This window comes from Paraburkholderia sp. J76 (assembly GCF_905220295.1).
Taxonomy (GTDB): domain Bacteria; phylum Pseudomonadota; class Gammaproteobacteria; order Burkholderiales; family Burkholderiaceae; genus Paraburkholderia.
On record NZ_CAJMZJ010000003.1, the window covers coordinates 514,723 to 572,393 of the forward strand.

General features: G+C 65.7%; 45 protein-coding genes and 3 tRNA genes (1 of these 48 running past the window's edge). 23 read left to right on the forward strand and 25 right to left on the reverse strand.

Annotated elements, in window-relative coordinates; all coding sequences use genetic code 11:
• The 5 genes from U5768_RS08915 to U5768_RS08935 form a co-directional block, all read left to right on the forward strand.
• On the forward strand, nucleotides 1-1,436 hold the 3' portion of the coding sequence (locus tag U5768_RS08915; RefSeq protein ID WP_322029998.1) for a protein adenylyltransferase SelO. Its footprint begins 163 nt before the window's first position; the window shows 1,436 of its 1,599 coding nt (coding positions 164-1,599); its start codon lies off the left edge, out of view; its stop codon occupies nucleotides 1,434-1,436.
• A gap of 63 nt (nucleotides 1,437-1,499) precedes the next feature.
• On the forward strand, nucleotides 1,500-1,919 hold the full coding sequence (msrB, locus tag U5768_RS08920) for a peptide-methionine (R)-S-oxide reductase MsrB (RefSeq protein WP_322029999.1): 420 nt from the start codon (nucleotides 1,500-1,502) through the stop codon (nucleotides 1,917-1,919).
• Nucleotides 1,920-2,032: 113 nt separating this feature from the next.
• Nucleotides 2,033-2,566, forward strand: a complete 534-nt coding sequence (locus U5768_RS08925) for a septation protein A (RefSeq protein ID WP_322030000.1) — start codon at nucleotides 2,033-2,035, stop codon at nucleotides 2,564-2,566.
• Nucleotides 2,563-2,871 carry a BolA family protein gene (locus U5768_RS08930; protein WP_322030001.1) on the forward strand — a complete coding sequence of 103 codons (309 nt, stop codon included), beginning with the start codon at nucleotides 2,563-2,565 and terminating at the stop codon, nucleotides 2,869-2,871. The genes U5768_RS08925 and U5768_RS08930 overlap by 4 nt, the downstream gene beginning before the upstream one ends.
• Before the next feature lie 71 nt (nucleotides 2,872-2,942).
• A complete protein-coding gene (locus U5768_RS08935; protein WP_322030002.1) occupies nucleotides 2,943-3,722 on the forward strand; it encodes a peptidylprolyl isomerase in 780 nt (259 codons plus the stop codon).
• 77 nt (nucleotides 3,723-3,799) lie between these two features.
• On the opposite strand, the gene U5768_RS08940 is transcribed toward U5768_RS08935, so the two are convergent.
• Both U5768_RS08940 and purL read right to left on the reverse strand, forming a co-directional pair.
• Nucleotides 3,800-4,915: a Fic family protein gene (locus U5768_RS08940; RefSeq protein WP_322030003.1), complete on the reverse strand. Its 1,116-nt coding sequence runs from the start codon at nucleotides 4,913-4,915 to the stop codon at nucleotides 3,800-3,802.
• 211 nt (nucleotides 4,916-5,126) lie between these two features.
• Nucleotides 5,127-9,212, reverse strand: coding sequence for a phosphoribosylformylglycinamidine synthase (gene purL, locus U5768_RS08945; RefSeq protein ID WP_322030004.1), 4,086 nt, complete (start codon nucleotides 9,210-9,212; stop codon nucleotides 5,127-5,129).
• Between the two features lie 337 nt (nucleotides 9,213-9,549).
• Between purL and U5768_RS08950 the strand changes: the two genes are divergently transcribed.
• From U5768_RS08950 to pgi, 3 genes are all read left to right on the forward strand, one after another.
• Entirely contained in the window at nucleotides 9,550-10,845 is a 1,296-nt protein-coding gene (locus U5768_RS08950; protein ID WP_322030005.1) for an FAD-dependent oxidoreductase, read from the forward strand.
• Nucleotides 10,846-10,937: 92 nt separating this feature from the next.
• The gene (locus U5768_RS08955) at nucleotides 10,938-12,530 is read left to right on the forward strand and encodes an NAD(P)H-hydrate dehydratase (protein WP_322030006.1); all 1,593 of its coding nucleotides are present in this window, start codon (nucleotides 10,938-10,940) and stop codon (nucleotides 12,528-12,530) included.
• 264 nt (nucleotides 12,531-12,794) lie between these two features.
• Nucleotides 12,795-14,414 carry a glucose-6-phosphate isomerase gene (gene pgi / locus U5768_RS08960; protein ID WP_322030007.1) on the forward strand — a complete coding sequence of 540 codons (1,620 nt, stop codon included), beginning with the start codon at nucleotides 12,795-12,797 and terminating at the stop codon, nucleotides 14,412-14,414.
• A 60-nt stretch (nucleotides 14,415-14,474) separates the two neighbouring features.
• Here pgi and U5768_RS08965 read toward each other — a convergent pair whose 3' ends face one another.
• Nucleotides 14,475-15,215 carry an ABC transporter ATP-binding protein gene (locus tag U5768_RS08965; protein WP_415913869.1) on the reverse strand — a complete coding sequence of 247 codons (741 nt, stop codon included), beginning with the start codon at nucleotides 15,213-15,215 and terminating at the stop codon, nucleotides 14,475-14,477.
• Between the two features lie 144 nt (nucleotides 15,216-15,359).
• Here U5768_RS08965 and U5768_RS08970 point away from each other — a divergent pair, with 144 nt between their 5' ends.
• Together U5768_RS08970 and U5768_RS08975 are read left to right on the forward strand one after the other, a co-directional pair.
• Nucleotides 15,360-15,995, forward strand: coding sequence for an arylesterase (locus tag U5768_RS08970; protein WP_322030075.1), 636 nt, complete (start codon nucleotides 15,360-15,362; stop codon nucleotides 15,993-15,995).
• A gap of 111 nt (nucleotides 15,996-16,106) precedes the next feature.
• Entirely contained in the window at nucleotides 16,107-16,454 is a 348-nt protein-coding gene (locus U5768_RS08975; protein WP_322030009.1) for a hypothetical protein, read from the forward strand.
• 102 nt (nucleotides 16,455-16,556) lie between these two features.
• Here the strand turns inward: U5768_RS08975 and U5768_RS08980 are convergent, their stop codons facing one another.
• The 8 genes from U5768_RS08980 to tig form a co-directional block, all read right to left on the reverse strand.
• On the reverse strand, nucleotides 16,557-18,503 hold the full coding sequence (locus U5768_RS08980; RefSeq protein WP_322030010.1) for a SurA N-terminal domain-containing protein: 1,947 nt from the start codon (nucleotides 18,501-18,503) through the stop codon (nucleotides 16,557-16,559).
• A 103-nt stretch (nucleotides 18,504-18,606) separates the two neighbouring features.
• Nucleotides 18,607-18,683, reverse strand: a tRNA-Asp gene (locus U5768_RS08985).
• Between the two features lie 33 nt (nucleotides 18,684-18,716).
• Nucleotides 18,717-18,792: transfer RNA gene (locus tag U5768_RS08990), tRNA-Val, on the reverse strand.
• Nucleotides 18,793-18,883: 91 nt separating this feature from the next.
• Nucleotides 18,884-19,156 (reverse strand): HU family DNA-binding protein, encoded by a 273-nt coding sequence (locus U5768_RS08995; protein ID WP_027796408.1) that lies wholly within the window; start codon nucleotides 19,154-19,156, stop codon nucleotides 18,884-18,886.
• 324 nt (nucleotides 19,157-19,480) lie between these two features.
• On the reverse strand, nucleotides 19,481-21,907 hold the full coding sequence (gene lon / locus U5768_RS09000; RefSeq protein WP_322030011.1) for an endopeptidase La: 2,427 nt from the start codon (nucleotides 21,905-21,907) through the stop codon (nucleotides 19,481-19,483).
• Nucleotides 21,908-22,098: 191 nt separating this feature from the next.
• On the reverse strand, nucleotides 22,099-23,370 hold the full coding sequence (clpX, locus tag U5768_RS09005; protein ID WP_028216418.1) for an ATP-dependent Clp protease ATP-binding subunit ClpX: 1,272 nt from the start codon (nucleotides 23,368-23,370) through the stop codon (nucleotides 22,099-22,101).
• Nucleotides 23,371-23,617: 247 nt separating this feature from the next.
• Nucleotides 23,618-24,271, reverse strand: a complete 654-nt coding sequence (gene clpP / locus U5768_RS09010; RefSeq protein WP_322030012.1) for an ATP-dependent Clp endopeptidase proteolytic subunit ClpP — start codon at nucleotides 24,269-24,271, stop codon at nucleotides 23,618-23,620.
• A gap of 184 nt (nucleotides 24,272-24,455) precedes the next feature.
• Complete coding sequence (tig, locus tag U5768_RS09015; protein ID WP_322030013.1) at nucleotides 24,456-25,802, reverse strand: trigger factor; 1,347 nt, start codon at nucleotides 25,800-25,802, stop codon at nucleotides 24,456-24,458.
• A 466-nt stretch (nucleotides 25,803-26,268) separates the two neighbouring features.
• Between tig and U5768_RS09020 the strand changes: the two genes are divergently transcribed.
• Both U5768_RS09020 and U5768_RS09025 read left to right on the forward strand, forming a co-directional pair.
• Complete coding sequence (locus U5768_RS09020; protein ID WP_322030014.1) at nucleotides 26,269-27,426, forward strand: glycerate kinase; 1,158 nt, start codon at nucleotides 26,269-26,271, stop codon at nucleotides 27,424-27,426.
• A gap of 233 nt (nucleotides 27,427-27,659) precedes the next feature.
• Nucleotides 27,660-28,106 (forward strand): MarR family winged helix-turn-helix transcriptional regulator, encoded by a 447-nt coding sequence (locus U5768_RS09025; RefSeq protein ID WP_322030015.1) that lies wholly within the window; start codon nucleotides 27,660-27,662, stop codon nucleotides 28,104-28,106.
• Nucleotides 28,107-28,457: 351 nt separating this feature from the next.
• Here U5768_RS09025 and U5768_RS09030 read toward each other — a convergent pair whose 3' ends face one another.
• The 3 genes from U5768_RS09030 to U5768_RS09040 all read right to left on the reverse strand — a co-directional run bounded on the left by U5768_RS09030 (nucleotide 28,458) and on the right by U5768_RS09040 (nucleotide 30,428).
• Nucleotides 28,458-28,877 (reverse strand): DUF4279 domain-containing protein, encoded by a 420-nt coding sequence (locus U5768_RS09030; protein ID WP_322030016.1) that lies wholly within the window; start codon nucleotides 28,875-28,877, stop codon nucleotides 28,458-28,460.
• 7 nt (nucleotides 28,878-28,884) lie between these two features.
• The gene (locus U5768_RS09035) at nucleotides 28,885-29,907 is read right to left on the reverse strand and encodes a hypothetical protein (RefSeq protein WP_322030017.1); all 1,023 of its coding nucleotides are present in this window, start codon (nucleotides 29,905-29,907) and stop codon (nucleotides 28,885-28,887) included.
• A 434-nt stretch (nucleotides 29,908-30,341) separates the two neighbouring features.
• Nucleotides 30,342-30,428 (reverse strand) — tRNA-Leu (locus U5768_RS09040).
• A 273-nt stretch (nucleotides 30,429-30,701) separates the two neighbouring features.
• Between U5768_RS09040 and U5768_RS09045 the strand changes: the two genes are divergently transcribed.
• Nucleotides 30,702-31,544 carry a squalene/phytoene synthase family protein gene (locus U5768_RS09045; protein ID WP_322030018.1) on the forward strand — a complete coding sequence of 281 codons (843 nt, stop codon included), beginning with the start codon at nucleotides 30,702-30,704 and terminating at the stop codon, nucleotides 31,542-31,544.
• Between the two features lie 14 nt (nucleotides 31,545-31,558).
• Here U5768_RS09045 and U5768_RS09050 read toward each other — a convergent pair whose 3' ends face one another.
• The 3 genes from U5768_RS09050 to U5768_RS09060 form a co-directional block, all read right to left on the reverse strand.
• Nucleotides 31,559-32,794 (reverse strand): DUF1501 domain-containing protein, encoded by a 1,236-nt coding sequence (locus U5768_RS09050; protein ID WP_322030019.1) that lies wholly within the window; start codon nucleotides 32,792-32,794, stop codon nucleotides 31,559-31,561.
• A gap of 68 nt (nucleotides 32,795-32,862) precedes the next feature.
• Entirely contained in the window at nucleotides 32,863-34,380 is a 1,518-nt protein-coding gene (locus U5768_RS09055) for a DUF1800 domain-containing protein (protein ID WP_322030020.1), read from the reverse strand.
• A 199-nt stretch (nucleotides 34,381-34,579) separates the two neighbouring features.
• On the reverse strand, nucleotides 34,580-34,894 hold the full coding sequence (locus U5768_RS09060; protein ID WP_322030021.1) for a hypothetical protein: 315 nt from the start codon (nucleotides 34,892-34,894) through the stop codon (nucleotides 34,580-34,582).
• A 251-nt stretch (nucleotides 34,895-35,145) separates the two neighbouring features.
• Here U5768_RS09060 and ompR point away from each other — a divergent pair, with 251 nt between their 5' ends.
• From ompR to U5768_RS09075, 3 genes are all read left to right on the forward strand, one after another.
• Nucleotides 35,146-35,880 carry a two-component system response regulator OmpR gene (gene ompR / locus U5768_RS09065; protein ID WP_027814652.1) on the forward strand — a complete coding sequence of 245 codons (735 nt, stop codon included), beginning with the start codon at nucleotides 35,146-35,148 and terminating at the stop codon, nucleotides 35,878-35,880.
• Between the two features lie 53 nt (nucleotides 35,881-35,933).
• The gene (locus U5768_RS09070; protein WP_322030022.1) at nucleotides 35,934-37,283 is read left to right on the forward strand and encodes an ATP-binding protein; all 1,350 of its coding nucleotides are present in this window, start codon (nucleotides 35,934-35,936) and stop codon (nucleotides 37,281-37,283) included.
• A 159-nt stretch (nucleotides 37,284-37,442) separates the two neighbouring features.
• Nucleotides 37,443-37,991 (forward strand): peroxiredoxin, encoded by a 549-nt coding sequence (locus tag U5768_RS09075; protein WP_322030023.1) that lies wholly within the window; start codon nucleotides 37,443-37,445, stop codon nucleotides 37,989-37,991.
• A gap of 30 nt (nucleotides 37,992-38,021) precedes the next feature.
• Here U5768_RS09075 and U5768_RS09080 read toward each other — a convergent pair whose 3' ends face one another.
• The 3 genes from U5768_RS09080 to ispD form a co-directional block, all read right to left on the reverse strand.
• The gene (locus tag U5768_RS09080; protein WP_322030024.1) at nucleotides 38,022-39,158 is read right to left on the reverse strand and encodes an acyltransferase; all 1,137 of its coding nucleotides are present in this window, start codon (nucleotides 39,156-39,158) and stop codon (nucleotides 38,022-38,024) included.
• A 176-nt stretch (nucleotides 39,159-39,334) separates the two neighbouring features.
• Nucleotides 39,335-39,814, reverse strand: coding sequence for a 2-C-methyl-D-erythritol 2,4-cyclodiphosphate synthase (gene ispF / locus U5768_RS09085; protein WP_322030025.1), 480 nt, complete (start codon nucleotides 39,812-39,814; stop codon nucleotides 39,335-39,337).
• A 43-nt stretch (nucleotides 39,815-39,857) separates the two neighbouring features.
• The gene (gene ispD / locus U5768_RS09090) at nucleotides 39,858-40,577 is read right to left on the reverse strand and encodes a 2-C-methyl-D-erythritol 4-phosphate cytidylyltransferase (RefSeq protein ID WP_322030026.1); all 720 of its coding nucleotides are present in this window, start codon (nucleotides 40,575-40,577) and stop codon (nucleotides 39,858-39,860) included.
• Between the two features lie 214 nt (nucleotides 40,578-40,791).
• Between ispD and mfd the strand changes: the two genes are divergently transcribed.
• The 4 genes from mfd (at nucleotide 40,792) to mscL (ending at nucleotide 47,357) form a co-directional block, all read left to right on the forward strand.
• Entirely contained in the window at nucleotides 40,792-44,271 is a 3,480-nt protein-coding gene (mfd, locus tag U5768_RS09095) for a transcription-repair coupling factor (protein WP_322030027.1), read from the forward strand.
• A gap of 183 nt (nucleotides 44,272-44,454) precedes the next feature.
• A complete protein-coding gene (gene argE, locus U5768_RS09100) occupies nucleotides 44,455-45,678 on the forward strand; it encodes an acetylornithine deacetylase (protein WP_322030028.1) in 1,224 nt (407 codons plus the stop codon).
• A gap of 20 nt (nucleotides 45,679-45,698) precedes the next feature.
• Nucleotides 45,699-46,709, forward strand: coding sequence for a threonine/serine dehydratase (locus U5768_RS09105; RefSeq protein WP_322030029.1), 1,011 nt, complete (start codon nucleotides 45,699-45,701; stop codon nucleotides 46,707-46,709).
• A gap of 201 nt (nucleotides 46,710-46,910) precedes the next feature.
• Nucleotides 46,911-47,357, forward strand: a complete 447-nt coding sequence (gene mscL / locus U5768_RS09110) for a large conductance mechanosensitive channel protein MscL (RefSeq protein ID WP_322030030.1) — start codon at nucleotides 46,911-46,913, stop codon at nucleotides 47,355-47,357.
• Nucleotides 47,358-47,435: 78 nt separating this feature from the next.
• Here mscL and U5768_RS09115 read toward each other — a convergent pair whose 3' ends face one another.
• The 3 genes from U5768_RS09115 to U5768_RS09125 all read right to left on the reverse strand — a co-directional run bounded on the left by U5768_RS09115 (nucleotide 47,436) and on the right by U5768_RS09125 (nucleotide 51,772).
• Nucleotides 47,436-49,433, reverse strand: coding sequence for a response regulator (locus tag U5768_RS09115; RefSeq protein WP_322030031.1), 1,998 nt, complete (start codon nucleotides 49,431-49,433; stop codon nucleotides 47,436-47,438).
• A gap of 98 nt (nucleotides 49,434-49,531) precedes the next feature.
• Nucleotides 49,532-50,032, reverse strand: a complete 501-nt coding sequence (locus tag U5768_RS09120; protein WP_322030032.1) for a response regulator — start codon at nucleotides 50,030-50,032, stop codon at nucleotides 49,532-49,534.
• A gap of 87 nt (nucleotides 50,033-50,119) precedes the next feature.
• Complete coding sequence (locus U5768_RS09125; RefSeq protein WP_322030033.1) at nucleotides 50,120-51,772, reverse strand: sensor histidine kinase; 1,653 nt, start codon at nucleotides 51,770-51,772, stop codon at nucleotides 50,120-50,122.
• Between the two features lie 415 nt (nucleotides 51,773-52,187).
• Here U5768_RS09125 and U5768_RS09130 point away from each other — a divergent pair, with 415 nt between their 5' ends.
• The gene (locus tag U5768_RS09130; RefSeq protein ID WP_322030034.1) at nucleotides 52,188-52,688 is read left to right on the forward strand and encodes a hypothetical protein; all 501 of its coding nucleotides are present in this window, start codon (nucleotides 52,188-52,190) and stop codon (nucleotides 52,686-52,688) included.
• 84 nt (nucleotides 52,689-52,772) lie between these two features.
• On the opposite strand, the gene U5768_RS09135 is transcribed toward U5768_RS09130, so the two are convergent.
• The gene (locus U5768_RS09135) at nucleotides 52,773-55,271 is read right to left on the reverse strand and encodes an AsmA family protein (RefSeq protein WP_322030035.1); all 2,499 of its coding nucleotides are present in this window, start codon (nucleotides 55,269-55,271) and stop codon (nucleotides 52,773-52,775) included.
• A 122-nt stretch (nucleotides 55,272-55,393) separates the two neighbouring features.
• Here U5768_RS09135 and U5768_RS09140 point away from each other — a divergent pair, with 122 nt between their 5' ends.
• Together U5768_RS09140 and U5768_RS09145 are read left to right on the forward strand one after the other, a co-directional pair.
• Entirely contained in the window at nucleotides 55,394-56,140 is a 747-nt protein-coding gene (locus U5768_RS09140; protein WP_322030036.1) for an ATP-binding cassette domain-containing protein, read from the forward strand.
• Nucleotides 56,137-56,949: an ABC transporter permease gene (locus U5768_RS09145; protein WP_322030037.1), complete on the forward strand. Its 813-nt coding sequence runs from the start codon at nucleotides 56,137-56,139 to the stop codon at nucleotides 56,947-56,949. Before U5768_RS09140 ends, U5768_RS09145 begins: the two co-directional genes overlap by 4 nt.
• Before the next feature lie 56 nt (nucleotides 56,950-57,005).
• Here the strand turns inward: U5768_RS09145 and U5768_RS09150 are convergent, their stop codons facing one another.
• Entirely contained in the window at nucleotides 57,006-57,575 is a 570-nt protein-coding gene (locus U5768_RS09150) for a DUF6013 family protein (protein ID WP_322030038.1), read from the reverse strand.
• Between the last annotated feature and the right edge of the window lie 96 nt (nucleotides 57,576-57,671).

The following is a 57,671-nucleotide window of genomic DNA, read 5'->3' on the forward strand; positions in this document are numbered from 1 at the left end:
CGCTGCCCGCGCCTTATGTTGTCGGCTTTTCGAAGGGCATGGCCGCGCAACTCGGGCTCGATGCATCCGCCGTTGCCGATCCCGCATTCGCCGAATTCTTCAGCGGCAACTTCACGCGCGAGCGCTCGCCTTCCGCCATGTCGTACGCAACGGTCTACTCGGGCCATCAGTTCGGCGTCTGGGCGGGCCAGCTCGGCGACGGCCGCGCGCTCTCGCTCGGCGAGGTCGAGCACGACGGCAAACGCCACGAGGTCCAGCTCAAGGGCGCGGGCCGCACGCCCTATTCGCGCATGGGCGACGGCCGCGCGGTCCTGCGCTCGTCGGTCCGCGAATTCCTGTGCTCGGAAGCCATGCACCACCTGGGCATTCCGACCACGCGCGCGCTTACGGTCGTCGGCGCCGATCAGCCCGTGCGGCGCGAGGAGACGGAAACGGCTGCCGTGGTCACGCGCGTGTCGCCGAGCTTCGTGCGATTCGGCCACTTCGAGCACTTCTATTCGCACGACGACGTGGACGCACTGCGCGCGCTCGCCGACCACGTGATCGCGCGCTTCTATCCGCACCTGCGCGAAGCCGACGATCCCTATCTCGCCCTGCTCGACGAAGCGGTGCGCAGCACGGCGGCGCTGATGGTCGAGTGGCAGGCCGTGGGCTTTTGCCACGGCGTGATGAATACCGACAACATGTCGATCCTGGGTCTCACGATCGACTACGGGCCGTTCGGCTTCATGGACGGCTTCGACGCCAACCATATCTGCAATCATTCGGATTCGCAGGGCCGCTACGCGTACCGCATGCAGCCGCAGATCGCGTACTGGAATCTTTTTTGCCTCGCTCAGGCGCTCGTGCCGCTTTTTGGCGCGCACTACGACATCGTAGACGAAAAGAAGCGCGGCGAGCGCGTGGTGGCCGACGCGCAAGGCGTGCTAGAGCGCTTCAAGGGGCACTTCGCGCCCGCGCTCGAAGCGCGCATGCGCGCGAAACTGGGCCTCGAGCACGAGCGCGAAGGCGACGACGCGCTCGCGAACAAGCTCTTCGAAATCATGCATGCCAACCGCGCCGATTTCACGCTCACGTATCGCCATCTCGCGCGCGTGTCGAAGCATGACGCGAGCGGCGACGCTTCGGTGCGAGATCTCTTTCTCGATCGCGCCGCCTTCGACGCGTGGGCCGCCGACTACCGCACGCGCCTTGCGCACGAAACACGCGACGACGCCGCGCGCGCCGAGGCGATGAATCGCGTGAATCCGAAATTCGTGCTGCGCAACCACCTCGCGCAAACGGCGATCGAGCGCGCCGAGCAAAAGGACTTCAGCGAGGTCGAGCGGCTCGCGAAGGTGCTGGAGCGGCCATTCGACGAGCAGCCCGAACACGCGTCGTACGCGGGGCTGCCGCCCGACTGGGCGAGTTCGCTCGAAGTCAGTTGCTCTTCGTGAGCGCGCCCCCATCTACGTGATCCTTGTTTTCCACCCTTGTTTCCCACCCGCCAGGAACCCGACATGAGCCAGGACGACCACAACTCCACCGCTTACCCCGGCCACAAGGCCGACGAGCAATGGCGCGAACAGCTCGACGACACGCAGTACCAGGTCACGCGCCACGCCGCGACCGAGCGCGCGTTCACGGGCAAGTACTGGGACCACTTCGACCGCGGCGTGTACGACTGCGTGTGCTGCGGCACGCCGCTCTTCGAATCCGACACGAAATTCGACGCGGGCTGCGGCTGGCCGAGCTACTTCCGCCCGATCAACGGCGAGGTGATCGAGGAGAAAACCGACCGCACGCACGGCATGCTTCGCATCGAAGTGCGCTGCAAGAACTGCGGCGCGCATCTCGGCCACGTGTTCGAAGATGGTCCGGCCCCGACGGGCCTTCGGTATTGCATCAATTCGGCTGCGCTACAATTCGAGCCCAAGTGAACGCTGCCAAGGCAACCCCGCGCCCCGCGCGGGGCGCCGCTGGGTGAATCCAGGCCTTGAAAGCGTCGTGCCCTCTTTTGCGGGGGCTCATTGTGCAACCTCTCAGGCCGATAATGAAATTCCTGTTTGATCTGTTTCCGATCATCCTCTTTTTTGTCGCCTTCAAGCTGTGGGGCATCTTCACGGCAACGGCCGTGGCGATTGGCGCCACGCTCGTGCAGATCGCATGGGTGGCGTTCCGTCACCGCAAGGTCGACCCGATGCTGTGGCTTTCGCTCGGCATCGTCGTCGTGTTCGGCGGCGCCACGCTGATGCTGCACGACGAAACCTTCATCAAGTGGAAGCCCACTGTGCTCTACTGGGCGTTTTCCATCGTGCTGCTCATTTCGCAAGTGGCATTCGGCAAGAACCTGATCGAAGCGATGATGGGCAAACAGATCACCCTTCCGGCGCGCATCTGGACGCAACTGAACTTCGTGTGGTCGATCTTCTTCGCGCTGCTCGGCATTCTCAATCTCTTCGTCGCGTTCCACTTCTCCACCGACGCGTGGGTCGACTTCAAGCTCTTCGGCGCGACCGGCATTCTCGTGGTGTTCATCGTCGGGCAGAGCCTGTGGCTTTCGCGTTACATGAAGGAAGAAGAATGAACGACGTCTTTCTCAACGCGAGCCCTGCCGAGCGCATGACGCTCATCGAAACGCGCCTCACGGCGGCGCTTGCGCCCGTTTCCATCGACGTGCGCGACGACAGCGCGCAGCACGCCGGACACGCCGGCGCCGCCGCGGGCGGTCACTATCATGTCACGATCGTTGCGCCCGCATTCGCGGGGAAAGCCCGCGTGGCAAGGCATCGCATGGTGTATGATGCGCTGGCCGAGGCCATGCAGCGCGGCATTCACGCACTCGCGATCACGGCGCTCACGCCCGAAGAAGCCGCGGCGCTGCCCCGGTAAGCCCCACGTTGAATTTCGATCTGCCTGATCATTTTGTTCGCCATTTTGGTTCGCCCCGTTAGGACTTTCCGATGACCTTGAAGAAGACCCATCTCTGGGTGTTGCTGGCTGCGTGCGCGGCGGCTCCCGCCTTTGCGCAGAACATCGCCGTCGTGAACGGCACGCCGATTCCCAAAGCGCGCGCCGATGCGCTGGTTCAGCAGCTTGTCCAACAAGGCCAGCAGGATTCGCCGCAACTGCAAATGGCGGTACGCGAAGAACTCGTGAACCGCGAAATCCTCATGCAGGAAGCCATTCGCGAAGGCATTCCGAACAAGCCGGACGTGAAGGCGCAGATCGCCGTGGCGCAGCAGACCGTCGTTCTGCGCGCGCTGATCGAAAACTTCGTGAAGAACAACCAGCCGAGCGACGCCGAAGTCAAGGCGCGCTACGACCAGTTGACCAAGGACGCGGGCGGCAGCGAATACCATCTGCACCACATCCTCGTGGACAACGAGCAGCAGGCCAAGGACCTGATCGCGAAGATCAAGGCCGGCGCCAGCTTCGAAGATCTCGCGAAGCAGTACTCGAAGGACCCGGGTTCGGCCAAGAACGGCGGCGACCTCGACTGGTCCGATCCCAAGGCTTATGTGCCGGAATTCGCGACTGCCGCCACGCATCTGCAAAAAGGCCAGATGACCGATACGCCGGTGCACACGCAGTTCGGCTGGCACATCATCCGCGTGGACGACATCCGCGCGGTCACGCCGCCGCCGCTCGAGCAGGTGCGCACGCAGATCGTCCAGCAGATCCAGCAGGAAAAGCTGCAGGCGTTCGAAGAGAATCTGCGCAAGCAGGCGAAGATTCAGTAAGGCGGCATCGCTCGTAGTAAATGAAGAAAAGACCCCGCGACCTGTGAACTGCACAGGCGCGGGGTTTTTGTTTGCGCCTATGCGTTCAGCTCGTAGCTCGTGCTGCGGCCGCCGCCCTGCGCTTTACGCAGCACGCCGCGAACCACCAGATCGTTGATGTCGCGTAACGCCGTATCGGACGAACATTTGGCGATGGCCGCCCACTTGCCGCTCGTGAGCTTGCCGTCGAATCCATCGAGCAAACGGTTGAGCAGCTTCACTTGCCGTTCATTGAACGGCGTCGTGGCCCAGTCGCGCCAGAAGCGCGCCTTGCCGAGCACGGCATCGAGCGTGATCTGCGCCTGATCGACCGCGCGATGCAGCGTGTCGAAGAACCAGGCGAGCCAGCGCGTGACATCCATCGAACCGCGCTGCGTGCGCTCCAGAATGTCGTAATAGCTTTTGCGCTCGCGCTGAATCTGCGCGGAAAGGCTGTAAAAGCGCTGCGCGCTGCCGTCTGCGCGCGCGAGCAGCAAGTCGCCGATGGCGCGGGCCACGCGGCCATTGCCGTCGTCGAACGGGTGCAGCGTGACGAACCATAGGTGGCCGAGGGCGGCCTTGATCAGCGGCGGTTCTTGCGCCGGGCCGTTGAGCCAGTCGAGAAAGCGGTGCGTCTCGCCTTCCAGCCGGCTCGCGGGGGGTGCCTCGAAATGCACGCGTTGACGGCCAATCGGCCCCGAGATCACCTGCATGGGCCCGCTCGCGTCGTCGCGCCAGCCGCCCACGTTGATTCGCGAAAGCCCCGCGTAACCGGTGGGAAACAGCGCCGCGTGCCAGCCGAACAGGCGCTCGCGCGTAACCGGCGCGCGGCTGTTGGTGGTCGCGTCGAGCACCATCTCCACCACGCCTTCCACGTGGCGGTCCACCGGCGCAAGCGCCCCGATGTCCACGCCCATGCGGCGCGCGATGGACGAGCGCACCGAGGCGACATTGAGCTGCTCGCCTTCTATCTCGCTCGTCTTGAGCACGTCCTCCGTGAGGGCCGCGAGGCTCGCCTGATCGCGCAGCGCCATGCCGACATCGGCCAGCCGCCCGACCAGCAAGCCTTGGGCGCGGCTGACTTCGGCCATGGGTTCGGCAAGCGCCGTCAGATCGAAGCGCCACCGGGGCCAGTCGGCAGCCTGCCAGATGTAGATGTATTCGCCGCTATTCATGCGGTGATTATGAGACGTATTCGTCGCATGCACAAGCTAATCGCCGCAAAAGATGCGGCGATTAGGGGCGGTATTCGCCGCAAGACCGCGTCCGTGAGTGCCCAAAAGACAAAAAACCCCGGCCTGCACTCGTAATTGAGGCATGGCCGGGGTTTCCGCCGAGGCAAGTCGCCCCGGCGTCGATCGTCCGCGTGCGGGTTCGTTGCCCGCGTTAGCCCACCCACTTGCGCGCGTTCTGGAACGCACGCATCCACGGGCTCGCTTCGCCCCAGGTTTCGGGATGCCAGCTCATCGTGACCGTGCGCTGCACGCGCTCGGTGTGCGGCATCAGCACCGTGAAGCGGCCGTCGGGCGTCGTGACCGAGGTAATGCCTTGCGGCGAGCCATTGGGGTTGAACGGATAAGCTTCGGTCGCCTCGCCGCGATGGTCGACGTAGCGCATCGCCACGGCCACCTTCGAAATGTCGCCCTGCTGCGAGAAGTCCGCGAAACCTTCGCCGTGCGCGACCGCGACCGGAATGCGCGAGCCTTCCATGCCGCTAAAGAAGATGGACGGCGAGCCCTGCACTTCCACGAGCGAGAAGCGCGCTTCGAACTGCTCCGACTTGTTGCGCGTGAACTTCGGCCACGCATCGGCGCCGGGGATCATCGAGGCGAGGCTCGACATCATCTGGCAACCGTTGCAGATGCCGAGCGCAAACGTGTCCTGACGCGCGAAGAACGCCGCGAACATGTCCGCGAGCTTCGCGTTGAAGCGGATCGTCTTGGCCCAGCCTTCGCCCGCGCCCAGCACGTCGCCGTACGAGAAGCCGCCGCAGGCCACCGCGCCCGCGAAGTCGGCGAGCGTGGCGCGGCCTTCGAGCAGGTCGCTCATGTGGACGTCGTGCGCGTCGAAGCCGGCGCGGTCGAACGCGTACGCGGTTTCGAGGTGCGAGTTCACGCCCTGCTCGCGCAGGACCGCCACGCGCGGGCGCGCGCCACGGCTGATGAACGGCGCGGCGATGTCCTCGGCCGGATCGAACGTGAGATGGGGCTGCATGCCCGGATCGGCGGCGTCGAGGAGCGCGTCGTATTCGGAATCGGCGCACGCGGGATTGTCGCGCAGACGCGCGATGCGCCAGCTCACTTCGCTCCACACGCGCTGCAACCCGGAACGCGGCGCCTCAAAGATGCGCTTCGCGTCGCGATAGATCTCGATCGAATCGCGCGGATTCAGCGTGCCGATCACGTGCGAGCAGACCGACAGGCCGTGCGTGCGCAGCACCGCCATCACTGCGTCGCGCTGCGGCGCCGGCACCTGGATCACGGCGCCGAGTTCTTCGGAGAAGAGCGCGCGCAACGTGCGGTCTTCGCGGCGGCCGCTCGTTTGCTTCGCCCAGTCCTTGGCGTCGCCGTAATCGGATTCGTGCTCGCTGTCGAGCGCGAGCATGTCCACGTTCAGCGACACGCCCGTGCGGCCCGCGAAGGCCATTTCGCAGACCGTCGCCCACAGGCCGCCGTCCGAACGGTCGTGATACGCGAGCAGTTGCTCGTTCGCGTTCAATTGCTGGATGGCTGTGAAGAACTGCTTGAGGTCTTCGGCGTTGTCCACGTCGGGCACGGTGTCGCCCACCTGCTGCGTGACCTGCGCGAAGATGCTGCCGCCCATGCGGTTCTTGCCGCGGCCCAGATCGATCGCGATCAGCACCGACTCGCCCACTTCATCCACGCGTCGCAGTTGCGGCGTGAGATGACGGCGCACGTCTTCCACCGGCGCGAACGCCGAAATAATGAGCGAAACCGGCGCGACCACTTCTTTCGCCACGCCTTCCTCGTTCCACTTCGTGCGCATGGAGAGCGAATCCTTGCCCACCGGAATGCCGATGCCGAGCGCCGGGCACAGTTCCATGCCGATCGCCTTCACGGTGTCGTACAGCGCGGCGTCTTCGCCCGGTGCGCCGCACGCGGCCATCCAGTTTGCGGAGAGCTTGAGCTTGTCGAGCGACAGAATGGGCGCGCTCGCGATGTTGGTGATCGCCTCGCCCACAGCCATGCGGCCCGATGCCGGTGCGTCGATGACGGCGAGCGGCGTGCGCTCGGCCATCGTCATCGCTTCGCCCTTGTAGCCGGCGTAGTCGAGCGCGGTGATCGCGCAGTCGGCCACCGGCACCTGCCACGGGCCGACCATCTGGTCGCGCACCGTCGTGCCGCCCACCGACCGGTCGCCGATGGTGATGAGGAACGACTTGCTGCCCACGCTCGGGTGGCGCAGCACGCTCTTCGCGACTTCGTCGAGCGAGATGCCCGTGACTTCGACAGGCGCGAGCGGCACGCTCGCATGCTCGACGTTGCGATGCATGCGCGGCGGCTTGCCGAGCAGGATGTCCATCGGCATGTCGACGGGCTGATGGCCGCCGTTGGCCGCGAGCGCCTGCTCGTCGGTGTCGACGAGCTTCAGGTCGCGTTCTTCGGTCGCAACGCCCACGACGGCGAACGGGCAGCGCTCGCGTTCGCAGATCGCCTTGAATTCCGCCAGATCGGCGGGCGCGATGGCGAGAACGTAGCGTTCCTGCGATTCGTTCGACCAGATTTCGCGCGGCGAGAGGCCCGACTCTTCGAGCTGCACCTTGCGCAGTTCGAAGCGTGCGCCCTTGTCCGCACCGTCGACGAGTTCCGGGAACGCGTTCGAAAGGCCGCCCGCGCCCACGTCGTGAATGCTCAGGATCGGATTGCGCTCGCCCAGTTGCCAGCACGAGTTGATGACTTCCTGCGCGCGGCGCTCGATTTCCGGGTTGCCGCGCTGAACCGAATCGAAGTCGAGTTCGGCGGTGTTGGTGCCGGTCGCCATCGAACTGGCCGCGCCGCCGCCCATGCCGATGCGCATGCCGGGACCGCCGATCTGGATCAGCAGCGTGCCGGCCGGGAGGTCGTGCTTATGGGTGTGCTGCGCGCTGATATTGCCGATGCCGCCCGCGATCATGATCGGCTTGTGATAGCCGCGCACGGTGCCCGCGACGTTCTGCTCGTAGACGCGGAAATAGCCGCCGAGATTCGGGCGGCCGAATTCGTTGTTGAACGCGGCGCCGCCGAGCGGGCCGTCGATCATGATCTGCAGCGGCGAAGCGATGCGGTCGGGGCGGCCGTATGCACCTTGCGCGCCCTGCGTATCCGCGGGATTGCGCAGCATGAGCGGCACGGCTGCGTCGCGTGCGTCTTCCCAGGCTTCGCGGGCGTCGGGCAGGTCGAGGTTCGAGACCGTGAAGCCCGTGAGGCCGGCCTTCGGACGCGCGCCGCGGCCCGTCGCGCCTTCGTCGCGGATTTCGCCGCCCGAGCCCGTCGCCGCGCCGGCGAACGGCGAGATCGCCGTGGGGTGGTTATGCGTCTCCACCTTCATCAGCGTGTGCGTGAGTTCGGTGTGGCGGCCGTACTGCTCATCAGGCGCGCCGTCGGCGTTGCGCTTGCGCGGGAACCAGCGCTCAGCGATTGCGCCTTCCATGATCGACGAGTTGTCCGAGTACGCGACGATCGTGCCTTGCGGGCTGATCTTTTCGGTGTTGCGGATCATCGCGAAGAGCGACATATCCTGGTCCTGACCGTCGATCGTCCAGCTTGCGTTGAAGATCTTGTGGCGGCAGTGCTCGCTGTTGGCCTGCGCGAACATCATCAGTTCGACGTCGGTCGGGTTGCGCTCGAGCTTGTTGAAGTTCTCGACGAGGTAATCGATTTCGTCGTCGGCGAGCGCGAGGCCCAGTTCGCCGTTGGCGGTTTCGAGCGCCGCGCGGCCTTTGCCCAGCACGTCCACGGTCTGCATCGGACGCGCCGGCAGTTCGTCGAACAGATGCAGCGCCGTATCGCGCGAAGCGGCCACGCTTTCGGTCATGCGGTCGTGCAGCGCCGCGGCCACCGCGGAGTGCGCCTCCTCCGAAAGCGTCTTCTTGCCGCCGAGCAGGCCCGACTTGAGCACCACGGTGTACTCGACGCCGCGTTCGATGCGGCGCACCTGCTCGAGGCCGCAATGGTGCGCGATGTCCGTGGCCTTGCTCGCCCACGGCGACACGGTGCCAAAGCGCGGCACGACGAGGAACGCGAGCGCGCTGCCGCGCTCCTGCGGAGCCGCGAACGGCGCGCCGTAGTGCATCAGCGCCTCGATTTTCGCGCTGTCTTTAGCGCAGAGCGGCGCGGTGGAATTGACGAAATGCAGAAACTGGCCGTGCACGCCGACGATATTGGCGTCGATACGCTGAAGCGTTTCGAGCAGGCGGGTCTGACGGAAGTCGGAAAGGGCCGAAGCGCCGGGGAAACACGAGAAGTGGGCCATGGACTGGGGCGTTGCGTCGAGGTTGCGTCAGAGTGGCGTCGCGGCTTCGCCTCGCGCGAAACACGTCGCAAGGTGGCGATGCGTCGCGCGGGGATGGCGACGGTCAGGCGAAGGGAGACCGCGATTATAACCCGGAAGGCCTGTCCTGACCGCCCCATCGGCCGCGCGAGACATGCGCGGCGGCCGGCCTCGCGCATGGCGATACGGGCGCTTTCGCTGCTATGATTGCGCGTTTCGTCTGATCGGCGCACCCGGGCATGGCTCCGGCGCGCTGCACGCCCCACCTTCGCAGGACGCCCTCGCCGAGGCGCGTCGCCTGCCTGCAGATCGTATCGTCATGGATGTCATCGTCATCGGCGGCGGAATCGCCGGCATCGCTACCGCGTGGCAGCTACGCGCGGCCGGGCACCGCGTCTGCGTGATCGAGCGCCACGCCACCGTTGCGCAAGGCGCGACCTACGGCCATAGCGGCGTTGCGCTGCCCACGCCGCTCGACGTCTGGTTCGGCCCCACCTTCCTGCGTCACGGTCGTCAATCGTCGGGCGGCGTGATCAGCCGGACGGGCTGGCGCGGCCAGGCGCATGGCTTCGTCAAGCGTCTCGCCACGCTGCACGGCTCCGAAGCGTTCGCCGGGCGCTATGCGCTCCTGCGACCGCTCATCGAGTCGGCGCAAGCGGCGCTCGCCGACATCGACGCGCGCTTCCAGCTCGACTACGAGCAGCGCGACGGCCTGCTCTACCTCGTGCGCGGCGCCGACGAATGGTCGCTCACGCAGCCGGCCCTCGAACTGCTGCGCCGCTTCGAGACGCCGCACCACGCGCTTTCGCCCGCGGAATGCGTGGCTTTCGACCATGCGATTCCCGCCGATCCGCCGTTCGCGGGCGGCGTGCATTTCGAGACCGGCCGCGTCGCCAACTGCCCGCTCTTCGTGAAGCTGCTCAAGCAGGTGCTCGACGCCCAGGGCGGCGTGCAGTTCGAAACGAGCCGCGAGGTCAGCGCGATTCGCCTCGAAGACCGGCGCGCGGCGGTGGAACTCGCGCCGCCCGCGCACGAAGCGGGCCGCGCGCGCGACGTCGAGGTGATCTCGGGCGACGCCGTCGTGGTCGCAGCGGGCGCGCAAACGCCGCGGCTCCTCGCGCCGCTCGGCATCAAGATGCCGTTCTATCCGCTACGCATGCACACGCTCAATTCGCCAGTGGCGCATGAGGAATGCGTGCCGCAGATCACCATCGTCGATGCAGGCAAGCGCATCGCCATCGCGCGCATGAATCACCGGCTGCGCATATCGGGCGCCGCCGTGCTGCTGCGCGCGCAGGAAGTCGAAGAGGCACTGCCCGAAGCGCTGACCGAAGACGCCCTCGCGCTGCTCGGCGAAGCGTCGCGCGACTGGGCGCCGGGCGCCGCGCGCATTTCGGCCGCGCTCGCGTGGGAAGGTATGAAGCTGCTTTCCGCCGACGGCCTGCCGGCGGTCGGCAGCGTGGGCCATCCGCGCCTTTTCGTGAACGCGGGTCACGGGCCGGCCGGCTGGGCGCTCTCGCTCGGCTCCGCGCGCCTCATCGCCCAGCAGGTCTCCAACACGGCGCCTGATCTGCCGGCCGACACCATCCAGGCGCTCTGGCCGGGCCGCGATTAAGCGGCGCGCGCGGCGGCGGCGCTTAATCGCGCGTGCCGCCTGAGGGCTTGCTCGGGTATCGTTGCGGTGTTGCTTTCCAGGACCGCATCGCCATGACGCACGCTCCCCACCTCAGCAGCACCGGACAACCGGTGCTCGTCAACCCGCACGATCGTGCGGTCCCGCTCCTTACAGTCGACCAGTTGCGCGAGCCCGAAGCCGCCGCGCAATCGGCTCTGCCGCCCCACACGCTCATGGCGCGCGCAGGCGCCGCCGCGGCGCACTTCCTGAGCGAGCAGCGCGCGCACGCGCCCTCTTCCGCGAGCGACAAGCCGGTGTGGTTCGCGGCGGGGCCCGGCAACAACGGTGGCGACGCCCTCGTCGCCGCGACCGTGCTACATCGCGAGGGGGTCGCCGTGGAAGTCTGCATGCCGGTCGAAGTCAAGCCCGACGACGCCCGCTGGGCGCTCGCGGAGGCGCGCGCGGCGGGCGTACCGATCGCCTCGTCCGTGCCCGCATCGTTCGACGCTTACGGCTGGCTCGTCGACGGGATGTTCGGCATCGGTCTCGCGCGCGGGCTCGAAGGCGTGTTCGCCGAACTCGCCGACAAGCTCTCGTCGCGTGCGCGCAGTCACGGCCACGTGCTCGCGCTCGACGTGCCGAGCGGCCTCGACAGCGATACCGGCAACGTGGTGAGCAACGGCCCAGCCGTGCGCGCGACTCATACCGTGACCTTCATTGCCGCCAAGCCCGGCCTGTATACGGGCGCGGGTCGCGACTACGCAGGCGCGGTCACCGTCGCGCCGATCGGCGTCGACACCGAAGGCACGCCGGGCGTCATGCGCCTGAACGCACCTTCGCTCTTCGGCGCCGCGTTGCCCGCACGCGACTTCGCCACGCACAAGGGCACGTTCGGCACGCTCGCGGTCGTGGGCGGCGACACGGGCATGTGCGGGGCGCCGATTCTCGCCGCGCGCGCGGCGCTCCTCGCGGGCGCCGGCAAGGTTCACGTGGGCTTTCTAGGCAGCGACGCCCCGCCCTACGACGCCCCGCACCCCGAATTGATGCTGCACTCGGCGCCCCGGCTCGCGCTCGATACGATGGACGCCGTGGCGGCGGGGTGCGGTATGGGCGCCAGCGCGTCCGCACGCCAGCTCGTGGACGCGATCCTGCGCCTTCAGGCCCCCGTGCTCCTCGATGCCGACGCGCTCAACCTCGTCGCGCGCGACGACGCGCTCGCGGCCCACGTCGCGCAGTCGGCCGCCGCGCGCGGCGCGCCTTGCGTGCTCACGCCGCATCCGCTCGAAGCGGCGCGGCTGCTCGGCTGCGACACCGCCGCGGTGCAGCGCGACCGCGTGGCCACGGCGCGCGCCCTCGCCGCCCGCTACGCGGCCGTTGCCGTGCTCAAAGGCAGCGGCACCGTGATCGCCGCACCCGATGGCCGCGTCGCCGTCAATCCCACGGGCAATGCGGCGCTTGCTACGGGCGGCACCGGCGACGTGCTCGGCGGCATGATCGGCGCACTGCTGGCACAGCGCCTGCCGCCCTACGAGGCGGCGCTCGCGGGCGTCTATCTGCATGGCCTCGCCGCCGACACGCTCTGCGCGCAAGGCGACGGCCCCGCCGGCCTCACGGCGGGCGAACTCGCGCCCGCGGTGCGCAAGCTCATGAACCGGCTCTTTTACGCGCCGGGCCACCTGGCCTGAAGCCGCGTGCCGCACGCCCGCTCGCGCGGCATACGGCTTGCTTCGTCACGACGCGCCGCCCACGCGCTGACGCATTGCTGCCGCAGGCGCTGCAAGCGCCACGTCGCGCTGCGCAGTGTCGCGCGAGGCCGCTATACTGATCCTCCGCACGCCGTCTCCCACCGGAGGCGGCCCGTGTTTCACCGCGGCGCGCGACGCGCGGGTTCGCCCTGATCGGCGAACCGCGCCTGCCGCCCTCCATTCGTGATCCCTCGCTAGACGAACATGACGAATCCGCTCCCCGCCTGGTCCGCGCTACAGACGCATTACGAACAGATCCGCGACGAAAAGCTGCGCGACTGGTTCGCCCCCGCCAACGACCCCGCGCCAACGCGCGCCGAACGCTTCACCTACGCCGGCGGCGGTCTCGGCGCCGACTTCTCGAAGAATCGCATCACCGACGCCACGCTCAAGCTGCTCGTGCAGCTCGCTCGCGAGGCCGGCGTGGAAGCGCGCCGCGATGCGATGTTCAAGGGGGAAGTCGTCAACCCGACCGAAGGCCGCGCGGCGCTGCACACCGCCTTGCGCGCCACCGAAGCCGATGCCCCGTACCACGCGCAGATCCTCGCCGAGCGCGCGAAGATGGCGAAGTTCGCCGACGCCGTACGCAGCGGCGCGTGGACCGGCTACACGGGCAAGCGCATCCGCCACGTCGTGAACATCGGCATCGGCGGCTCGGATCTCGGGCCCAAGATGGTCGTGCACGCGCTCAAGCATCTCGAACTGCCCGAAATCACCTCGCACTTCGTCTCGAACGTCGACGGCGCCGATCTGTGGCGCACGATCGAAAACATCGACCCCGAAGAGACGCTCGCGATCATCGTGTCGAAGACGTTCACGACGCTCGAAACCATGACCAACGCGCTGTCGATGCGCGAGTGGTTCGTCAAGCACGGCTGCCCGGAAGGCGAACTCGCGAAGCACTTCGTCGGCGTCTCGGCCAATCCGGCCGAAGTCGTGAAGTTCGGCATCGCCAAGGAAAACGTCTTCGAGATGTGGGACTGGGTGGGCGGCCGCTATTCGCTGTGGTCGGCCGTGGGCCTCTCGATCATGATCGCCATCGGCCCGCAGCAGTTCGACGAATTGCTCGCCGGCGCGCACGACATGGACCAGCACTTCCGCGAAGCGCCGCTAGAGAAGAACCTGCCCGTGCTGCTCGGCATGATCGGCGTCTGGTATCGCAACTTCTTCGGCTCGCAGAGCTATCTCGTTGCGCCGTATTCGGAAGCGCTGCACTTCCTGCCCTCGTATCTCCAGCAGCTCGAAATGGAGAGCAACGGCAAGCAGGCGCGCCTCGACGGCAAGTTCGTCGATTACGCAACTTCGGCGATCACCTGGGGCGAGCCCGGCACGAACGGCCAGCACGCGTTCTTCCAGATGCTGCACCAGGGCACGACAATCGTGCCGATCGACTTCATCGCCGTGCTCACGCCCGAGCATCCGCTGGCCGACCATCATCCCAAGCTGCTCGCGAACTGCTTCGCGCAAAGCGAAGCGCTGATGCTGGGCCGCACCGAGGAAGAAGCGCGCAAGATCGCGGGCCCGGACAAGCCCGAACTCGTGCCGCACATCATGTTCCCCGGCAATCGCCCGACCACCACGCTGCTCGTCGACGCCCTCACTGCGCGTTCGCTCGGCGCGATCATCGCGCTCTACGAGCACAAGGTGCTCGTGCAGGCTTCGGTGTGGAACATCAATCCGTTCGACCAGTGGGGCGTGGAACTCGGCAAGATCCTCGGCAAGGTGGTCGAAGCCGATCTGAATGCGCCAAGCGGCAATGTGAAGCCGCACGACTCGTCCACGGCCGCGCTGATCGCGCGCGCCCGCGCCGCGCTCAAGCGTTAAAAAGCGAAAACCGGCGTGCGCATGAACTGCGCACGCCGGTCAACGTTCGGGCGCCTCTCCTTACCGTCCGGCTTCGATGTTGCTCGCATTACTCGCAGCCGCCGCGCCATGCGGCGCGTTGGCCACGCGGTGGCCCGCTTCGATGGTGATGATGGCGTCGCAGCGCTGCGCGAGATCGACGTCGTGGGTGACGAGCACGAGCGTGGCCCCGTTGGCGCGATTGAGTTCGAACATCAGGTCGATGACGGCATGGCCGGTGGCGGCGTCGAGGCTGCCGGTGGGCTCGTCGGCAAACAGCACGGCCGGGCGCGTCACGAACGCGCGGGCGAGCGCCACACGCTGTTGCTCGCCGCCCGAGAGCAGCTTCGGATAATGGCCGGTACGCCCGGCGAGACCCACGCGCTCCAGCAACGCACGCGCGCGGGCGAAAGCGTCCCGCGTGGACATGCCGCCCTGGAGTTCGAGCGGCAGCGCGACGTTCTCCAAAGCGGTGAGATGCGGCATCAACTGGAACGACTGGAACACGAAGCCCACCGAGCCATTGCGCAGCGCAGCGCGCTGGTCTTCGGCCATACCGGTAAGCTCATGGCCGAGCAGGCGCACGGAACCCGCGCTCGCGCTGTCCAGGCCGGCCAGCAGACCGAGCAGCGTCGACTTGCCGGAACCGGACGCGCCGACGATCGCCACGCTGCCGCCGGCCGGCACGGTGAGGTCGATGCCGTCGAGGATCGTCAGCTCGCCGGTGGCGTCGGTGACCCGCTTGCTCAAACCCCGTACTTCGATGACTGGATCGCTATTCATTCGCACATGATGACGCACAGGTTAGCCGTGAACCAGAAACGCGCCGCGCGGCGCGCCACCTTTTCTCGCGCCGGGTCCCGCTTCGGCGCGCTTGCCTCCATCGCCACCTTCGCTGCCGCTGCCCTGTTCGGGATCCTGGGCGGCATGTCGGGCGCCGCGCTCGCTGCGGCACCGGTCCCCGCGGCCAACGCGGCGGCGAACCCCGCGGCCACGGCGAAACCGAACATCGTCGTGCTCGGCGACAGCCTCTCGGCCGAATACGGCCTGCCTCGCGATACGGGCTGGGTGGCCCTGCTGCGCCAGCGCCTCGCCAGTGAGCGCATCGATTATAACGTTGCGAATGCGAGCATCAGCGGGGACACGACCAGCGGCGGACTCACACGCCTGCCGCTCGTCATGCAGCGCATCAAGCCCGCGATCGTGATCGTCGAGCTGGGCGCGAACGACGCGCTGCGCGGCGTGCCGCTCGCGACCACGGAGAGCAATCTGCGCGCCATCGTCGGACAGATCCGCAAGGGCGGCGCGAAACCGGTGCTCATCGGCATGTACGTGCCGCCCAACTACGGGCCCGATTACACGCGCGACTTCCACGCCATCTACGAACGGCTGGCGAAGGACATGAACGTGCCGCTCGTGCCTTTTCTGCTAGCCGGCCTCGCCGACAAGCCCGAACTATTCCAGGCCGATCAGATTCATCCTACAGAGCGGGCACAGTCATTGCTCCTCGACAACGTGTGGCCAACGCTCAAGCCGCTGCTCGGCAGCGTCGGGCGGCACTGAACACCGGCGGCTTTCTCGCATCCTGCCAATGGCCACGCCTTTTGCGTCAGACACGCAAGCCCTGCGGCTGTGCAGTCTGAATCCGACCGACCCTGACTGGAGGGAAGAAGCGTGAAATATTTACCTCTCATTGTCGTAACGGCAGCACTTGCTGCCTGCGCCAATCAGCCAATGCCGAGCGGAGCGCAGTCCGTCGGCACAAGCCAGCAACCGCCGGCCGCGGTTGCGCAATGCATCGCGCAAAAATGGGCCGACAAGTCGCAGCAGCAAGTCGTCTCGCAGTCGGTGCTCGCCAACGGCCAGGCTGTCGACGTCTACGTCCCTGGCCAGCAACCGCCTAACGGCGCAGCGGCAACGGTGCGTCCGGCATGGAGCGCCAGCGCGAAGACGTGGGTCGGCTTCCGCTCCGGCGGCGGCGCGGGCGGAGACGCTACCAGCGACATTAACGCCTGCCTCTGATTTTTTTGCGCTCGCCAGAACGCAAAAGCCCCGCGATGTTTCGCGGGGCTTTTTTTTTGCGCCGGCGTTAGACGCGCCGGCGGGCGGTTACGCGGGTCGGGCTTACTGACCGTTGTCGCCGTCGCCTGACTGGCTGGCGGCGCCGAGCGAGCCGTAGAGCTTCACCTTCGAGCGGTCGCGCAGTGCGTCGAGGTACGCCTGCACCTGCGACTGGGCGTCCACCTGGGCCAGCTGCTGCTGCGCGGCGGCCAGACGCGGACCGTCGGCGGCCGGACCGTTGGTGACGCTATTCACGCGATAGATCGCATAGCCGTCGTTGCCGAGGTCCACGCCCACGTAGGCGGGCAGCTTTTGCGAATCGGCCTTGAAGACCGCGGAGAGCGCGCCAGGCGGCAGGCCCTGGGCGTCGTTGCGCGAGACCTTGAGCGCCGACGAGAAGCCGTCGGTCGACTTCGACTTCTGCAGGTCCGCGAGCTTCGCCTCGCCTTCCTTGCGCGCCATGTCGGCGGCTTGCTGCGCGACCACCTTCTGGCGCACGGCGTCCTTGACGGCGGCGAACGCGGGCACGGCAGCCGGCTGGTAGTTCGTCACGTGCGCCGAAATCAGCGTGCTGTTGCCGACGTCGATTGCCTGGGTGTTGTTGTGCTGGTTCACCGAGTCGCTCGCGAATACGGCGTCGAGGAACTTCTGGTTGTTCAGCGGGCTGTCCGGCGGCAGCGTTGCATTAGGCTTCGGCGTGACGGTGGCGGTCTGGATCGTCAGCTTGTACTTGTCCGCGGCCGGCTGCAGGCTCTTCGGCTGCTCGTAGACCAACGAGGTAAAGCCGTCTGTCGCGTCGGCGAGCAGCTTCGCGGCTTGCTGCGCCTTCACGTCGTTCGCGATCTGCGCCTTCACGTCGTCGAACGGCTTCGTGACCGAGGGCTTCAGGTCCGTGACCTTGACGATGTGATAGCCGAAGTCCGACTGGATCACATCGCTGATTTCGTCCTTCTTGAGCTTGAAGACCGCCGCGTCGAACGCCTGGCCGCCCGCGATCATGCCGGGGCCGAAGTAGCCGAGGTCGCCGCCCTTCGACGCCGAACCCGGGTCCTGCGACTCCTTCTGCGCGATCTGGGCGAACTGATCCGGATGCGCCTTCACTTCGGCGAGGATCGACTCGGCCTTCTGCTTCGCGGCGTTGCGCACGTCGGCGCTCGCGCCCTTCGGCACCGTGATCAGGATGTGGCTCGCGCGCACTTCTTCCTGCGTGCGGTAGTGCGCGATGTTGTCGTCGTAGTACTTCTTGAGATCGGCGTCGCCGGGCTGCACGCCGGCGGCCACCGTAGCCGCCGAAAGCACGAGATACTGGATCTGCGCCGTCGCGGGCGTAGCGAAGGCGTTCTTGTTCGCGTCGTAGTACGCCTGCAGTTGCGCGTCGGTCGGCTGAACCTTGGGCGCATAGTCGCTCGCGTGGAACGCAAGGCCCTGCACTTCGCGCTGCTGCTCCGAGAGGCCCGTCAACTGCTGTGCGAGCGCCTTCGGCGTGAACGCGCTGCTGACGATCGACGCCCCCAACTGCTGCATGGCGAGGCTGTAACGCACGCGCTCGTCGTACTGCTCGGGCGTCATGCCCTGCATGGCGAGCAGTTGCTTGTACTGGTCGAGGTTGATCGAGCCGTCAGGATTCTTGAGCGACGAAATCACCGGGTCGGCGAGCAGCGCGCGGCGCACGGCGTCGTCGGAGGCGGTGAGGTGCAGGCGCTGCGTTTCGTCCGCGAGCACGCGCTGCTGAATCAGGCCGTCGAGAATGTCCTTGCGATGCTGGGGCGTGTCGAACATGCTCGCGTCGAATTGCGCGCCGAGAACCTGGCGGGCCTGGTCGAGTTGCTGACGCGCGGCGTTGTCGTATTCGACGCGCGTGATCTTGCGCCCGTTGACGCTCGCGACGTTTGCGCTTTCATCAAAGAAGCCGCGGAAACCTTGAATACCGACGAAGCCGAGACCTGGCAGAATCACCAGCATCAGCATCAGCATCATCAGGCGTTTGTGATTGCGGAAAAAGTCGAGCATGCGTGACCAGACGTTGAGGGCGCCAAAAAATAGAACGCCCGATATTACAACAGCGGCCAACAAAAAAGGCGAACCGGAGTTCGCCTTCTTGTCGAGATATCCTTGGCGGAGCGGACGGGACTCGAACCCGCGACCCCCGGCGTGACAGGCCGGTATTCTAACCAACTGAACTACCGCTCCATGCGGGTGCGCTACGTACCGGAACTGAAGCTGTGGTGGGTGCTGAGAGGCTCGAACTCCCGACCTACGCCTTGTAAGGGCGCCGCTCTACCAACTGAGCTAAGCACCCAGCTTCATGCGCTTACTACGCTTCCTGCTTTACTCTGCGCTGCTTCCTGTACTGCGACCTCTGCTGCGCTACCTATCAGGTAGCGAGCCCGCTAGTTTAGCGCATCCTTCAGAGCTTTACCAGGCCTAAATTTGGGCACCTTCGCTGCCTTGATCTTGATCGCGTCGCCAGTGCGCGGATTGCGACCCGTGCGCGCCGTGCGCTTGCCGACGGCAAACGTGCCGAAGCCGACGAGCGTGACGGAGCCGCCCTTCTTGAGCGTGCCTTTCACGCCGCCGATCACGGCGTCGAGCGCTCGTCCCGCAGCCGCTTTCGAAATGTCGGCTTGTTGCGCGATATGGTCGATCAGTTCCGTTTTATTCATTCCAGCCCCCGAGAATGTGTTTGGGCAATCGTAAGAAAGAAGGTCAACTTATTGGATAGACGTCCCCGCGTAGCGCGGGGCCCGGTCATTTAACGAGGCCGAAAGCGCCGTGTCAAGCGGGGTTCAGCCTGATCGGCCAGCAATTCGAGACAACATTCGAGGGCTTGGTCGAATAAGTGGGAAATCGCAGAAAAGACGCCTGGTTGTCGTCGCAACGTAAAGGATTGTGACGCGCAAAGAAAAAAAGCCCGCGGACCATGCCGCAGGCTTTTTGGGGATAACTCGCTGCGCCGGAGCGCAGGTTACTGAAGAGACACTAACGACTTAGTGCTTGACGACTTCCGTCGCGCCGGCGTCCTTCGATTCGGCCACGGGCGCCTTGGCGTCCTCGGCCTTCACTTCTTCTTCCGGCAGCGGCTGCGGCACACGTTCGAGCGCGAGTTCGAGCACCTTGTCGATCCAGCGGACCGGCACGATTTCGATCGAGTTCTTCACGTTGTCCGGAATCTCGGTGAGATCCTTGACGTTCTCTTCCGGAATCAGCACGAGCTTGATGCCGCCGCGATGCGCTGCGAGCAGCTTCTCCTTCAGCCCGCCGATCGGCAGCACTTCGCCGCGCAGCGTGATCTCGCCCGTCATCGCGACATCGGCGCGCACCGGAATGCCCGTGAGCACGGAGACGAGCGCCGTCGTCATCGCACCGCCTGCGGACGGACCGTCCTTCGGCGTTGCGCCTTCCGGCACGTGAATGTGGATGTCCTGCTTCTCGAACGCCTCGTCCTTGATGCCAAGGCGACGCGAGCGCGAGCGCACCACCGAGCGTGCCGCTTCGACCGATTCCTTCATGACGTCGCCGAGCGAACCCGTGCGGATCACGTTGCCCTTGCCGGGCATGACCGCCGCTTCGATCGTCAGCAGATCGCCGCCGACTTCCGTCCATGCGAGGCCCGTGACCTGACCGATCTGGTTTTCCTTCGCGGCCAGACCGAAGTCGTACTTGCGCACGCCGAGGAAGGTGTCGAGATTGGCGCTGTCCACCGTGACGGCCTTGTCGGCCTTCTTCAGCAACAGCATCTTCACGACCTTGCGGCAGATCTTCGACACTTCACGTTCGAGCGAGCGCACGCCCGCTTCACGCGTGTAGTAGCGAATGATGTCGCGGATCGCGCCTTCGGTCACGTCGATCTCGCCAGGCTTGAGCCCATTGTTCTTCTTCTGCTTCGGCAGGAGATAACGCTGGGCGATGCTGACCTTCTCGTCTTCCGTGTAGCCCGAGAGGCGGATGACTTCCATCCGGTCGAGCAGCGGCGGCGGAATGTTCAGCGAGTTCGACGTGGCGACGAACATCACATCGGAGAGGTCGAAATCGACTTCGATGTAGTGGTCCGCGAACGTGTGGTTCTGCTCCGGATCGAGCACTTCGAGCAGCGCCGACGACGGATCGCCGCGGAAATCCATACCCATCTTGTCGACTTCGTCGAGCAGGAAGAGCGGATTGCGCACGCCGACCTTCGTGAGGCTTTGCAGGATCTTGCCCGGCATCGAACCGATGTACGTGCGACGGTGGCCGCGAATTTCGGCTTCGTCACGCACGCCGCCCAGCGCCATACGCACGAACTTGCGGTTCGTTGCGCGCGCAATGGACTGCCCGAGCGAGGTCTTGCCGACGCCCGGAGGCCCGACGAGGCACAGGATCGGCGCCTTGACCTTGTCCACGCGCTGCTGGACCGCGAGATACTCGAGAATGCGTTCCTTCACCTTCTCGAGACCGAAGTGGTCTTCGTCGAGCACGGTTTCGGCGTTCGAAAGGTCGTTGTTGACCTTGCTCTTCTTGCGCCACGGCAGGCCGATCAACGTGTCGATGTAGTTGCGCACGACGGTGGCTTCGGCCGACATCGGCGACATCAGCTTGAGCTTCTTGAGTTCGGCGTCGGCCTTCTTCTTGGCTTCCTTGGGCATGCGCGCAGCGGTGATGCGCTTCTCGAGTTCTTCGAGATCGGCACCCTCTTCGCCTTCGCCCAGTTCCTTCTGGATCGCCTTGACCTGTTCGTTCAGGTAGTACTCGCGCTGGCTCTTTTCCATCTGGCGCTTCACGCGGCCGCGAATGCGCTTCTCCACCTGGAGAATGTCGATTTCGGCTTCGAGTTGCGCGAGCAGATGCTCCAGACGCTCCACAACCGGGAACATTTCCAGGATGTGCTGCTTCTGGTCGAGCTTGAGCGGCAGGTGCGCGGCGATGGTGTCGGCAAGACGACCGGCTTCGTCGATACCCGACAGCGACGTCAGGATCTCCGGCGGAATCTTCTTGTTGAGCTTCACGTACTGATCGAACTGCGAGACGATCGCGCGGCGCAGCGCTTCGGTTTCGGCGCTGTCGGCGTGGTCCGGTTCGAGCGGCATCACTTCGCACGAGAACTGCGTTTCCTGTTCTTCGATGGAAAGCGTCTTCGCGCGCTGCAAGCCTTCCACGAGCACCTTCACGGTGCCGTCGGGCAGCTTGAGCATTTGCAGGATGTTGGCGACACACCCTACTTCATACATGTCTTTTTCGGTCGGCTCGTCCTTCGCGGCGGTCTTCTGGGCGACGAGCATGATGTGCTTGCCGCCTTCCATCGCCGCTTCGAGGGCCTTGATCGATTTCGGCCGGCCCACGAAAAGGGGAATCACCATATGCGGGAAGACTACGACATCTCGCAGCGGCAGCAGCGGGAGCGTGGTGCGTTCCGGCGGGAGGAGTTGGGTTCCTGACATTTCATTTCCCCATGAGTGGAATCAATTGTTCGGTAATTGAGGCCTGAGATACCGATTGCAAGCCTCGCGCGTGTGGGAAAAGTTCAGTGACTCCAAAATAGTGCGCCATCGACCACAAGATTAAACGAAAAAGCCGTTCATCCCATTGTATGAACGGCCCTTTTCCGGAACTCTTTAGCCGATCACCACCATCAGTTCGACCCTGCGACCTTCGGAGCGTCTTCGTAGATCAGCAGCGGCTTGCCGTCGCCGTCGATCACGTTGTCGTCGATGATGACCTTGCTCACGCCCTTCATGGCCGGCAGCTCGTACATCACATCGAGCAATGCCTGTTCCAGGATCGAGCGCAGGCCACGGGCCCCGGTCTTGCGGCGGATCGCCTTGCGGGCGACGGCCTGCAGCGCGGCCGGGCGAATTTCCAGCTCCACGCGCTCCATGTTGAAGAGCTTGTGATACTGCTTGACGAGCGCATTCTTCGGCTCGACCAGAATCTTCATGAGCGCGGCTTCATCGAGCTTGCCGAGCGTGGCGACCACGGGCAGACGGCCGATCAGTTCGGGAATGAGACCGAACTTGATCAGGTCTTCCGGTTCCGTTTCGCGCAGCACTTCGCCCGTGTCGCGCTCCTGCTTGCTCTTCACGCTTGCGCCGAAACCAATGCCGGTCTTTTCCGTACGGTCGGTGATGACCTTTTCCAGACCGTCGAACGCGCCGCCGCAAATGAACAGGATGTTGGTCGTGTCGACCTGGATGAAATCCTGGTTCGGATGCTTGCGGCCGCCCTGCGGCGGCACCGATGCCATCGTGCCCTCGACGAGCTTGAGCAGCGCCTGCTGCACGCCTTCGCCGGAAACATCGCGCGTGATCGACGGGTTATCCGACTTGCGGCTGATCTTGTCGATCTCGTCGATGTAGACGATGCCGCGCTGGGCCTTGTCGACCTCGTAATTACAGTTCTGCAGCAGCTTCTGGATGATGTTCTCGACGTCCTCGCCCACGTAGCCGGCTTCGGTCAGCGTGGTGGCGTCGGCGATCACGAACGGCACGTTCAGAAGACGCGCGAGCGTTTGCGCGAGCAGCGTCTTGCCCGAGCCGGTGGGCCCGATCAGCAGGATGTTGCTCTTGGAGAGTTCGACGTCGTCTTTCTTGTCGAGATGCTTCAGACGCTTGTAGTGGTTGTACACCGCTACCGCGAGGATCTTCTTCGCGCGTTCCTGCCCGATCACGTACTGGTCGAGGATGTCGCGGATCTCCTGCGGGCTCGGCAGGTCCGAGCGCGACAGCGCCGCGTCGACGCCCGCACCGGCGGCTTCGTCGCGAATGATCTCGTTGCACAGGTCGATACATTCATCGCAGATGAATACCGACGGACCAGCGATGAGTTTTTTCACCTCATGCTGGCTCTTGCCGCAAAACGAGCAATACAACAGCTTCTCGCTGTTAGAACCTTTCTTGTCCGCCATGGATAAATGAGCCTCCGGACACTCTGTTACATGATACGCCGTTTCCCCCGGCCAGGCCGGAGGGTGCGTGAACCGCTTGCTGAGACGGCGTTGGGGGCCGCGGGCCGCGAAGCGCGTTTGCCGATTATTTCACAAGGTCTGCGCGGCGTCGGCTATCCCCTTTTGTACGGGGGCCGAGCTGTTCCTGCTGGACTCGCCTGGCGCGCCGCCCTTCGCAGGGTCGGACGCGCAAAACCGCTCGCGCAGCTTACGGACGCTTGTGCAGAACCTGGTCGACGAGACCGTATGCCTGAGCGTCGTCGCCGGACATGAAATTGTCGCGATCCGTGTCGCGCGCAATGCGCTCGACCGGCTGACCCGTATGGTGCGCGAGCAACTGGTTCAGGCGCTCCTTCAGGTACAGGATTTCGCGAGCCTGGATTTCGATGTCCGAAGCCTGGCCGCGCGCGCCGCCGAGCGGCTGGTGAATCATCACGCGCGAATTCGGCAGCGCGAAACGCTTGCCCGTGGCGCCCGACGCCAGCAGAAATGCGCCCATGCTGGCCGCGAGGCCCATGCAAAGGGTCGAAACGTCGGGCTTGATGAACTGCATCGTGTCGTAAATCGCCATGCCGGCCGACACCGACCCGCCCGGGCTGTTGATGTACAGGCTGATGTCCTTGTCCGGGTTTTCGCTTTCGAGAAACAACAACTGGGCGACGACGAGGTTCGCCGTCTGGTCGTTCACCTCGCCGACCAGGAACACCACGCGCTCCTTGAGCAGGCGCGAGTAGATGTCGTAGGAACGTTCGCCACGGCCGCTCGTTTCGACGACGATCGGCACGAGGCCGAGCGCCTGCGGGTCGAAGTCCCGCGACGAGTGGGAGGTCAACGTATCCAGCGATTGAGCGCGAATGGTCATGCGGTGCATCCTTGTCTGGAAAAGTTCTTCTGATATACCCGTATGGAGACGTGGCGACGGACCCCGTTCATATCAACCACACGAACAGCATGGCTAACTTGCCGCGCATAAAAAACAGGCGGATACAAAAACGGCGTGCTGACCGTCGGTCGCTCCGACAGCCGGCACGCCGTAGCGGGCAGATTTAAGCCTGCGCCGTCGCGCTTGCCAGTTCTTCGAAGCTAACCTGCTTGTCCGTCACCTTGGCCTTGCCGAGCACGAAGTCCACGACGTTCGATTCGACGACGTAGGCTTCCATTTCGGCCAGGCGCTGCTGGTTGGAATAATACCAGCGCACGACTTCCTTCGGGTCCTCATAGCTTTTCGCGAATTCGTCGACTTCAGCACGGATCTGCTCCGGCTTCGCCTCGAGGCCGTTGGCCTTCACGAGTTCGGCGAGCACGAGGCCGAGCTTCACGCGGCGCTCGGCTTGTTCCTTGAACATCTCGGCCGGGATCGGCGCGTCCTTGGCGTTGGGCACGCCACGCTGCGCGAGGTCGGCGCGCGCCATTTCGACGAGGCGTTCCTGATCCTGCTCGACGAGCGCATTCGGCACGTCGAGTTCGGAGATCTTCAGCAGCGCGTCCATCACCTGGTTCTTGACGATCGACTGCGTGCGGCGCTTCGCCTCGCGCTCGAGGTTGTCCTTGATTTCGGCGCGCATCTTCACGAGGTCGCCGTCGGCGATGCCGAGCGACTTCGCGAATTCGGCGTCGATTTCCGGCAGGTGCGGCCATTCGATCTGCTGCATCGTGATCGTGAACTTCGCCGTCTTGCCGGCGACGTCCTTGCCGTGGTAGTCCTCGGGGAACGCGAGATCGAATTCGCGCGACTCGCCCTTCTTCAGGCCAATCGCGGCCTTTTCGAATTCCGGCAGCATGCGGCCTTCGCCCAGTACGAACGCGAAGCCTTCGGCGGTGCCGCCCGGGAACGCGACGTCGTCGATCTTGCCGACGAAGTCGACCGTCACGCGGTCGCCTTCCTTCGCTGCGGTGTCGGCGCCGCCGTCACCGTGCTCGCCGGCTTCGCCGCGAGCGTGGAAGTGCACGCGCTGCTTGCGCAGGATGTCGAGCGTGCGGTCGATTTCGGCTTCGGTGATGGTCGTGGTCGTGCGCTCGATTTCCGCCGTTGCGACGTCGCCGAGCTTCACTTCCGGGTAGACCTCGAAGGTCGCGTCGAACGCGTAGTCGCCTTCGGCGGCTTCCGACTTCGGCGCGAAGCTCGGCTGGCCGGCCACGCGCAGGTTTTCGGAGCGGCTGATGTCGAAGAATTCCTTGCCGACCTTGTCGCTCAGAACTTCGGCTTCGACCTGGCCCGAATACTGTTGCGTGACCATCTTGAGCGGCACCTTGCCCGGGCGGAAACCCGGCATGCGCACGTTCTTCGCGAGTTTACGGATGCGCGAATCGATTTCTTTCTGCACGGCGTCCTTCGGCAGGGAAATCGTCACGCGGCGTTCGAGCTTGCCGAGGTTTTCAACAACGTTAGCCATGGCTTCAATCGTCCTAAAATTGTTCGAGCGAATCAGTAATCTGTGGTCTTTGCGTGCCGCGGGCCGCTTTGGCCCCGCTTTGGTCCGCTTCTGTCCCGCCTGTCCCTGCGGGCCGATGAGGTCCAGCAACCCGCTTTGGAGCTGAATGCAGGCGCCTCGCGCGCCGCTCAACAGCGCCGAAACAGGCGGCTTGCGGTGCGGTTCCGTCAAAAGAGCCAAGTATTTTAGCAAACTATTTCCCGGTCCCAGTGGAATTGCCGTTTTGGCGCGTGTTGAGCGGGTTTTTGCCCCGCTTTCGGGCTTGTTTTGCAGCGCGTTTGGCTCGCTGCACGCCGCAAAGGCGCTCCGATGCGCGCTATCGCACCGCGGTTATCCAGCGCACGCGGCGAGACTGTTAAGCTAACGCTCGCGCCGGACGCCCCGCCGGCCGCAGCCGCTCCCAACACATTCTTCCAGCAGAGACACCATGCCGAATTCGTCGACTGACGCTCCCGTTATCGTCATTGCTCCTGACTCATTCAAAGGCTCGCTCAGCGCGGACGGGGTCGCCGCCGCGATCGCCGAGGGCATCCGCCGCGTGCGCGCCGACGCCGACATCCGCATCCGCCCCATGGCCGACGGCGGCGAAGGCACGCTCGACGCGATGCTGTCGACGGGCGGCGAGCGCCGCGTCCTCACCGTGGAGGGCGCAGCGGGCCCGAAACGCGACGCCGCAGCGGGCCTGCTGCACGACGGCAGCGCGATTCTCGAAACCGCCGAAATCGTCGGCATCACGGACCCCGTGGGCATGGGCGTGCCGGTGGAGGCGCGCAGCACGCGCGGCATGGGCGAAGCAATCCGCGCGCTGCTCGACGAAGGCGTACGGCGCTTTTACGTGGCGCTCGGCGGCAGCAGCACCAACGACGCCGGCGCCGGCCTGCTCGCGGGCCTTGGCGTGCAACTCTTCGACGCTGCCGGCCAGCCGCTGGAGCCCACGCCGCAAGCGCTCGCGCAGGTGGCGCGCGTGGACGTTTCCGGGCTCGATGCGCGGCTTCGCGAAGCGTCGTTCGTCGGCATGTCGGACGTCGATAATCCGCTCACGGGCGAGCATGGCGCGACCGCCGTATTCGGTCCGCAAAAAGGCGTGACGCCGGAACAGGTCGCGCCGATCGACGCGGCGCTCGGCCGTTTCGCCGATCTGCTCGAAAATGCGCTGGGCCGCCGCGTGCGCGAGGAAGCCGGTTCCGGCGCGGCAGGCGGACTGGGATTCGCGCTGCGCATGCTCGGGGCGAGCTTCGAGCCCGGCGCCGAAGTCGTTGCACGCACCATCGGTCTGGACGAAGCGCTCGATGGCGCCGACTGGCTCATTACCGGCGAAGGCCGCTCGGACGTGCAGACGCTGCACGGCAAGGCGCCGTTCATCGCCTGCCGCCACGCCGTCGCCGCGGGCGTGCCCGCCACGCTGCTCTCGGGCGCCGTGGACGCAGCGGCTCTGCCGCGTCTCGCGGCGCATTTCAGCGGCTGCTTTTCGCCCGCGCCGGGCCCGATCACGCTCGAAACCGCGATTCGCGACGCCGCGCGCCTGCTCGCCAACGAAGCGGAGCAACTCACGCGCCTCAAATACGCTGCGCGGGCACCTATCTAGGTAGTGCCGCCGGGGCGCGCCGCCCCGGCTTTTCGGCAAAATCCGCGCTTCGGAGTCCGATTTGTCGAATTCGCGCGCCTTGCATTCCGCAGTAAGCGATTAATAGATTCGTGCGCCGCACCGCACGCGGCGCACAAGGGTTCGGATGCGTTGACCCGGGCGCAAGATGGGGCAACAATCATGGAATCGCGACACGTTTCGCGTCCTTCCCAAGCGACCAGACCAGGACTCCCATGAAGGCAAGCCAAGCCGGACTCGAACAATTCCTCACCTATCGGCTGCATGTCCTGAACAAACTCTCCGAACGGGGCGCCAGCGAACGCTACCAGGCGAAGCTCGGCATCACACTTCCGGAGGCTCGGCTCATTGCAGCGGTGGGGGCGTTCGGCCCGTTTTCCGTGATGGAGCTTGCGCGTCACGCGAATCTCGACAAAAGCCAGGCAAGCCGTGCAGCCGAAGCGCTGATGCGCCGCGGCCTCATGCAGCGCGCCACGAGCGAGGAAGACGGACGCCTCGTGCTCGTTTCGCTCACAACCGACGGACGCGCGCTGTATCGCAAGGTCATGCCCATCGCGCGCAAGTGGAACGTCGACCTCTTCGCGAGCCTGGACGACAAGGAGCGCGACGCACTCGCGCGCGCGCTCGACAAGGTGATCGAAGCGATGCAGGCCGAGCTGTAAGGCGAACGCAGCAAGCAGACGCAATAAGCTAAACAGATAGCGGCCCGTATGGCGTCGCCACGGCGTGAGGGCTGCATAAACAAAAAGGCCATGTACCGTCAGGTACATGGCCTTTCTATTTTGGTGCGGACCTGACCGCTACCCGAGCCAATCCGAAAGCGCGATCGATCATCTCTGGCGCAGGCAGGGAAAGATCGAGGCTCGCATCGAATCGGGCAAGCGGATAACGCACGCCACGCGCCAGCGGCTGACGGACGAGCTAGCGCGAATCGCGGTGGCCCGCAATCTGGCGTTGATGGATGCCACGTGCCGCCTTCTCGGCTGGGAATAGCCGCGTGCCCTGCGGAGGATTTAGCGATACTCGTCAATCTCGACCGTGCCGCCCATTGACTCCATCATGGCACGGATATCGTCGGGTACGTCGGGCACGCGGTCCCCTGCCTCGTTATCCCAAAAGCAGAAGAAGCGCATGTGCGCGCCGGTACGTTTGAGCAATTCGGGCAGGTCTGACCGAGGTAGCGCTAGACGCTCGACCAGATAGTGAAGGTGCGGCGCTAGCAGGTCACTCTGGACATGCTCTCTGCTTCCGATTCCCCACACCCCGGTTCGAGCTGGAAACTTGCTAACTCGCCCGGACGGAGTGATGCGAAATTGCCCCTTCACCCTCTGCGTATCCGGCTGGACGCCAAAATAACGCGTCCAGAATTCCGGGGACTCCACGTCTTGATAGATGGTGAATGATGCGTGCGCGAGTTGATGATCTGCTTTCATGTGGTGGTCAGTACGCGTAGTCGTGCATATTGCCGATGACGCCGTTATTAAATTCGACGTCCCCGTTGTCGTGCCAAATAACGTTGTCATCGCCCCGCAAATCAAGCTCATCTTTCATGGAGTGGACCATGTTGCCGAACGTCTTGCGGTCATACCCAAGCATCTTCGCGGCATAGTTCGGATTGTTCGTGCTGGCGGCCAGCTCTTCCGAGTTCCCATCCGGCATATCGGGTTGATAGTCGAACGGCAGTGCGTTACCGAGCGGCGTCGAATCGCCGCCAGAATCCGCGCCGAACAGCTCATCGCCTGTGGCGCCACCGTCATCGTTCGAATCGGCACCGTCGCCAAGCACAGCCCCGGCTGCCAACTCCAATCCACCGAGCAAGTCGTCGCCATAGCTACCCGCTGCGGCTGCGGCGCGCTTTGCGGCGTTCGTGACCTGTATTGCATCGATACGCTCGACCATCGTGTTGTACTTGATGATGTAGGCCGTCGCCGCGTCGTCGGCATCGAGGCCCATCGATTCCATCACCGACTGGTGAAACGTCTTCGCCCGCGGTGTGCTGACGACCGCTCCACCACCGCCGCTCCGGCGCGTTTCGCTCCAGCTTTGCGGTGCGTAGCGCTTCGATACACCGATACTGCCGCGCCAGTCACGATCAATGACGGGGACGATCAGGCCATCTCTCACCGCGTCACGCAGAATGCGTGTGATGTCATCGCCATCTATCGGCGTGTGCCATCGCCCGCGCACGTATTTGCCGATGAAGCCTGCGTAGGCGCTGAAATCGCCCGAGATACGCGACGTACGGCGAGCGATGCTCACCCTGAACAGTTGATCGAAATCCCGTCTGTCCTGTTCCATCTGGCCTTCGCGCGTCTTTCGCGCTTTCTGGCGCTCCTCGAAAGACAGCTGCCCGCCACGGTCTCCGACTCCGATATCGCACGCGGGTACCAGCGCACACTGCCAGCCGCCCTTGAGCGGCACGTAAAGCGCGTTATAAGAACCGCCCCATTCGGGTAACGACATGTCACCTCCACTTGGTTGTGGCGTGTTTACTAGCACGTCACCAAGCAGCTTACGTTGCGCTATCTGGACTGGCGCGCAGTTAATGCAAATCGGATCGAGAACCGGCCATCACTGGTTCGAGAGCCGAGCTATAACAGCGGCGTCAGCGTGCCGTGTTGAGTTGGGTCAACTTGGCACCGGCTTTGATCTGGTCCAGATAGTCCGCCCACTTCTGCATCATCATCCGTCTGACCTTGATGAATTTCGTTCGGTTGCCTATCCAGGTCTCCCGTGGGGTCTTCGTGGGCTCCTTGCCGACAGGCGGCACACCCGCCCCCCCGATTGGGGGTCGTTGGTACTGGTGATAAACGGGCGTAGAGTGCAACAAAAAAACCCCGCGGAGCCAAGCCCGGCGGGGTTTTCTGGTCAAACGGTGTGAACGTTTGGATGATATTTGGTGCGTGAGGCCGGACTCGAACCGGCACACCCTTGCGGGCGTCAGGACCTAAACCTGGTGCGTCTACCAATTTCGCCACTCACGCGAATTCTCTGACTACGCTCGCCGGCAGCGATGCTTCAATGATGTGCCGGCTGCACGCCTTTCGCTCAGTGTCAGAAAGCGCAAGCGCGAGATTCTAACCGATTGCCTGGCGCTTGTCTGCATCCTGAAAACAGTGCGCGACGGTGGCTCGTGCGCGCTCCCGGGAACAACGCCGGGCGGCGCTGCCGGACCGGCCGCGAGCCGCGCCGGTGCTAGAATCGCGGCTCTATCGACGCGGCGCGCCTGGCCGCTTCGCCCCACATCTGCGAACGCCGTGAACTTCGACGACTACTGCCTGCAAAAGGCGGCTCCCCCTGGTTCGAGCACTTACTATGCGCTGCGTCAGGCCCGCGCCGCGCGCCAACCGCTCCTGACCGCCCTCTTCGCACTACGCCGCGAACTCGAAGAAACCGCGAAAGAAACGAGCGACCCCACCGTCGGCCGCACGAAGCTTGCCTGGTGGCAAAAGGAACTGGCCGCGCTCGCCGCGGGCAATCCCGCGCATCCGGTTACGCAGGCGCTCGCCGAGCATCTCGACGAACCGAAAGCCATCTATCCAGGCCTGCAGGCGCTGCTCGCAGGCTTCGAAATGGACTTCGAGCAGGCGCGTTATCTCGATCTGCCGAATCTGCGCCGCTATATGGATGGCGTGGGCGGCACGTTCGCTTCGCTCGTGGCGCAGCTCAGCGCGCGCACCGAAGAGGATCGCGAGGACGCCGCACGCTGGGCCGCCCCCCTCGGCAACGCGCTCATGCTCGCGCAGTTCGTTCCGGAAATCGGCAACGACGCGCGCCATGGCCGCATCTACGTGCCCATCGACGAATTGCAGCGCTACAACGTCACCGCCGCCGATCTCATCAACCGCCGTTATAGCGCGGAATTCGCGGAACTCATGCAGTTTCAGACCACGCGAGCACGCGAAGCGGTACACGCCGCGCTCGACGCGATTCCTGCTTCGGCGCGGCGCGACCAGCGCACCTTGCGCGCGCTCGCGGCGCTCGAACTCGCGCTGCTCGACGAAGTCGAGCGCGAAGACTATCAGGTGCTGCATCAGCAGATCGTGCTTACGCCGGTCCGCAAGCTCTGGATCGCCTGGCGCGCGGCGCGGCGTACCTGAAGTTCGCGCGGGCGTTACGCGCGCAGCAACGGCAGCGGCTCGAAGCGCTGCTGAAGTACGGCCTGCGTGTCGAGCCCCCACCATGGGCCTAGCGCGGTCGCATAGATCTGCCTGAAGTCGACGCCCACCGGCAGATTACCGTTGCCGTCGAGTCGCGCGAGTTGCGGCGCCTGACCATAGAGGCCGCCCGCCACGCGCCCGCCCGCAACGAAGTGCGCCGAAGCCGTACCGTGATCGGTGCCGCGGCTTTGATTCTCGCGCACGCGCCGCCCGAACTCCGCATACGTCACAACGAGCGTGCGATCCCAACGCCCAAGCTCCACCAACGCCGAGCGCATCGCGACCATGCCCGCCGCGAACTGGCGCAGCAAGTCGGCATGACGCTGCGGCTGGTTCTGGTGCGTGTCGAAGCCATTCAGCGTCAGACGAATCGCCGCGACGCCGCGCCCCGCCACCGGCGCGCCTTGCGGCGTGTCGCTCGATGCAAGCGCCTGCATGGCCGTCTTGATCGACGCGCCGAACGCGCCCGGCGGAAACGCCGTCTTCAGCGCGCCAGTACCCGGACGCGGCCGCAGCGCATCGGCGGCATGCACGATGTCGTTCTCCACGTCGAGGATGTGCGCGAGCGCGGGGTTGCGTTCCTTGAGCGAAACCGGCGTGACGAGGCGCGAAGCGCGCGCGAACTGCGCCGGATTCACGAGCGCGATGGCGCGCGCGCCGTTCGAGAGCGGCCCCATCTCGGCGCTGCCGAGCACGAGCGCGTCGGCGGCGAATCCGGGTGGCACCGGCTCGCTCGCGAACGCGCGCGTGAGCCAGCCCTCGCGCAGATATTCGTTGGAGCGCGAAGCCGTGTCCCAGATCTCGATCGAACGAAAGTGCGAAAGATTCGGCTGCGGATAGCTCACGCCCTGCACGATCGCGAGTTCGCGTTGGCGCCACATCGGCATGAGCGGCGCAAGCGCGGGATGGAGCGCCGTGCGTTCGTCCAGTTGTATCGCCTGCGCGCGCGGCACGCCGATGCTTTGGCGGTAGCTGTAATAGAGCGGATCGGCGAACGGCACGACGGTGTTCAGGCCGTCGTTGCCGCCCTTGAGTTCGACGAGAATCAGCAGGTTCTCGTAGCCGCTCGCCGCGCTTTGATGCATGGGCGACGCGCCCTGCGCGCGCGCAGCGCCGGGCAGCCATAGCGAAGAACCCGCCATCGCGGCGGCGGCCGTCGCACCGGCTGCAAGAAAGTCGCGTCGCTTCATGGCTTGCCTCGCTTGTCAGTGCGGCGGCACACATCGCCGCCAGGGATTCGGCTGGTCATATCCACGCTTCATTTCAACTGATACACCGGATCCATCAGCAGTGCCTGGAGATATGCCTCCCCGCTGCTGCCGACCGCAATCGCATCGACGGGCGCGAGCGGCAGGACGGCATGCTGCATCTGCAATTGCGCAGAAAGACCGGGCGTGGCATCGGCGGTGAGACCGTAGCGCGCGAGCCAGCCGTCCAGATCGAAGCGCATGCCGCCTTGCAACGCATCGCGCCGCATGGCGTTCGGCGCGCCCGGTGCGTTCGACATGCTTTGCGGCATGCCCGCGGCGACCTTCGCGGGCGCGGCCAAGGCATGCGGCCGGCCGGTTTCCGTCGCGCGAAACAGTTGCTCGACGAACTGCTTGCGCGCGAGCAGCGTCGAGCTGTTGATCCACGAGGCCCCGCCGGGCCACCCCTTCACGTTCGGCGGGTAAAACAGGTTCTCGCCCAGCGCGGCCGCGCGGCGTGCGAACGGCAGCGTGTCGCCATACGCGACGTCGAACCGCCGCATCGTGCCGACGATAAACTCCACCGGCGAAGTCACGAGCACACCGCGGTTGCGCTCGTCCCAGAACGCGGGAGTCACGAGCAGCGCGCGAAGCGCCGCGCCGACCTCATAACCACTCGCGCGAAAACGATCGGCGATGCTTTCGAGTTGCGCATCGTCGGGCGTGGCGCAGATGAATTCGCGCCACAGCTTGCCCGATACATACCGGGCAGTTTGCGGCTGCGCGAGCAGGATGTCGAGCACCGCATCTCCATCGAATGCGCCGCTGCGCCCAAGCACGATCTTCTCGCCGCCATCGTGCAGATCGGCGCGCCAGACGAATGCCTGCGTATCGGGATCGAGACTCCAACCCGTGTAAGCGCGCGCAGCTTCGGCAACGTCGCGCTGCGAGTACTGCCCTTCGCCCAGCGTGAACAGCTCCATCACTTCGCGCGCGAAATTCTCGTTGGGCCTGCCCTTGCGGTTGCTCGCGCCGTCGAGGTAAAGCAGCATCGCGGGATCCTTCGCGACGGCATGCAGCATGCTCGCGAAACTGCCCAGCGCGTCGCGCCGCAAGAGCGCGTTTTGCGCCGCCATCAACTGCGGCTCGCCGACCTTGTCCTGACCCGAGGTGAAGTGGTTGTGCCAGAAGAGCGTCATGCGCTCGGTCAGCGGCGAAGGCGTGACGAGCATCTCGCGCAACCACCACGCACGCAATTCGTCATAGCGCGCCCCGCGCTGACGCTGCGCTTGCTGGCGTTCCTCCGGAGTCCACGCGCTGCGCTGCGCCCGGCTTGGCGGCACTTCGACCGTCCATGCCGGCAGCGGCGTGAGCGCTTCACTGCGCGCGCCGCCGATGAGCCGCGCGACGGCCTGCTCCCGCGTGAGCCCTACATAAGGCGCGACTTCGCTCTCACGCGGCGCGAAGCCCGTGCGCACAAGAAGATGGCGGGCGTCGTCGGCGTCGAGCAGCGCAGCCGCGCCGTCGTCGGGCGCCGAGGCGTCCGTGGCGAACTGCGCGTTGCGCTTCGACCGTCTGGAGTCGCTCATGATGAATGGGCCCACGGCGAAACCGCCGGCGCGATCAATGAATGTACCGGCTTAACGGCTGTGGCGAAATGGATGTTGACGACGCAATTGCTACGGTATTTTTCAGCGCGCGTTCCGGCGGCGCGAATGCACGCCTTCACGCCGGTAAAAATCGCGGAAAGAGAATTGTGTAAACGTAATCGGGACGAAGGACGCGGTATCAGCGCTTGTAAAGTTCGCGCACGGCGTCTTCGATATGCTGACGCAGGAGCCGCCGCTCGTCGGGCGTCATATGGCCGTCGCGGCGACGCTGATCGAGGTCGGGGGGAACGGCGGGACGCTGGTTGATGTCGGATGCGGGATGCGGGATCTGATCGCTGCGCACGCGCCGTATGGACGGTTTGCCGCCCGGAGAACGAGCGCCGGACTGCGAATTCTCGGAGCGGTCCGCGAAGGGCTGGGCCAGGACCGACGCCGACTCCAGCGCGGCCACCACGCCACCGGCTAGCGCCAGTGCAAGCATGGTGTGGCGCATTGTCGGCCTGACCCCTCCCATCGTTTTTTTCCCTTCTTGACGCGGCAAACGGCTACCTCGAATACATGTGCGAACCCGGCTCGGCGCGGGCATGAATTTTAAAGTCGAATGAAGTATCTACCGAACTGCCGCTTTCCGTAAAGAAGTCTATCTGTCAGTGCTTGCCGCCGTGGCACAGCACGGGTAAATTTTGTAACTGACTGTAACCCGATAATTGGTGCAAACTCGCATCAGTATCCAATCGCGCTAAGATGCCAGGCATGGAAACCAAAAACCCGTCCAAAATTCTCGTTGTCGATGACGATCCCCGGCTGCGGGATCTGCTGCGCCGCTACCTCGGCGAGCAAGGCTTCAACGTCTACGTGGCCGAAAACGCCCCCGCCATGAACAAGCTGTGGGTGCGCGAGCGTTTCGACCTGCTCGTGCTCGATCTCATGCTGCCCGGCGAGGACGGCCTCTCGATCTGCCGCCGTCTGCGCGGCAGCAACGACCGCACGCCCATCATCATGCTCACCGCCAAGGGCGAGGACGTGGATCGCATCGTCGGCCTCGAAATGGGCGCCGACGACTATCTGCCCAAGCCCTTCAACCCGCGCGAACTCGTCGCACGCATTCACGCGGTGCTGCGCCGCCAGGCGCCGTCCGAACTGCCGGGCGCGCCCTCGGAAACCACCGAAGTCTTCGAGTTCGGCGAATTCGCCCTGAATCTCGCCACGCGTACGCTCACCAAGGCCGGCCAGGAAATTCCGCTCACCACGGGCGAATTCTCGGTGCTCAAGGTGTTCGCGCGTCATCCGCGCCAGCCGCTCTCGCGCGAAAAGCTCATGGAACTGGCGCGCGGCCGCGAATACGAAGTGTTCGACCGCAGCCTCGACGTCCAGATCTCGCGTCTGCGCAAGCTCATCGAACCCGATCCGGGTAGCCCGCGCTTCATTCAAACCGTCTGGGGACTTGGCTACGTGTTCATTCCCGACGGCGCCGCCTGATCCTGGATGGTATCTCGTTGTCTGCACTGCCTCTGTTGAAACGGGAAGGGTCCATGCGGATTGACCGGCGTTTGCTCACGCTCGCGTTCGGCGATCTGTTCTGGCGTACCTTCCTGTTGATCGCCCTGCTCATCGCCGTCAGTCTGGCCGCGTGGTTCCAGAGCTTTCGCGTGATCGAGCGGGAGCCGCGCGCGCAGCGCGTGGCGCTTCAGCTCGTCGCGATCGTGAAGCTCACGCGCACGGCGCTCCTTTACTCCGATCCCGATCTGCGCCGCGCGCTGCTCCAGGATCTCGAGAGCAACGAGGGCGTGCGCGTGTACCCGCGCGAAACCACGGACAAGTACCGGCTCCAGCCCGACGAGTCGCTCAATCGCCTGATCGAACATGACATTCGCGGGCGTCTTGGCGACGACACGATCATCGCTCAGTCCGTGAACGACATTCCGGGCGTGTGGATCAGCTTCAAGATCGACGACGACGACTACTGGGTCGCGCTAGACCGCGACCAGCTCGACAACGTCACGGGCCTGCAGTGGGTCGGATGGGGCGTCTCCGCGCTCGCGCTATCGCTCTTCGGGGCCGCCTTCATCACGAGTCTCGTGAACCGGCCGTTCGCGCGCCTCGCCATGTCGGCGCGTATGCTGGGCTCCGGGCAGTCGCCCGCGCCCTTGCCCGAAAGCGGCATGGGCGTCGCTGCCGAAACGAATCGTTCGTTCAACCAGATGGTGCGCGACCTCGAGCAGCTAGAGGCCGACCGCGCGCTGATGCTCGCCGGCATTTCGCACGATTTGCGCACGCCGCTTGCGCGCCTGCGGCTCGAAACGGAAATGAGCCCGTCCGACCAGGCGACGAAGGACGCGATGATCGACGACATCGAGCAGATGGACATGATCATCGGCCGCTTCCTCGATTACGCGCGGCCTGCCCAGCGCATGCCCGAGCGGGTCGATCTCTCGATCATTGCCGGCGAGATGGCGGCGCGCATGGCGACCGAAGACGGCGTGCGGCTCATCACGCGGTTCGCGCCTTCGGCCATGATCGAAGCCGACGAAACCGACATGCGCCGCGTGGTGGGCAACCTCATCGAAAACGCGCGCAAGTACGGCGCGAGTGAAACCGACGGCATCCCGCACATCATGCTCGAAACGCGCGTGTCGCATTCGCGCGTCGAGCTTTCGGTGGTCGACGAAGGCCCGGGCATTCCCGAGGATCAGCTCCCGCTCGTCACGCGGCCGTTCTACCGCGTCGACACGGCTCGTACGCAGGCCAACGGCACGGGGCTCGGCATGGCGATCGTGCAACGTCTCGTGGGCCGCTATCGCGGCGCGCTGCGCCTGCGCAACCGGCTGCCGGGCCCGGGCCTCGAAGTGACGATCGAATTCCCGCTCGCCAAGGGCGTCTGAACCCTTCCCTCGCCTGAGCAGAAGCGGCGGCGGCGCACCCTCGCGCCACGCGCCGCCCGCACCTGCGACAATCGTTTTCATCGGCATGCCGCGTCGCGCCTTGCGCGCGCGGCGTCAACGCGGGCCGCGCGGCCCGCCACTCGTCTGAGGAGCCCCGCCATGAAAACCGTCGGCGACAAACTCGAAGCCTTTACCGTCACCGCCGCGAAGCCCGGCTTCAACCATCCCGAGGAAAACGGCGAATCGGCGTTCATCGAGATCACCGAGCAGACTTTCGCCAGCAAGTGGAAAGTCATCTACTTCTACCCCAAGGATTTCACGCTCGTTTGCCCCACCGAGATCATCGCGTTCGCAAGACTCATCAAGGAATTCGATGACCGGGAAACGGTCGTGATGGGCGGCAGTTGCGACAACGAATATGTGAAGCTCGCGTGGCGGCGCGAGGACAAGACGCTCGATCGCCTCAATCACTATTCGTTCGGCGACGTGAAGGGCGAACTCATCGACCAGCTCGGCATACGCGACAAGGAAGCGGGCGTAGCGCTGCGGGCGACGTTCATCGTCGATCCCGACAACACGATCCAGCATGTCACGGTGAACAACCTGAATGTCGGGCGCAGCGCCGAGGAAGTCCTGCGCGTGCTCGACGGGCTGCAGACCGGCGAACTGTGCCCGGGCGATCGCGAAGTCGGCGGCGCGACGCTCTAGGGCACGCTTTCGGGCATGCATTCGGGCACATCACGTCCGGCTCGCCGCGGCGCGCGCGGGCAAGCGGTTGCGTATCGCTGTTTCCAGCGGCCGCTTCCACTCGAGCACGCGTTTTTCGAGCACTTGCCACGACAGATGCGCGAGTAGCACGGCCAGCGCGAACTGGAGCATGAGGGCGAGGACCGGCTGCGCCGCGTCGGGCACGTGCAACCGTGCATACAGCGCCGGTGCCACGCCCAGGCGCGACGGCACGAAGTTGTGAAAGAGGTAGAAGCCGTAGCTGATCGTGCCGAGATAGGCAAGCGGACGCGCCTCCAGCGCCGCGACGAGCACGCTGTCCTGGCGGCGCACGAGCCACAGGAACAGCGCGCCGAGCGAGAGCGCGAGCCCGATGTCGAAGAAGCCCGGCAGCAGCGCGGCGCGGGTAACACTTTCAGCGCAATCGGCACGCGCCAGCGCAAAGCCCGCGATCCCCGCGCTGGCCGCGACGAACCACACCGCGGCCGCCGCCCCGGAACGCAACGGCACGCGCGCGCCACCAATCGCCAGCGCGCCGCCCAGCGCGAGCATGGCGAAATTCCATGGCGAAAACGCGTAGACGAGCGGCGCGATCGCGCCTTCCTCGTATAGCGCGAGATGCGCGCACGCAGCCGCCGCGACAACCGCCGCGCAGAGCGCGAGATGGCGCGACGCGCGCACGAACAGCAACGCGAACGGCGCGACGAGATAGAACTGCTGCTCGACCGCGAGGCTCCAGAAATGCGAAACCGTGCCGGGCCAGCCGTCGTGCACCACGCCGATCCAGTAATTGGAGAGGAATACGAAATGCCACGCGAGCCCCAGATCGACATCGCGCTGATAGAAGCTCGCGTGCGCGAGGGTGAGCGCAATGAGCAGCAGGTAATACACGGGGAATATGCGCAGCGTGCGCTTCATGAAGAACACATAAAGCAGCGCGGCCGTGCGCGCGCCGCGCTGTTCGATGCGAACCCGATTGCGATGCAGCTCGCCGACGATCAGATAGCCGCTGATCAAAAAGAACAGCCAGACGCCGATTTTGCCTGCATCGACCGCATCGACGTGGGCCTTGTGCGAGAGGAACACGAGCACGACTGCGAGCGCCCGCAGGCCGTCGAGGCCTCTCACGCGTTTTTCAACTCCCGCCATTGCCCTCCCCACTTCCGGTTACCGGTTCAGTATGGGACGAAAAAAACGGAAATTAATCGGCAAGAAAAGCCATGGCGATGATTGCAGGTGCAATCATCGTCGTCACGCCGCAAGCAGGCACGGGCCCTGCGTGCCCCGTTCAAATTTTCAAAACCGATAAGTTGAACGCGCGCGATTCACGCGCGGAGCAGGAGTACCGCCGCCTGCGCTTCGATTCCTTCGCTGCGGCCGAGATAGCCGAGCTTTTCGTTCGTTTTCGCCTTCACGTTCACGCGCTCGACCGGCAGATTCAGATCTTCGGCAATCGTCCTGCGCATCGATTCGATGTGAGGCGCGAGCTTGGGCTGCTGGGCGATCACCGTGGTATCGACGTTCATGAGCGTAAAGCCTGCCTCCTGCACGCGGCGCAGACATTCGCGAAGCAGCACGCGGCTGTTCGCGCCGTAGAACTGCTTGTCGGTGTCCGGGAAATGGCGGCCGATGTCGCCGAGCGCGGCCGCGCCGAACAGCGCGTCGGTAATGGCGTGCAGCAGGACGTCGGCGTCCGAGTGGCCGAGCAGGCCGCGATCGTACGGGATTGTCACGCCGCCGAGCACGAGCGGACGGCCGGGCACCAGTGCGTGCACGTCGTAGCCTTGTCCGATTCTGATGTCCATGTTGTGGGGTTCCGGGGTTTCGGGGAAAGAGATGACGGTGCGGTTATTCCGCGGGCCGGCTGAGGATCGCTTCGGCGAGCGCGAAGTCTTCGGGGTACGTCACCTTGAAATTGCGCAGGCTGCCCTGCACGAGGCGCGGCGCGTGGCCGAGCCACTCGATCGCGCTCGCTTCGTCGGTGAGGTCGTGACCGTCTTGCTGCGCGCGCTCGATTGCCGTGCGCAGCATGCCGATGCGGAACATCTGCGGAGTCTGCGCCTGCCAGAGGCCGTCGCGCGATTCGGTGCGCGCGATGTGGGTGCCGGGCGCCGCGGGATCCTTCGGCGCGACGCGCTTGAGCGTGTCCGCCACCGGCAGCGCCATGATCCCGCCCACCGGGTCGTCCTTGAGCGCCCCGACGAGCGTGCGGACCAGCGCGGGCGTGATGCCGGGGCGCGCGGCGTCGTGCACGAGCACCCAATCGTCGTCGGTTGCGCCGAATTCGGCGAGCGCGGCGAGGCCGTTGTAGACCGAAGCCTGGCGCGAGGCGCCCCCGCAGCGGCGCACGGCAAAGCGCAAGCCACCGAAGCGCCGGGCGTCGAAGTGGGTATCGTCGGGGGACAGCACCACGAGCGTCTGCGAGAATTCGTTGCAGGCGTCGAAAGCGGCGAGCGTATAGTGCAGGAGGTCGCGTCCGGCGACGATTCGATATTGTTTCGGCATGGCCGAGCCCGAACGGCTGCCGGTGCCGGCGCACGGAATCAGGGCAAAGAGGCGTGAAGTCACGGTGTCGCGAGCCGCAGGAGTCAAAGTAAAGGACGGATTTTATAATAGGTCCCTTACCCGCACGCCGGACGCCCGCAAAACGTCGGCATTGCGCGCCGAACACACTTGAAGACCGGAAACCGGCCCCCATATTCTGGCGTTGCACCCCGCCAGAACTGAACTGGCCACCATACCGACACAAGCGCCGACACACGCGTCGGCCACCCTGTTGCCCATGTCCGATATCGCCGCTTCCTCGCAGTCCCCGTCCCCCGTTGCCGTCGTCAAGCCGGGGCAGCGCTACGCGTTCGACGGCACGCACGGCTCGTCCGACGCGCTCCTGATCGCCCGCTACCGCGAGGCCGCGCGCGCCGGCGCCACGCGTGCGCCGCTGCTGGCCGTGATCTGCGCAAGCGCCGTGGACGCGCAGCGGCTCGCCCAGGAAATTCCTTTCTTCGCGCCCGAGGCGCGCGTGCGCCTCCTGCCCGACTGGGAAACGCTGCCGTACGACACGTTCTCGCCGCACCAGGACCTCGTTTCCGAGCGACTGGCCACGCTCCACGATCTCGGCGAAGGCCGCTGCGACATCCTCATCGTGCCGGCCACCACGGCGCTCTACCGCATGCCGCCCGCGTCGTTCCTCGCGGCCTATACGTTCTCGTTCTCGCAGGGCGAGCGGCTCGACGAAGCGAAGCTCAAGTCGCAGCTCACGCTCGCGGGCTACGAGCACGTGAGCCAGGTGGTGCGTCCGGGCGAATACTGCGTGCGCGGCTCGCTCATCGACCTCTTTCCGATGGGCTCGCCGCTGCCCTACCGCATCGACCTCTTCGACGATCAGGTCGACTCGATTCGCGCGTTCGACCCCGACAGCCAGCGCAGCCTCTATCCCGTGAAAGACGTGCGCCTCCTGCCCGGCCGCGAGTTCCCGTTCGACGAAGCCGCGCGCACGGCGTTTCGCAGCCGCTGGCGCGAGGTGTTCGAGGGCGATCCGAGCCGCGCGACGATCTACAAGGACATCGGCAGCGGCGTGCCGTCGGCGGGCATCGAATACTATCTGCCGCTCTTTTTCGAAGAGACGGCCACGCTCTTTCACTACCTGCCGGAAAACGCCCAACTGGTGTTCTCGGGCGACCTCGACGCCTCGATCCGCCGCTTTACGAACGACACGAAGCAGCGCCACAACTTCCTCTCGCACGACCGCGAGCGGCCGATCCTGGAGCCGCAGCGCCTCTTCCTGACCGACGAGGACTTCTTCGCGTTCGCGAAGCCCTTCGCGCGCCTCGTGCTGCCCGCCGCGAGCGAGGGCGGCTGGGCCACGGCGCTGCCGAACCTCGCGATCGACCGCCACGCCGACGACCCGCTCGCCTCGCTGCGCGCCTGGCTCGACACGACGAAGAATCGCGTGCTGTTCGCGGTGGAATCGGCGGGCCGGCGCGAGACCATCGCGCAACTGCTCGCCGACAATCACCTGCGCCCCGCGGGCGCCGACAGCTTCGCGGACTGGCTCACCGGCGACGAGCGTTTTTCGCTGGGCGTCGCGCCGCTTTCCACGGGCTTTTCGCTGCCGGGCGAGGAACTCGCGGTCATTACCGAAACCGAGCTTTACGGGCCGCTCGCTCGCCGCGCCGGTCGCCGCCGTCAGGAACAGGCGAGCAACGTCGATTCGATGGTGCGCGACCTCTCCGAACTCAAGGTCGGCGATCCGGTGGTTCATGCGCAGCACGGCATCGGCCGCTATCACGGCCTCGTGACGATGGACCTCGGCGAAGGCGACACCGAATTCCTGCACCTCGAATACGCGAACGGCAGCAAGCTCTACGTGCCGGTGTCGCAATTGCACGTAATCTCGCGCTACAGCGGCGCAGACCCCGACAGCGCCCCGCTCCATGCGCTCGGTTCGGGCCAGTGGGAAAAGGCGCGCCGCAAGGCCGCCCAGCAGATTCGCGACACGGCGGCAGAGCTTCTGAATCTCTACGCGCGCCGCGCCGCGCGCGAGGGCCATGCGTTCGCGCTCGAACCGAAAGACTACGTGAAGTTCGCGGAGAGCTTCGGCTTCGAGGAAACGCCCGACCAGGCCGCCGCCATCGCGGCCGTGATCGGCGACATGACGAGCGGCAAGCCGATGGACCGCCTCGTGTGCGGCGACGTGGGCTTCGGCAAGACGGAAGTGGCGTTGCGCGCGGCGTTCATCGCCGTGATGGGCGGCAAGCAGGTGGCGATTCTTTCGCCCACCACGCTGCTCGCGGAGCAGCACACGCAAACCTTCACGGACCGCTTCGCCGACTGGCCCGTGCGCATCGCCGAGCTGTCGCGTTTCAAGAGCGCAAAGGAAGTGACGGGCGCGATCCAGCAGATCAACGACGGCAGCGTCGATATCGTGATCGGCACGCACAAGCTGCTTTCGTCCGATGTGCAGTTCAAGCGCCTCGGGCTCGTGATCATCGACGAGGAACACCGCTTCGGCGTGCGCCAGAAGGAAGCGCTCAAGGCGCTGCGCGCGGAAGTGGACGTGCTCACGCTCACCGCCACGCCGATTCCGCGCACGCTCGGCATGGCGCTTGAGGGCCTGCGCGACTTCTCCGTGATCGCGACCGCGCCGCAGAAGCGCCTCGCCATCAAGACCTTCGTGCGCCGCGAGGAAGACGGCGTGATTCGCGAGGCCATGCTGCGCGAACTCAAGCGCGGCGGCCAGGTGTACTTCCTGCACAACGAGGTCGAAACCATCGAGAACCGCCGCGCGATGCTCGAAGCGCTCGTGCCCGAAGCGCGTATCGCCGTGGCGCACGGCCAGATGCACGAGCGCGAACTCGAAGCCGTGATGCGCGATTTCGTGGCGCAACGCGCGAACGTGCTGCTCTGTACGACGATCATCGAAACCGGCATCGACGTGCCGACCGCGAACACGATTCTTATCCACCGGTCCGACAAGTTCGGCCTCGCGCAGCTTCACCAGTTGCGCGGCCGCGTTGGGCGCTCGCACCACCAGGCCTACGCGTATCTGCTCGTGCACGATCCGCAAGGACTCACGAAGCAGGCGCAGCGCCGTCTCGAAGCGATCCAGCAGATGGAAGAACTCGGTTCGGGCTTCTATCTGGCAATGCACGACCTGGAGATTCGCGGCACGGGCGAAGTGCTCGGCGACAAGCAGTCGGGCGAGATTCAGGAGATCGGCTTCCAGCTTTACACGGACATGCTCAACGACGCCGTGAAAGCGCTCAAGGACGGCCGCGAGCCCGATCTCAACGCGCCGCTCGCGGCGACCACCGAGATCAACCTGCACGCGCCCGCCATCCTGCCCGCCGACTACTGCGGCGACGTGCAGGAGCGCCTGTCGCTCTACAAGCGCCTCGCGAACTGCGAGCACGACGATTCGATCGACGGCATCCAGGAAGAATTGATCGACCGCTTCGGCAAGATGCCGGCGCAGGCGCATGCGCTCATCGAAACGCATCGTCTGCGGCTGGCCGCCAAGCCGCTCGGCATCACGAAGATCGATGCGGGCGAAGCGGTCATCGGGTTGCAGTTCGTGCCGAATCCGCCCGTGGACGCCATGCGCATCATCGAGATGGTGCAGAAGCACAAGCACATCAAGCTCGCGGGGCAGGACAAGCTGCGCATCGAAACACGCAGCCCCGACCTCGCCGTGCGCGTGGCCACCGTGAAGGAAACGTTGCGGGCGCTCGGCGCGCCCAATCGCGCGGGCGCGTCGCGCTAAACCCTTTTGCAGCGCCTCGGGACGCCCGCGCGGTTTAACCTCCGCACGGGCGTTTTCACGTCATGCTGCAGCGCGCCATGGTGGCGTGATCGCGCGTTACGTGGGACACCGCACTGCCCGCCGCTTTGGCTTGCCGCATTCTTTTTGGGTAAGATGAAGCATACAAGCAAGCCGGAGTCCAACATGTCCCTCGCCGCTGAAACAGCGCAGTCGTCCACGCCTTCCGCTTCCCTTCCCGCCTCGCTTCCCTGGGTCAAACGCCTCGTTTCGATGGATACGGTCAGCCGCCATCCGAATCTCGGCCTGATCGAGACCGTGCGCGACGATCTGCGCGCGCGCGGCATCGAATCGACGCTCACCTACGGCCGCGACGGCAAATGGGCCAACCTGTTCGCCACGATCCCCGCGCACGACGGCGAAACGAACGGCGGCATCGTCCTCTCGGGCCACACCGACGTGGTGCCCGTAGACGGCCAGAAGTGGGACAGCGACCCGTTCAAGCCCGAGATCCGCGACGGTCTGCTTTATGGCCGCGGCACCTGCGACATGAAGGGGTTCATCGGCGCGGCGCTCACGCTCCTGCCCGAAATCCAGCAGATGAAACTCGCGAAGCCCCTGCACTTCGCGCTCTCGTTCGACGAGGAAGTGGGCTGCGTGGGCGCGCCGCTCATGATCGAGGAACTCGTGAAGCGCGGTGTGAAGCCCGAAGGCTGCATCGTGGGCGAACCCACGAGCATGCGCCCCATCGTGGCGCACAAGGGCATCAACGCGTATCAGTGCTGCGTGCGCGGCCAGGCCGCCCATTCGTCGCTCACGCCGCGCGGGCTGAACGCGATCGAGTACGCCGCGCGCCTCATCTGCTACATCCGCGACATGGCCGACGAGTTCCGCGCGAGCGGCCCGTTCGACGAGCTTTACGACGTGCCGTTCACGACTGCGCAAACCAGCACGATCGAGGGCGGCAACGCCATCAACACGGTGCCGGCCGAATGCCGATTCGCATTCGAGTTCCGCAATCTGCCGACGCTCGACCCCGACACGATCTTCGCGCGCATCGAGCAGTACGCGCGCGAAACGCTCGTGCCGAAAATGCAGCGCGAGCACGCGGTGGGCGCGATCGAGTTCACGAAGATCGCAGCGGCGCCCGGCCTCGACGCCACCGAGCAGGCCGCGATCACGCAACTCGTGCGCGCGCTCACCGCCGATCAGGCGCGCCGCAAGGTCGCCTACGGCACCGAGGCGGGCCTCTTCGCACGCGCGGGCATTCCGAGCGTGGTGTGCGGCCCCGGCGACATCCAGCAGGCGCACAAGCCGAACGAGTACGTCTCGCTCGAACAGCTCGCGGCATGCGAAGGATTCCTGCGCAAGCTCGTGCACGGCATGTCCGTCGACGCCCTGGCACAGTAATCCGCTGAACGCGCACCATCATGTCCACCGCCGCGCCGCTGCCCACCAGCCACACGATAGACGGTGAGGCGATTCCCACGCTCGACGAGATCGCCTCGCAGCATTTCGCGCTCGCGCCGTGGGTGTTGCGCACGCCCGTGTTCGATCGCCACGACCTGTCTACGCTCGAAGCGACGCTCGTGAACTTCAAGTTCGAACTGCTGCAGTCGAGCGGCAGCTTCAAGGTGCGCGGCGCGTTCACGCATCTGCTGGCGCTCGACGCCGCGCAGCGCAGCGCGGGCGTCACGTGCGTTTCGGGCGGCAATCACGCCATTGCGGTTGCCTACGCGGCGATGCGTCTCGGCATCAGCGCGAAAGTCGTGCTCTTTCGCACCGCGAGCGCGGCGCGCGTGGCGCAATGCCAGCGCCTTGGCGCGGAAATCGTCGTGGCGGGCAACAGCAGCGAGGCGTTCGAGATCGTGCGCCGTATCGAAGCCGACGAAGGACGCTATTTCGTGCATCCGTTCAACGGCTATCGCACCGTGCTCGGCACGGCCACCCTCGGCTACGAATGGGCGACCCAGGCGCCCGATCTCGATGCGGTCGTCGTGCCCATTGGCGGGGGCGGCCTTGCGGCGGGCGTGGCCACCGCGCTGCGGCTCGCGAATCCGCGCGTGCGCGTGTATGGCGTCGAGCCGGAGGGCTCGGACGTGATGAGCCGCAGCTTCGCGGCGAACCACACGGTGCGCCTGACGCACATGCACTCGATCGCCGATTCGCTGATGGCTCCGCACGCGGAGCAATACAGCTATACGCTGTGCCGCCGTCATCTCGAGCGCGTCGTCACGGTCTCCGACGACGCGTTGCGCAGCGCCATGCGCGTGCTCTTCGAGCAACTCAAGCTCGCCGTGGAACCCGCTTGCGCCACGGCCACGGCCGGCCTGCTCGGGCCGCTGCGCGACACGCTGCAAGGCAAGCGCGTGGGCGTGCTGCTGTGCGGCACCAACACCGACCCGCAGACCTTTCACGAGCACATCTCGCTCGCGTACTAAGACGCGAGGCGTGCCTGCCAACCGCGCGGCAGGCACGCTGCGTGCGTCCTCCGGGACTTCGTCGGCCGCCCCTGGCAAGCGTTTTGCAAAGCGTCAGGGAATGTCAAATTGCTACCGCGATACGGATGCGTTCGCTATGATTGCGCCAATACGTCGTATCGACCCCAGCCCCGTGCCGCGCTATTCAGGGAGAGCCCGTTTATGAGCATCGTCCAGGAGTTCAAGGAATTCGCCGTCAAAGGCAACGTGATGGATCTCGCCGTCGGTGTGATTATCGGCGGCGCGTTTTCGAGCATTGTCAACTCGGTCGTGAAAGACCTCATCATGCCGGTCATCGGCGTGATCACGGGCGGCCTCGACTTCTCGAACATGTTCGTGCGGCTGGGACACATTCCGCCCAGCTATAAAGGCAATCCCGAGTCGTACAAGGATCTGCAGACCGCGGGCGTGGCCGTGTTCGGCTATGGCTCGTTCATCACCGCCGTGATCAACTTCGTCATTCTCGCGTTCATCATCTTTTTGATGGTGAAGTTCATCAACAAGCTGCGCAAGCCGGAAGAAGCCGCGCCCGCCGCGCCGCCGCCCACGCCCGAAGACGTGCTGCTGCTGCGCGAGATTCGCGATTCGCTGCAAAGCAATCCGCGCTGATCCACGCAGGAACTCAGCCCGAAACCCGCGCCGCCGCAAGGCCGCGCGGGTTTTTTGTGCCCAAAAAAACAGGAAGAATCAGGGAGCCGGCGCGGCGGAATCGGGCTCGGTCGCCGCGGCGCGCGCGGCCACGGCCTCTTCGATCAGCCTTTCGAGCTGCTCGAAGTTCACGGGCTTCGTGAGATGGGCAGTGAAGCCCGCTTCCAGGCTGCGCCGCACGTCGTCGTCGGTGCCGAAGCCAGTGAGCGCCACGGCGGGCGCCGTCGATTGCGCACGAAACACGCGGATAAAGTCGATGCCCGAGCCGTCCGGCAGACCGATATCGCTCACCACGAGGTCGAAGGCGTGGCTGGCGGTAAGCGCGAGCGCCTGCGCCACGCTGCCCGCCACCGCCACCTCGTGACCGCCCGCGCGCATCAACTGCGACATGACCTCGGCGGTGTCCTCGTGATCCTCGATCAGCAGGACGTTCAGCACGCCCGCCCGATGCGGTCCGCGCAGTTCCGCGATCGACGCCGTCCCTTCACCCCGCGCGGCGGTCGGCAGCACGATGGTGAACGTCGCGCCGCAATGCGCGCCGGGGCTCTTCGCGCTCACACTTCCGCCATGCGCCTCAGTCAGCGCCCGCGTCACCGCGAGACCTAATCCGAGGCCGCCGAACTGGCGCGTGAGATTGTGGCTGCCCTGCTCGAAGGCATGAAAGAGCTTGCCGATCTGCTCGGGCGCGATGCCGATGCCCGTGTCCTCGACCTCGATCTCCACGCGCATGCGCGCGTCGCGCGTACGCACGTAAATGTGGCCGCCGTCGGGCGTGAATTTCGCGGCGTTGCGCACGAGGTTCCAGAGCATCTGCTGCAGCCGCGCGCGATCGCCGCGCACGTAATGCTGCTTCGCGCCGAGATCCACGTGCACATCCTGCTGCTTGATCTGGATTTCGCTATGGAAGAGTTCGAGCACGGCTTCGATGACCTCGTGCACGTCAACCGTGTCGAGCGTGAGGCTCAGCTTGCCGTTCGCCACGCGCGTGAGATCGAGCAGATCGTCGATCATCCGCGCCTCGAGTTCGATGTTGCGGCGGATCATCAGCACCCCCGAGCGCGCCGCCTCCGGCAAGCCCGGGATCTGTTCCAGCAGACGCGTGCCCGCGAGCACCGGCGTCAGCGGCGTGCGCAGCTCGTGCGAGAGCATCGCCAGGAAGCGGTCTTTCGCGCGGTTGGCTTCTTCGGCGGTCTGCCGCGCGGCCTGCTCGGAGGCCAGCAGGCGCTCGCGCTCCTCAGTCGCTTCGCGTTGCGAGTCGATGTCGGTGCAACTGCCGAACCATTTGTTCACGCCGCCGCGCGGGTCGCGCATCGCAACGATTCGGACATCGAACCATCGATAAGCGCCATCGTGGCGGCGAATCCGCAGATCGTGGCGATAGTCGGTCGCGCCGCTGCGCACGGCCTCGAGCCACGTGCGGCGGATCTCTTCGCGATCGTCGGCGTGCACCGCATCGAGCCAGGCAAGACCGTGCGAGAGCCCGGCGCCGCGTCCCGTGTAGTCGTGCCACTGCTTCGAAACGAAGTCGCAATTGCCGTCCGCGCCGCAGGTGAGCACGAGGTGCGGCAGCGCTTCGGAGAGCGTGCGGTAGTGCTCTTCACGGTCGCGCAGCAGCAGCGCTTCGTCGGAGGCGCGCTGGAGCGCTACTTGCGAGAGCACGCGCGCGACGGCTTCGGGCAGATAGTCGAGATAGTCGCCCGATTTCGGCACCACATCCGAGACGCCCGCGCGCAGCGCCGCAATCACGCGCGATTCGTCGGTGAAGCCGGTCACGAGGATGGCCGGCACGCGCACGTCGTCGGCACGCAGGCGGCGAAAGAAGTCGAGGCCCGTTTCCGCGCCGTCTAGCTGATAGTCGAGCACGAGCACGTCGGGCGTCTGCACGGCGAGCAACGCGCGCGCCTCCCCGACGCCCGTGCAGGTATCCACGCGCGCACCGGCGCGCAGAAGCGATTTGCGGGCGAGACGCAGAATGCCTTCGTCGTCGTCGACGACGAGCACGCGCGCCCCGTCCAGCATCGTGGATTCCTCAGTCATGCGCGAAGCGTCCCCTCGGGCACGCGCCGTTGTTCCCGCCGTTCTTTCATTCGATTGCCAATGCGTGATGATTCCATGCGTGATGCGTGCGTTTTCCGTTACTGGGCGCCGGCCGGCCGCGCCTGGATGAAGCGGTGTCCCGGCGGCAGCTTGACGACCTGGAGAAAGAAGCCGAGTCGGCGGACAGCCTCGATGAACGCGTCATATTCCACCGGTTTCGTGATGTACACGTTGCAGCCGAGTTCGTAGCAGCGTTCGATTTCGCGGGGGTCGTCGGTGGTCGTGAGCACGATCACCGGCACCGACGCCGTGGCGGGCTCCGCCTTCAGGCGCCGCAGCACCTCGAAGCCGTCCACGCGCGGCATGCGCAGGTCCAGCAGCACGACGAAATTGCCGAGCGTGTCGCGCGACGGCCAGTTCGCCGCCGCAGCCGGGTTGTCGCCCGGCGCGCCGAAAAAGTAATCGAGCGCCTCCTGGCCGTCGCGAAAGCGCAGGAAGCCGTTCGAGATCCCCGAACGCCGCAGGTTGCGCTCGACCAGCGTGGCATGCCCGTCGTCGTCTTCGATCAGCACGATGCTGACCTGTTCCCCGTTCGTCATCTCAACTCTCCTACTTCCTGCATGATCTTCTTGAAGCTTGTTGAAAGCTTGCCCGCCGCGCGCGCCGGTGGGCCGCCCCACTTCGCGCTAGGCGGTGCGCAACGGCTGGTCGGGCAGCGCGACGAAGAACGTCGAGCCCGCGCCCTCGATCGATTCGACCCAGATGCGCCCGCCGTGCCGTTCCACAATGCGTTTGGCGAGCGCGAGGCCAGTGCCCTGACCCGGCGATTCGCCGCCGTGCAGCCGCTGAAACGCGCGGAACAGTTTGGGCAGATATGCCTGCGCAATGCCAACGCCATTGTCGCGCACAAAATACGTCCGCGTACGCTCGCGAGACTCTCCGGCCTCGGCTTTCCCTGCGGCCTTTTCCGTGCCTTTGCCGGGTTCGCCGGCCGGTTCGCCGCCTGCCGCGAGCGCGCCGATCTCGACGCGGCCTGGCCGGGCGGGATCGAGGTGATTCAGTGCATTCTCAATGAGATTGCCGAATATCTGCTCGAGCGCCGCCGGGTCGCCCCAGGCGGGCGGCAATTCGCCCACCTCGATGCGCGCCGCCTGCGCGCGTTCGCCGGCGATGCCGCCCAGCACGCGCTCCACGAGCCGCGCGACGTTCACGCGCTGCCAGCGGTATTCCAGACGCCCGGAGCGCGAGAGACGCAACAGCGCGTCGATGATGGCCGCCGCGCGCGCCACGGCCTGACGCAGGAATCGCAGCGATTCGTCGACGTCGCCGTCGAGCACTTCGGCCATCTCGCGGTACTCGTGTTCGGGCAGCCGCGCCGCGTCGACCTGCGCGCGCAAGTCGTCGCACGATACCTGAAGCTCCTTCGAAAAACCTTGCAGGTTCACGAGCGGCGAGCGCAAATCGTGCGACACGCTGTAGATGAACATCTCGTTGTCCTGGCTCTCCTGGCGCAGATGCTCGTTGGCGCTCGCGAGGTCCGCGGCGCGCGCCTGGAGCTGCGCCTTCAGCGCGGCCTGCTCGCGCTCGGCCACGCGCAGCCGCGCGCTCGTCTCGTGCAATACCGCATCGAGCGCGGCGATTTCGTCGTTGCCCGTGAGCGGGGGCGCGAGCGGCGCGCCGTCCCGCAGACGCTCGGCGTTCGCGCCGAGGGCGGCCAGGCGCACGCCCACGTTGCGCGCGAACGCGACGGCCGTAAACGCCCAGATCAGCATCGAGCCCACCACCGCGAAGATGAGCGCGTCCTGCTGGCGCTCGCGCGTCTCGCGCAGCATGGCCGCACGGGCCTCGTCGAGCCGCGTTTCCTCCGCGATGAACTCGCCGAGCACCTCGCGCACTGTCTCGATCTCGGGGGGCATGCCGTTGCCCGCCACGCGCGCGAACGGCGCGCTGTGGCCCATGCGCAGCGCATCGGCAATATCGCTCGCTTCTTTGCGCCACGCGTAAGCGGCGTCGCGCATGTGCTCCACGCGCGCGCGTTGCGGTGGATTGTCGGCGACCATGCGCGCGAGCAGCGTGATGCGGTCGGCGAACTCGGTCCAGACGGCGTGGCGATCGATGAAAGAAGGGTCTTCGAGCACGATGCCCGTGCGCACGCGCGCGGCCTCGCGCAGCAGCGGGTCGGCGAGACTGTTGGCTTGCCAGAGGATTTGCTGGGTGTTTTCGGCGCGCCTCGCCGCGAGCGCCGCCTCGCCCTGGGTGTCGAACACAAGGCCGAGCAGCGCCAGTTCGACGGCGCTCGGAATCGCAATCAGCAAGAGCCCCTTGGCGAACAGTTTCATGGCGGTCTGGATAGTGGCGGTCCGGGCGGCGCCGCGCTCCCCAGAATCGCAACATTATCTGCGCGATTTTTCAGGATGACAATCTATGTGACACCCCGCACCTCGCCGCGTGAAAAACCCGCTTTTTTAGGGCAATTCGCCACACCGAGCGCACACACAGGTCTATTATTGAGACACAGACAAGCGAGAGAGCGCCGGGATATCTACATGAGCGCGACGTGCGATCCGGCATGGCGTTTGCGAACGCACTGAGGGTTTTGAAACAGGGGCAGCAAACCGGGCCGCGCAGGCCGGATCGCTTCAGGCGGTCCGCGCGCCGTCAAGGCCGGCCTTCCCCGTCTCTATCCTCATGAAGACAGCAAATCCATGTGCTATAAAGGATCGACGTGCGGCGCACCAGTCCGGGAGTGGTCGCATGGGAACGCTGCGTGTACTGCAATCCACCTTTTTCAGGCGAATTTTTATGTCCTTCCCGAAAAAGCGCAAACGCGTCAAGGCAGACGGCGACGAGTCATTTCTCGCCGTACTGAGCCATTTCAAACCATTCGGTCAACTCGACACCAAGATCGCGCGTGCGCGCGCGCAGGACGAGCCCGTGCTCTACGCGCATATCCTGCCGGGGCTCGACGTGCTCCTGTGCAGCGTGCGCGGTGCGCAGCCGCCCTATCCGGGTACGAGTGAATTGCGCAAGCGCTGCATCGAATCGATCGCGCATGCGCTCGAGCAGCCTATCGAAGGGCTCGAGAACGGCGGTTACTGGTACGAGGCGGACGGCTTCGGCTTTCTCGTGTTCGCCAGCCGCGCGCGCGGCCGCGTGTTGCCCGAGTTCGGCGCGGCGCGTCCGGCCATGACCACCCGGCGCGTGACGCGTCGCCAGGACGCCGCCGGCGACACCGCGCCACGCTCGTTGCGCTAAGCGCGCCTTCCACTCCCTGGTTTATCGCGCAGCGCCGGGTCGATTGACCCGGCGCTGTGGTTTTTTCCGGCTCCGCGTCGCGAATCAGCTTCCCTTGTAGAGCGGCTCCTGCCCTTCCTGCGGCTTGCCGGCCGATGCAGGCGACGGTGCGTTGCGCGTAGCCGGGCTTGCTTTCGCGCCCTGAGCCGACTTGTCTCCCTTATCCCCCTTATCCGTCGTCATCGCCGCGCTCGCCCCGCCGCTTCCCAGGTCGGTCTTGGGCAGCGCATGCATTTTCTGGCCCGGCGGCGGCGCCACAGGATGCTGATGCATCTGCGCGAACAGCGCGTCGCACGGCAGCGGCTTGTTGTTGCTCGGCGCGATCAGCGGAATCAGCGCGGCAAACGGATTGATCAAGCCGAGCCCGATCATCGCCCCGCCGCGCAGCGCAAGCGCCGTCGCGTCCACGCCCACGTGCGGGTTCTTGAAGGTGCCCTTCACGTACAGCGGCGAGCGCAAGCTGAAGACGCGGAAGCCCTTCGTATGGGGATGGACCTTCATGTCCATCGACTCGTCGCGCAGGTCGATCGGGCCGTCGATGTCGATCACCGCGTCGTCGGTGTCGAGCGCGAACACGCGCGGATCGAGCACGCCGTTGGTGGCGACGAAATCGGCCGCCGCGCAGTTGATCTTCACGTCGCGCGAGCCGAACAACTTCTCGTAGACCACGTTCGCCACGTTCAGGCCCGCCGCCTCCATGAGCAGCCTGCTGATCTCGCCCTGCGTGACGAGGAGCTTCGCCTCGCCGTTCGAGGTCGCGGCGAGCGCCGCCGGCGAGTTGCCGGTCGCAGTGAGCGAAGCGTCGCCGTTGATTTCGCCGAGCGCCGACTGCATCGTCTTGAAGTTCGGGAACAACTGCTTGAGCTTCAGGTGACGCGCCTCCAGCGTGCCGCGCGCCTTGAGCGGCGTACCGCTGCCGTCGAGCGAGACGCGCGTGCCGAGCGTGCCGCCCGCCACGCCGAACTGCAGCGGATCGAGCACGAGCACGCCGTTCGTCAGGATAACGTGCGTGTAGAGGTCCTGAACCGGCAAACTGCCTTGCTTGATGATGCGCCGGCCCGTGAACTTCACATCGGCGTCGATGGCGCTCCAGCGGTCGGTGCGGAACGGCTCGACCGGAATCACGCGATCGGCCGGCTGCTTGACGGTATCGCCGCGCTTTGCCTTGCTCGCCTTGCTGTCCGCGCCGATGACCGGCGCGAGGTCGGAGAACTGGAGCAGGTTCGAAACCAGTTGGCCAGTCAGGAGCGGCCGCGGCGAGCGCTGCTGGTAGACCACCGTGCCGTTCAGATCGCTGCCGCCCACGCGACCCGTGAAGTTCTCATAGCGGAACACGCTCGCGCCGCGCCTGAAATTGCCGACGAAGTGCCCTTCCGTGGCATACGGCGGCGTTTCAGGCAGCGTCACGCCCGTGAGGTTGTACAGATGCGCCAGACTTTGCCCTTGCAGCCACAGCCGCAGATCGACGGCGGCCAGATGCATCGGGTCGGTGATCGTGCCGACCAGCGCGATGTGCAGGTCGCCCGCGCGCACGTCGGCCTGGATCGGGAACGGGCGCTTCGAGTCCTGCAAGGCGAGCACGCCGCCCAGCTTGCCATCGCCCGAAAGCGCCGTCTTGCCATACGTGCCCTTGATCGTCCAGCCGATCGCGTAGAACGGCTCCTTCGCGCCCGGCTGTACGGGCGCGGCGCCCGAGGCGACGACGGCGCCGCTGGCGCCGCTCGCGGCCAGCGTCTGCGAAGCTGCTGCGGGGGCGCTCGCTGCGCCGCTGACACCCGAAGCCGCCGCGCCGCTCGCCTCCACCGCCGCGCTGGCCGCGGCCGCCTCCGATGCCTGCTGCTTGTTGACCTGCTGCGTCAGACGTTTCGCGCCCGCACTGCCTATGAATTGCGCGGAACCCTTGCGCGAAGCCGCCTCCTGCTCCTCCATCACCTTGCCGATGGGGATGCCCTGGCCGAGCAGGTTCACGACGATCTTCACGTCGGTTTTCGTCTGCTGGTCGCTCACGCCGATATTGCCGCTCGCGAACGTGATGTCGTGCAGATCGAGCCGCCACGTCGATGGCCCGCTCGAAGCGGGCAGCTTGAAAGTCCAGTTGTTGCGCCCGTCCACCAGACGCTCGACGTCGACGGACGGATTCACGAGATTGATCGCCGGAATCACGATGTCGTGCGCGAGAAGCGGCAGTACGGCCACCTCGAAATCGATCTCGTCGAGCGTGGCGAAATGCGGGGCCTTCGTCCAGTCGGGATTGGCGACGGTAATTTGCGTGGCGGAAAACCGCGGCCAGGGCACCCACGAGCGCCAGCCTCTTTCGGCGGGCGGCCGACGCCAGCCGACCTTGAGATCGCCTTCGATCGCGAATGGCCGTCCGATAGCCTCGCTGACCTTTTCGTTCACATAGGGTTTGGCGCGGTTCCAGTCGAACGTCAGGATGAAGACGACGAGCACCACAATCAACACGACGACAACGGCGACGAGCCATGCGATGATCCTGGCGAGCGTGCGGCCAAGGCGAAAGGACTTGGGCTGCGGTGACGTCATGCGGACTCCACGTTGTTGTTGGTCTGCCATGTTGCAGTACCGCACAAGCAGTCAGCGTGCCCGGTTGGCGCTGCATGGCTGGCTCGCCCGACTCGCCGTACGATCTTGTTTGCAATCTTTTGATGCTCGAGCACACCTCACTTCCCCTGCCTGGCGCCGATCGCGCGCCGCTCGTCGAGAGCCGCCAGATCGCCCGGCGCGACGCCCAACGCGGCCAGTGGCTGCTGCATCCCACCGATTTCGCGATGCGCGCCGGCGAGCGCGCCGTGCTGACGGGTCCGTCGGGGTCCGGCAAGAGCGTATTGCTACGCGCGCTCGCGTTGCTCGACCCGCTCGACGGCGGCGAGGTTCGCTGGCATGGCCAGCCCGTCGCGCGCGGGCGCATGGTGCAGTACCGGCGGCATATTGCGTACCTGAGGCAGCGGCCCGCGCTGCTGGACGGCAGCGTCGAGGACAACCTGCGCTATCCCTATACGTTAGCGGTCTACCGCGACGCGCGATTCGACGCGGCGCGCGCGAGCGCCCTCTTCGCCGCGACCGGCCGTTCCAGCGATTTCCTCGCGCGCGACACCGCCGGGCTTTCGGGCGGCGAAGCGCAGATCGTGGCGCTCGTGCGGGTGCTCCAGCTCGATCCCGAAGCGCTCCTGCTCGACGAGCCGACCGCGTCTCTCGACCCCGAATCGGCGCGCACGGTGGAAGCGCTCGTGGCCGGCTGGTTCGACGAAGCGCGCACCACGCGCGCCACGGTTTGGGTCTCGCACGATCCCGCCCAGGCGCAACGCGTGGGGGAACGGCATCTGACGATGCGCGCGGGCGTGCTCGAAGAGCCCGCCACGCGCACGGCGCTTACGCAGGGAGCCGCGCAATGAGCCCCGGCGTGCTGCAGAACCTCGGCATCGGCGACGTCGCCATTGCGGCGCTGCTCGTGTTCGTCAACGGCGCGGTCTCCGTGCTGCTCAAGCTCGACCTCGAACGCAGGCTGGCATGGGCCGCCGTGCGCACCGTCGTGCAACTGCTCGCCATCGGCTACGTGCTCGGCTGGGTATTCGCCTTCAACCGCTGGTACGTCGTACTGCCGCTCATGGCGCTCATGACGCTGATCGCCGGGTTCGCAGGCGCGCAACGCGGCGCACGCACCTACGGCGGCCAACGCGCGGACAGCATCGTGTCGATCTGGGTGAGCGCGTGGCTCGTCGCCGCAGTCGGGCTTTTCGTGGTGATTCGCATCCGGCCGTGGTACGAGCCGCAATATGCGATTCCGATCCTCGGCATGATTCTCGGCAACACGCTGACGGGCGTATCGCTCGGCGTGGAGCGCATGATGCACGAACTGACAGCGCGGCGCGACCGTGTGGAAAGCGCGCTCGCGCTTGGCGCCACGCGCTGGGAAGCCGCGCAGGCGAGCGCCCGCGAGGCCGTGCGCGCCGGCATGATCCCGACGCTCAACCAGATGGCCGTGGTCGGCGTGGTGAGCCTGCCCGGCATGATGACGGGCCAGGTGCTCGCGGGACAGTCGCCGCTGCAAGCCGTACGCTACCAGATCGTGATCATGTTCCTGATCGCGGCTTCGTCGGCGCTCGGCACCGTGGGCGCGGTGCTGCTCGCGTATCGGCGCCTCTTCTCGCCGGAACATCGCTTTCTCGTGGCGCGGCTCATCGAGCGCAAGGCACGCGCTTGAGCCCTTGCGGACGTTGCGGACCTTGCGGCCCCGGCAGCACGGGCGGCGCATGCGCCCTAGCGCTGCGCCGAGATCGTGATCTGCGTGCCGTCGCTGAGCTTGAGCATTTTCGCCGTGCCGTTGGTGGGCATCGTGAGGTGCGCCACTTCGCTATGCGCGACCACGGCGGGACACGTGAGCGAGGCGCCGTTGTTCGACACCGTCTGCGTGCCGTGCGGCGCCTGGGCGCGGAAGCTCACCTGCACAGTGGCCGTGCCGTTGCTCGCGACGATCGGCGCAAGACGAAGCTGCGTCTGCCTGACCATCGCGCCGTTTGCGTCGAGCGGCAGCGAAGCGTAGTCCGGGCAGCCTTGCGGCGTCGCGACCGCGCCGCCCGGCGGCGTGGTGCGCCACGTGAAGTCATCGGTGTCGCCCGAGCGCAGCGTGCGGGTTTCCTGAGCGTCGCCGAACGCCTTCGAGGCGACCCGCACGGTGTAGCGGATCGGCCCGTCGGTTGCGGCCTTCGAGGTCACGGTGATCGGCGTGGCCGCGAGCGCGGGCAGCGCGACGACGCAGGAAACGGCCAAGGCGAACTGGACGAGTGCCGCGCGACGGCGGCGAGTATGGCGGGAGCTGCGGCAAGGCATGCGTCACCTCCTGGCGGGAACGGCCGCGCCCGCGAGCGAAAAGCGGCGTACGCAACGAACGCGGCGAGCCGCGAATAGCCGGTACGACGCTCCGTT

Coding starts and splice junctions, on each gene's coding strand:
- msrB (WP_322029999.1), top strand. CDS start 1,500: ATGAGCCAGGACGACCACAACTCCACCGCTTACCCCGGCCACAAGGCC.
- U5768_RS08925 (WP_322030000.1), top strand. CDS start 2,033: ATGAAATTCCTGTTTGATCTGTTTCCGATCATCCTCTTTTTTGTCGCC.
- U5768_RS08930 (WP_322030001.1), top strand. CDS start 2,563: ATGAACGACGTCTTTCTCAACGCGAGCCCTGCCGAGCGCATGACGCTC.
- U5768_RS08935 (WP_322030002.1), top strand. CDS start 2,943: ATGACCTTGAAGAAGACCCATCTCTGGGTGTTGCTGGCTGCGTGCGCG.
- U5768_RS08940 (WP_322030003.1), bottom strand. CDS start 4,915: ATGAATAGCGGCGAATACATCTACATCTGGCAGGCTGCCGACTGGCCC.
- purL (WP_322030004.1), bottom strand. CDS start 9,212: ATGGCCCACTTCTCGTGTTTCCCCGGCGCTTCGGCCCTTTCCGACTTC.
- U5768_RS08950 (WP_322030005.1), top strand. CDS start 9,550: ATGGATGTCATCGTCATCGGCGGCGGAATCGCCGGCATCGCTACCGCG.
- U5768_RS08955 (WP_322030006.1), top strand. CDS start 10,938: ATGACGCACGCTCCCCACCTCAGCAGCACCGGACAACCGGTGCTCGTC.
- pgi (WP_322030007.1), top strand. CDS start 12,795: ATGACGAATCCGCTCCCCGCCTGGTCCGCGCTACAGACGCATTACGAA.
- U5768_RS08965 (WP_415913869.1), bottom strand. CDS start 15,215: ATGAATAGCGATCCAGTCATCGAAGTACGGGGTTTGAGCAAGCGGGTC.
- U5768_RS08970 (WP_322030075.1), top strand. CDS start 15,360: ATGTCGGGCGCCGCGCTCGCTGCGGCACCGGTCCCCGCGGCCAACGCG.
- U5768_RS08980 (WP_322030010.1), bottom strand. CDS start 18,503: ATGCTCGACTTTTTCCGCAATCACAAACGCCTGATGATGCTGATGCTG.
- U5768_RS08995 (WP_027796408.1), bottom strand. CDS start 19,156: ATGAATAAAACGGAACTGATCGACCATATCGCGCAACAAGCCGACATT.
- lon (WP_322030011.1), bottom strand. CDS start 21,907: ATGTCAGGAACCCAACTCCTCCCGCCGGAACGCACCACGCTCCCGCTG.
- clpX (WP_028216418.1), bottom strand. CDS start 23,370: ATGGCGGACAAGAAAGGTTCTAACAGCGAGAAGCTGTTGTATTGCTCG.
- clpP (WP_322030012.1), bottom strand. CDS start 24,271: ATGACCATTCGCGCTCAATCGCTGGATACGTTGACCTCCCACTCGTCG.
- tig (WP_322030013.1), bottom strand. CDS start 25,802: ATGGCTAACGTTGTTGAAAACCTCGGCAAGCTCGAACGCCGCGTGACG.
- U5768_RS09020 (WP_322030014.1), top strand. CDS start 26,269: ATGCCGAATTCGTCGACTGACGCTCCCGTTATCGTCATTGCTCCTGAC.
- U5768_RS09025 (WP_322030015.1), top strand. CDS start 27,660: ATGAAGGCAAGCCAAGCCGGACTCGAACAATTCCTCACCTATCGGCTG.
- U5768_RS09030 (WP_322030016.1), bottom strand. CDS start 28,877: ATGAAAGCAGATCATCAACTCGCGCACGCATCATTCACCATCTATCAA.
- U5768_RS09035 (WP_322030017.1), bottom strand. CDS start 29,907: ATGTCGTTACCCGAATGGGGCGGTTCTTATAACGCGCTTTACGTGCCG.
- U5768_RS09050 (WP_322030019.1), bottom strand. CDS start 32,794: ATGAAGCGACGCGACTTTCTTGCAGCCGGTGCGACGGCCGCCGCCGCG.
- U5768_RS09055 (WP_322030020.1), bottom strand. CDS start 34,380: ATGAGCGACTCCAGACGGTCGAAGCGCAACGCGCAGTTCGCCACGGAC.
- U5768_RS09060 (WP_322030021.1), bottom strand. CDS start 34,894: ATGCGCCACACCATGCTTGCACTGGCGCTAGCCGGTGGCGTGGTGGCC.
- ompR (WP_027814652.1), top strand. CDS start 35,146: ATGCCAGGCATGGAAACCAAAAACCCGTCCAAAATTCTCGTTGTCGAT.
- U5768_RS09070 (WP_322030022.1), top strand. CDS start 35,934: ATGCGGATTGACCGGCGTTTGCTCACGCTCGCGTTCGGCGATCTGTTC.
- U5768_RS09075 (WP_322030023.1), top strand. CDS start 37,443: ATGAAAACCGTCGGCGACAAACTCGAAGCCTTTACCGTCACCGCCGCG.
- U5768_RS09080 (WP_322030024.1), bottom strand. CDS start 39,158: ATGGCGGGAGTTGAAAAACGCGTGAGAGGCCTCGACGGCCTGCGGGCG.
- ispF (WP_322030025.1), bottom strand. CDS start 39,814: ATGGACATCAGAATCGGACAAGGCTACGACGTGCACGCACTGGTGCCC.
- mfd (WP_322030027.1), top strand. CDS start 40,792: ATGTCCGATATCGCCGCTTCCTCGCAGTCCCCGTCCCCCGTTGCCGTC.
- argE (WP_322030028.1), top strand. CDS start 44,455: ATGTCCCTCGCCGCTGAAACAGCGCAGTCGTCCACGCCTTCCGCTTCC.
- U5768_RS09105 (WP_322030029.1), top strand. CDS start 45,699: ATGTCCACCGCCGCGCCGCTGCCCACCAGCCACACGATAGACGGTGAG.
- mscL (WP_322030030.1), top strand. CDS start 46,911: ATGAGCATCGTCCAGGAGTTCAAGGAATTCGCCGTCAAAGGCAACGTG.
- U5768_RS09115 (WP_322030031.1), bottom strand. CDS start 49,433: ATGACTGAGGAATCCACGATGCTGGACGGGGCGCGCGTGCTCGTCGTC.
- U5768_RS09120 (WP_322030032.1), bottom strand. CDS start 50,032: ATGACGAACGGGGAACAGGTCAGCATCGTGCTGATCGAAGACGACGAC.
- U5768_RS09125 (WP_322030033.1), bottom strand. CDS start 51,772: ATGAAACTGTTCGCCAAGGGGCTCTTGCTGATTGCGATTCCGAGCGCC.
- U5768_RS09130 (WP_322030034.1), top strand. CDS start 52,188: ATGGGAACGCTGCGTGTACTGCAATCCACCTTTTTCAGGCGAATTTTT.
- U5768_RS09135 (WP_322030035.1), bottom strand. CDS start 55,271: ATGACGTCACCGCAGCCCAAGTCCTTTCGCCTTGGCCGCACGCTCGCC.
- U5768_RS09140 (WP_322030036.1), top strand. CDS start 55,394: ATGCTCGAGCACACCTCACTTCCCCTGCCTGGCGCCGATCGCGCGCCG.
- U5768_RS09145 (WP_322030037.1), top strand. CDS start 56,137: ATGAGCCCCGGCGTGCTGCAGAACCTCGGCATCGGCGACGTCGCCATT.
- U5768_RS09150 (WP_322030038.1), bottom strand. CDS start 57,575: ATGCCTTGCCGCAGCTCCCGCCATACTCGCCGCCGTCGCGCGGCACTC.